Below are 50,451 nucleotides of genomic sequence, written 5' to 3'. Positions count from 1 at the left end.
TCTGATGTAAATTTAGTCATATAAAAAACTGCACCCCTCATTGTTAGATTAGTGTCTAACAATTGGGGTGCAGTTCAGATTCGGGCGTTTTTTTATTTGCGATGTTTTTTTAGGAAAGTAGATTGACAGATTTGTATATACAAGTTAGAATGAAAACGTAAACAAAACATGTATATACAAGTTGCTGAGGAATGTAAGCGAATTTATTACCCTTATTTGTTTCATAATAAAATTATTTGGTAACTTTTTACCAGGGAGGAATACGAATGAGTAACTATACTCAACCGGCAAAAGAATTGCTTGAACATATCGGTGGTAGCGAAAATATTTCCGTTGTTACCCACTGTGTGACAAGAATGCGCTTTGTTTTAAAAGATCCAAAAAAGGCAGATATAGATAAGATTGAGTCCATTAAGCTTGTAAAGGGAACCTTTACTCAAGCGGGACAATTCCAAGTTATTATTGGGAATGAAGTATCGTCCTTCTATAATGAATTTATTAAAATTGCAGGTGTAAGCGATACCTCTAAGGAAGACGCAAAACAAGCAGCGAAGCAGAATATGAACTGGCTTCAACGTATGATTGCTCACCTTGCAGATATCTTTACTCCATTAATTCCAGCAATCGTTGTTGGGGGTCTTATTCTTGGTTTCCGAAATGTAATCGGTGACATCAAAATGTTTGAGGATGGAACGAAGTCATTAATTGAGATTTCTCAATTTTGGGCCGGAACTCATGCGTTTCTATGGTTAATTGGGGAAGCGATATTCCACTTCTTACCGGTAGGGATTACATGGGCAGTTGCTAGAAAGATGGGGGCAACGCCTATTTTAGGGATTGTATTAGGGATTACACTTGTTTCACCACAGCTATTAAATGCTTATGGTGTGGCAGGTGCGACTGAAGTACCATTCTGGGATTTTGGTTTTGCAAAAATAGATATGATTGGTTACCAAGCACAAGTTATACCAGCGATTTTAGCAGGTTTAGTTCTTTCATTCCTTGAACTAAAATTACGTAAGGTCGTTCCAAATGCGATTTCCATGATTGTTGTGCCATTCTTTGCCCTAGTACCAACAGTATTAATAGCACATACCGTACTTGGACCATTAGGTTGGGCAATTGGTTCTTTCATCTCTGACGTTGTATACTCTGGCTTAACTTCTGCAGTGGGCTGGTTATTTGCAGCTGTATTTGGATTTGCTTATGCACCACTTGTTATTACTGGTTTACACCATATGACGAATGCTATTGATTTACAGTTAATGAGTGAGCTTGGTGGAACAAACCTATGGCCTATGATCGCTTTATCAAATATTGCTCAAGGTTCTGCTGTTCTAGCAATGATTTATATTAACAGAAAGAACGAAGAAGAAAAGCAAGTGTCTATTCCAGCAGCCATCTCTTGTTATCTTGGTGTAACAGAGCCAGCGATGTTTGGGATTAACCTGAAATACGGCTTCCCATTCCTAGCTGCAATGATTGGCTCATTGGTAGCAGCTGTTATCTCAGTAGGAAGCAATGTAATGGCGAATTCTATTGGTGTTGGTGGTCTTCCTGGAATTCTTTCCATCCAGCCACAACATATGCTAACATTCGCAATCGCAATGGTTGTTGCGATAGTTGTACCGTTCATCTTAACGGTTGTATTTGCCAAGATGAATATTGGTAAAGTATCTTTTAAAAGAAAATAATGTCGAGAGGAACATTTACTTGTTCCTCTTTTACTATTAAATAAGGGCTGGTGCTACAAAGATGACTCAACCTTGGTGGAAAAAAGCGGTCGTATATCAAATTTATCCAAAAAGCTTTAATGATACGACAGGAAATGGTGTAGGAGATATTAAGGGGATTATTCAAAAATTAGATTATTTAGCAACTCTTGGTGTAGATGTTGTTTGGTTAACACCGATATATGAGTCTCCGCAGCGCGACAATGGGTATGATATCAGTGATTATTTTCGTATCTATGAGCCGTACGGAACGATGGAAGACTTTGATCTTTTATTAAAGGAAGCCCATTTCCGTGGGATCAAAATTATTATGGATATCGTTGTTAACCATACGTCAACGGAGCATCAATGGTTTATTGAATCTAAGTCTTCAAAGGACAACCCGTACCGTGAGTTTTATATATGGAAGGATGCAAAAAATGGTGGAGCTCCGACCAACTGGGAGTCAAAGTTCGGCGGAAATGCGTGGCAATATGACGAAGATACAGATCAGTATTATTTACACTTGTTCGATGTGACTCAAGCGGATTTGAATTGGGAGCATGAACCGGTTCGTCGAGAAGTTTACGATATGATGAAATACTGGCTAGATAAAGGGGTGGACGGCTTCCGTTTAGACGTGGTGAACTTACTCTCTAAGGACCAGCGTTTCTTAGATGATGATGGGTCAACCGGTCTTGGCGATGGTCGTAAATTCTATACAGATGGTCCAAAAATTCATGAGTACCTACATGAAATGAATCAAGAAGTATTTTCTCACTATGACATCATGACCGTTGGAGAGATGTCCTCTACTTCCATTGATAACTGTATTAAGTATACAAACCCAGAGCGAAAAGAGTTGGATATGACCTTCAGCTTCCATCATTTAAAGGTTGATTATCCAAATGGAGAGAAGTGGACAAAGGCAGACTTTGATTTCCAAAAGCTGAAGCAAATATTATCTGACTGGCAAGTGGACATGAATAAGGGGGGCGGTTGGAATGCCTTATTCTGGTGTAACCATGATCAGCCAAGAGTTGTGTCACGCTTCGGAAATGACAAGGAATACCATAAGCAGTCCGCCAAGATGCTTGCGACAGTCATTCATATGATGCAGGGCACTCCTTATATTTATCAAGGAGAAGAGTTTGGAATGACCAATCCAAATTTCGCTTCCATTGATGACTACCGAGATGTGGAGTCGTTAAACATATTTGAGATCCTCAAAGGAAAAGGCATGACCGAACAGCAAATTCTCGATATTCTTAAGCAAAAATCACGTGATAATTCGAGAACGCCTGTTCAATGGAGTGATGAGGAGAACGCAGGATTTACTAAGGGTACTCCTTGGATTCTACCAGCAGCGAACTACAAAGATATCAACGCAGAAAAGGCAATGGCCGACCAAGATTCAGTTTTCTATCATTATCAAAAGCTTATCCAGTTAAGAAAAGAGTACGATATCGTGACAGACGGAAATTATGAGTTGCTTTTAGCAGATCATGATGCTATTTTTGCTTATATACGAAACAATGGTGATGAGAAATTACTAGTCGTGAATAATTTTTATTCCAAAGAAGTAGAGTTCCTATTACCTGAGCAAGTGGATACGGAAGGTGTTACTAGCACGATTTTATTATCCAACTATGCTGACTCATCAGAAGATATGAAACAAATGAAACTAAGACCGTATGAGTCTGTTGTGTACTATTTAAAAAAGTAAACTGGAGTTTTTAACATGACAAATAAGTATTTAACGATCCATAACGATATTGTACAGCAAATAGAAGCAGGGCAGATTGCCCCTAATACACTTTTGCCCTCTGAGCATGAGTTAAAGGACCGTTACAATACATCGAGAGAAACGATCCGAAAGGCACTTAACCTTCTGTCACAAAACGGGTATATACAAAAAGTGCGGGGAAAGGGCTCGATTGTCATTAAAAGTACCAAAGTAGATTTTCCTGTCTCTGGACTAGTTAGTTTCAAAGAACTAGCTGATAAAATGGGGCAAAAGCCAGTCACCATAGTTCACGAACTCTCGTTGATGAAACCAGATCCATTCATCATGAAGCAGTTAAACTTGTCCAGCAAGGACCACGTCTGGCAAGTGTTTCGAGTGAGGGAAATGGGCGGAGAAAAGGTAATCCTAGATAAAGATTATCTGAATAAAAAATTCGTCCCTGCTTTAACAAGAGAAATATGTGAGCACTCGATTTATGATTATCTTGAAAATGACCTGCAGCTTAGTATCAGCTTTGCAAAAAAAGAAATTATCGTGGAAGAACCGACAGAGGAAGACCGACAACTATTAGACCTTGAAGGCCATCATAATATTGTCATCATTAAAAATTACGTTTATTTAGATGATGCGAGCCTGTTTCAGTACACGGAATCCAGACACAGACCAGACAAATTCCGTTTTGTCGACTTTGCGAGAAGAAATCATATATAATACGAACCGAGTTTTATAGAAGGGTTCCGTTTTCGGGTGCTTCCTAATTAAAAGATGCAAGAAAAGACGTATGAATTTGGCATACGTCTTTTCTCTATTTATTAACGTATCTACGAGATCCCATTAACTTTGACACTTCAATTGACATCATAATAAAGATGGACAATAAGTATTAAATAGGGTCAAAACTTATGTCATTTGCAGTGCCGCTTTGAGTACAATTTTATTGATTTTTTAAGCTGGTCGATAAAAAGCTGCTGAATCTCACATCTAGGTTCAAGAGGGTCCGCACTATCGGTTGGGGATCAGGTAAAGCACCTGTGCTGATAAATAGACGGAGAAATTCCGCTTAAATTATAAATTATTATATAAAAAGGCTTAAATAGACGGAGAGATTCCGCCTATTGGCTCGAAAAATTTGAAAAAGGGGGATTTTCCCTTGCATAAGCGGAAAACCTCCCCTTATTTATCCCGAAACGAGTTCCATTCTGCATTTAACCGAAAAATCTCCGCTTATTTTACTTTTGCTGGTTACTCGATTAAGGACAAGACATCTTATTTAAATGGGAGAGAGTTTTATCTCAAAAATCCAAGAGAATCTCATTTTGATGCATTTCGATGAAACCGTATCACAAGCAAGTGAGGTTATATATATATAAGGTTTTTATATACCAAAAACGATGCCAATACAACTTTCATTTCGGCAAAAATTTAAGAAAGCACTTAAACGGCACCCTTTACTAATTTTATAGAAGGGGTTTTATTTAGGAAAAAATCTTCTGTTGAAGCAACTCAACAGCCTTATTGATTTCCATGAGCTCCTTATCAGTAAGATGTTTAATTCGTTCTTCAAACTGTATTTGAATTTTCCTAAAAGCAACTTGCATTAGTAAATTCCCTTTGTCGGTTAATTGTATATAGTATTTCCGACGATCACTTTCATCAGAAACCTTTTTACATAGATCCTTTTCTATCAATTTTCGCAGCTCTCGGCTTGTGTTCGGGAGAGAGACATGCAAACAATCGCTGATTTCTGTAATGGTAACAGATTGACTTACAGTAATATATTCAAGAATTTTATATTGAACTGGAGTGATATCTTCAGTTTTCGCATCTTTTGTCATATCATTGGTTATTTGATGTACATTTGCCATGAAGTGTACGAAATTTCTAAACAACAAATCTCTGTCCATTCAATTAATCACCTCACCACCCAAGATATCAAATACATTATCAAAAAACAATTATCATTTGACAACTAACTCAAGCTTTGTTAGGATTTAGTTATCAAATTACAACTAATTGGGTGATGATTATGAATGTATTGGTGATTTTTACACATCCGAATCATGAGAGTTTGAGTTATGCTTTTTTACAGGAAGTTTTGCGAGGCACTAAAGAGAATGCTCATATCAAAGAAATACAAGTAGTGGATTTGTATCAGGAACAGTTTGATCCTGTTCTGATTTTTAACGAAACAAAGCGTAGAAGAGATATGCACCGCGATGAGAAATTAAAGAAGTATAGAGAGCAAATTCTATGGGCGGATAAAATCGTTTTTATTTACCCGATCTGGTGGGGGCGACCACCGGCGATGCTGCTTGGATATATTGACCAAATGTTTGCATCTAGATTTGCCTATAAAGATAACGGTAGTCTTTTACCTGAGGGTCTTTTAAAAGGAAAGAGCGTGGTGTGTATTTCTGGAATGAAAGGTCCTACACTCTACCCATTATTCTGGTTGAACAATTCCCATAAAATATTAATGAAAAGAGCACTCTTTCAGTATGTAGGTATGAAGAAAGTGAAGTTTTTTGAATTTGGCAATATGGAAAGTCAAAAGGGGAAGCAAAAGGAAAAACTCCAAAAAATATATGAGTATTTCAGAAGAATAGATACTTAGACTAGGAAAGCAAAAAACAAAGCAAGAGGCCACCATGGATGGTTCTCTTGCTTTGTTAAATTACGCTCTAGGATCTATATGTTTGACGATTCTCTCGCATATCTCATGGGTGGTGAGAGAGTCATCGATGGATGGGTCTGGTGTGGAATTTGTTTGGACACATTCGATGAAATGGTCCATTAGCTGGTAAAAACCACGCTTATATAGCGTCGGCTCCCAGTCACCGAATTTTGTAATGCTAATTTCTTTATCATGATATCTGGTTGTTTCCACTAGGCTGTTCACGACAAATTTCTGATGCCCAGACATATATTCAATGATTTCCTCTGTTACACCACCGTTACGATTCATGATTCCGATGGCTATACAACCCTCACCAATTAGCTGTATAACGAGCTGACCCAGTGTGTCTCCGTTTTTTACATACTCCACCTTTACATCTTTGACCTCAGTATCCATGAGAAAACGTAGCGTATCGACCGCATGGATAAAATCCTCTACCACAAATCTACGTACATAATCAGGTGCTGCAAAGCGGTTCTTTTGCATGATAATAAGGTTTGGTTTCCCGTGTTCCTTTAGTTCTCTCACACGAGGGATAAATCGTCTGTTAAAACCAACCATGGCAATTTTTCCTTTGTCTTTAGCTAGACGAACAATTCTCTCTGTTTCATGGAAATTCATTGAAATGGGCTTATCAATGTATGTATGAATCCCATTTTGAAGCAGCTTTTCTGCTATTTCAAAATGACCCTCTGTCGCTGTGCTAACAATCGCTGCATCAATTTTTTTTAAAAGTAATTCGTCAATATTCTTCGCGGTTTCTTGAATACGGTATTTATTAGAAAGTCGAGTAAGTGTCTCTACATTTCTCGTACAAAGGACAAGTTCAATTCCTTCTTTTTCAGAAAGAACGGGTATATATGCTTTTTTTGCGATATCTCCTAATCCAATGATTCCAATTTTCATAAAAACACCTCATTTCTATACTTATAAAAAACCCCACAATTCATATTGTGGGGCATAAACTATTAAATCTCAATATCTACACCGATGCTATCAAGTCTTCCAACCTCGCGGATGAAGGCAGCAACTGCTTGGTGTTGTTCATTTATCGTATAGGCTTCAACGGCAGCCACATTTTCGAAGCGAACCATGAGAATCACCTGATATTCCTTACTTTTTTCAGAAAGATTGAAGGCAGCTTGAATTTCAACTACTCCAGTGATTACTTTTTCCAATGCTTTAAAGCGTTTGATGACTTCTTCCATTTGTTCCTGTGTTGTTGTGTCAGCGAACTTTAATAATACAGTACGTTGTATCATGTTGAACCTCCTACTAATTACATTTTCTTTTCTTGTATTCTATAATGTTCGAGCATATATATCAATAAATACATGAATTCCCATTTTAACTACAGAAAAGGTGTTCATTCGGCAAAATCATTTTCATAAAAGGACAAAACTAGTCAAAGGAGAAAGTTCTCATCCCTAGAAATTAAACTAGTACGAGTAATTTCTAGTAGTTTTTACTAGATAGTTACATAGAAAAATAGTTTTTAAGGGAGGAATCTTGTTGAAGATAGCAAGGAGCATGAAAAGTATTTTTGGAGTTCTCTTAATTTCTCTGTTAATTTTTACAGCAGCTGTCCCGATTCAAGCGATAGTGAAAAATGATGATGGACAATCTTCTATTACGGTAGACAATGAGTATGCTTTTATTCAGTTTGGAGACGAGCCAATTGCTTCCTATGAGGGAACAATTACGGGATATGAGAAGACAAAACCAACTAAAGGGAAAAAAGTAGATTTGCAGTCCCAAGCGGCAAAGAAATATGGAAGTCGTTTAGAAGCCCAACGTACGAATTATATTAAATGGTTAGCAAAGCAATTCCCTCAAGTAGAAGTTGTAACAGAGTATGATGTTACCTTTAATGGGATTGGCTTAAAGTTGAACGGAGCATCCTTAAAGGAAGTTAGCCGAGGACCTGGAGCCGTTAAGAGCGGGTATAGTGCAACCTATCAAAAGGCGATGAGTGAAAGCACGGCTTTAATCGGTGCAGAAGCAATTTGGGAGTCTATTGGTGGACAAGCAAATGCAGGGGAAGGAATGAAGGTCGGTATCATTGATTCAGGGATTGATCAAACACATGAATTCCTTGAGCCAAATGAAGGAATGACGTATCCAGAAGAATTCCCTAAAGGGGATACAAGTTTAACCACTCCTAAAGTGATTGTAGCTAAGGTGTATAGCCAGAGTCCAAAGCTAAGCGCAGAAGCAGTCGATAGCCATGGTACGCATGTAGCAGGTACGGTTGCTGGAAAGGCAGGTACAGAAACGGATTTAGATGATAAAACATTGAGTGGAGTGGCACCTGGGGCGTATCTAGGAAACTATAATGTTTTCCCGGGAGATATCGCAAATGCAAAAAGTTTATTTATTGCTAAAGCCGTTGAAGAAGCCGTTGAGGATGGCATGGACGTTCTTAACTTAAGCTTAGGGGGAACACCACATAAAGGTGCAGACCTGCTAGATATGACAGTGAATTCTGCGGTAGATGCTGGAGTAGTAGTGGCCATCTCAGCTGGAAACGAAGGACCAGGAAACTACACGGTTGGATCTCCTGGAACAGCGGAGAAAGTGATCACAGTAGCAGCAACAACAAATAGTCGAACCTTTGCGATGACATTGGAGTCAGAAGCATTCACAGAACCCACCATTGCGACAACAGGTACACAGGGTGGAGAGGTAAAAGAACCTTTAACAGGAGAGTATGCGGTATGGGCTGATGTGGCTGGTGGCGATAAATTGGCATGTACCGCTATATCTGGAAAGCCATTAGAAGGACAAATTGCGTTAATTCAACGCGGCTCTTGTACATTTGCTGAAAAAATTAATAACGCGGCTGCAGCAGGTGCAGTAGGGGTGATCATCTATCAGCTTGATGGAATTGCTGAACCTACGCCAATGTCTTCTGATGGGGCACTGGTTCCAGCCGTTATGATTGGAAACGAAGCAGGTAAGCAACTAGTGAGCTGGACGGGAGATCGTACCGTTACCATCAATAATGACTTACAAAAGGTGAGCACAGATCCAAATCTATTAGCAAACTTTAGCTCGTGGGGACCTACGCCAAACTACACGCTTAAGCCTGATGTAGCAGCTCCAGGAGTAAATATTTACTCTTCTATCGTTGGTGGAGGTTATGAGCTTTATCAAGGTACATCAATGGCATCTCCACATGTAGCGGGTTCTGCTGCAGTATTATTAGCGTATAGCAAGAAAAATGATTTAGGCTGGGGGCCAGCTGAAGTGAAAGCTGCCTTAATGGGAACAGCAAACGATGTAGCAGGAAGTGTTTTACCTGATACAGATGTTTCTGATCCATTAAAAGTGGGAGCAGGTCTTATTGACCTTAGCAAAGCAATGAGTCCATCAGCGCTTGCTTTCCCATCATCCTTAAGCTTTGGACTAGTTCGCCCGGTAGGAAACCAAACGTATAAGATGAATGTTACGTTAACGAACCCAACTAATGAGGAGTTAGCCTATACCATTAGAGATGATGAAAATGTAAAAGTGAGTGATATGGAAGTAACGATCCCTGCTAAAGGAAGTAAGGAGATTACGGTAGAAGTGGTGAACCGTGGTACCCATGCAGGTGGACAAGCAGGTACACCAAATTTCGTTAGCAGCTACTTAAATGTCAGCTCATCTGCAGGTGATATTCGTATTCCATACTTATATGTAATGGACTACAACCGCTAAGACATATAAAAGGAGATTGCCGGGGGGAAGGGCAATCTCCTTTTTTCAAAGTTAAGAGATATTGTTATTAAGGTGTTGTCCAGCTGCAGCGCCTAGCTCCTCGGTGGAATAATTTAATGCCATTATTCTTTGGTCATAAGTCAAAGCCTTACAGAGGTCAGGACCTCTTACGGTCTCCGCCTTATGCCTGTCGGAGCTGGACAAGGCGCTTCCGCATTTCAGTTACGCTGTAAAATTCCCATCATAACTTAGCATAATGGCGGATCTTACTCCATCCATTTCGGAAATATTGTTGATGAAGCTCATGTCATTGTCCTTCACGCGGACTTCATAAGTGACTTCATACTCATTACCAGGCATCACTGATTTTGATTTAATTGTATGCTTTTTTGAGTTCTCAGATACCACATGTTCTAATGACTTTTCAATCGAATTGCCATTGTATCGTACGACTAATAGATATGGATTTTCCACTTTAATACGATTTCCAAAAAAGATAAGAATAGCTCCAATGAATAGTGAACCTAGAACAGCAAGTGGCACAAAGCCAGCTCCGCTAAGAATACCTACAATAATGGCCCAGAACAAGTAGACGATGTCAATTGGATCTTTAATCGGTGTACGGAAACGAACAATCGATAATGCACCAACCATACCAAGTGATAATAATACATTAGATGAGATACCGATAATAACTAATGATGTGGCCATCGACATAACAATAAGTGAGATATTAAAGGTGTGTGAATAGATAACACCTGTGAACGTCTTTTTATATACCCAATAGATAAAGAGTCCAATCACTAAAGATGCGAATAATCCAATCAATGAATCGGTGATTGAAAAGCTGCTGGTTTGCTCTAAAAACTTAGACTTAAAAATATCCTGAAAATTAATTGTATCCATATTTATTCCTCCAATAATATTAACCGAACATACGGCTTATTTGATATTTTGAATAAGTGCCTCTCCGTCTGTCATGAAGCTGAACTAACTGCTTGGTGACATCAGGTAAAAACTCATCGTACTTTACTTCTAGAATGACGATACCAGGGGTGGTTTCCACCATTGGTACATCTGGATTTAAAAGATCATTGTTTCGGAAGCTTGTCTTAACTGAGCTATCGAATGTGACTCGGACATTTCCATACTCGTAAATAAAAACCTCTCTCTCATAATCCACGATGGTCACGGGTTTGATCTGCAGGAGATTCATCTGCATGTATAAATCTCTCATCAATGGTCGCGAATCATTCTCCATCCAAGCGATGTCTCCGATTCTTACCTTTTCGTATTCATCAACCGTCATACGACATTTCTGTTTATATGTCATATTGTTTCGTTTGCTCTTTTTTTCGAGATTAATGTAGCTAGTGTTATGATCATACAGTCTGACACGGAACTTATCTCGCTCGAAAAAGCCTTCCTTCTTTTGTTGAAGAACTTTATTATCAAAATTATCGAAGTATACACTTCGGATTAAGTATTTTCCATCATTATTAGCGTTTGGGTCAGTCGTCATCACATGTTGTAACTTGCTTCTTAATAAGTAGCAATCCATTTTTGTGATTTCGTGCTTTAACTCATATCTCCCTTGAACACCATTTAAGGTCATTGCCTTCACCATGTTTCAACTCCTTTATGTTAACTCCTTGATTCACATTATCGGTGGGCAACCTTAAACAAACCTTAAAAGAAAAATTACAATCTTAATTTTTAAAAAAGAACTAGTAATCTACCAGTAATAACTTTTTCCGTTGTGAAACGGAAAAAAGGTAGATATAAATGAAATCGCTTTCAATGTAATATGAAATCAACAAGAAGATAACAACCACATCTTCTTCATAAAAAGAACTTATCTCATTTATTTACTAATAGGCTCTCAGGAAAAGGGAGCAATTAAAACACTTAGGAGGAATTTATGATGAACATTCTATTATGCTGTGCGGCAGGTATGTCTACAAGTTTACTAGTAACAAAAATGGAAGCGGCTGCAAAAGATCAAGGATTTGACTCAAAGATCTGGGCAGTAAGTGCGGATCAAGTAAAAGCGAATATCGACCAAGCAGATGTATTACTTCTTGGACCACAAGTTCGTTACCTATTACCTCAAATGCAACAACTAGGAAAAGAAAAGAATATCCCAGTTGATTCTATTAACCCAATCCACTACGGAATGTGTAATGGTGCAGAAGTATTAAAAACAGCAGTAGCACTAACGAATAAATAATTTCTAAAAAAACTCTAGGTAGAGAAGGGAATGAAACGTGATGAATAAGTTTTTAGGTTTCCTTGAATCAAAGTTTATGCCTTTTGCTGGGAAATTAGCCGCACAAAGACACTTAGGTGCCTTAAAAGATGGAATTATCCTAGCAATGCCAATGATTATTATCGGTTCTGTATTCCTAATTTTAGGTTTCCTACCGATCCCGGGTTATGCTGATTTCATGGCAAGCGTGTTCGGAGATCAATGGTTAGCAAAACTGATGTATCCAACAGATGCAACGTTTAACATGATGGGTCTAATCGCAGCATTCGGTATTGCGTATCGTCTAGCTGAGCGGTATGGTATTGACGCGATTACAGCTGGGGTAATCTCGCTGTGTGCGTTCTTACTTGCTACACCATTCAATGTACCGTTTACTCCAGATGGAGCAACAGATGCGATCGCAGTTGGAGGAGCAATTCCAGTTGCATTTATGGGAAGTAAAGGACTTTTCGTAGCGATCCTAATCGGTTTATTCTCAACAGAAGTGTATAACTTCATTCTTAAGAAAAATATTGTTATTAAAATGCCAGATAGCGTTCCACCGGCAGTAAGTAAATCGTTTGTTGCACTTGTTCCTGGTTTTATTGTTATCACTATTATCTTCTTAATTCGTTTAGTAATTGAGTACTTCGGAATTAGCAGTATTCATGACGTGGTTCAATTAGTACTTGGTAAGCCGCTTGGATTATTAGGCGGAAGCTTAATCGGTTCGATTGTTGCCTACATGCTTATTATGATGCTTTGGTCAGCAGGTCTTCACGGAACAAACATCGTTGCAGGTGTTCTAAGCCCAGTTTGGTTAATGGCAACAGAAGAAAACCAAATTGCGTTCCGTGCTGGTGAAGAATTACCAAACATCTTTACATCACAATTCTTTGAAGTATTCGTTAATATCGGTGGTACAGGTGCTACATTTGGTCTAGCGATGCTCATGCTTTTCTGGGCAAAGAGCCAACAAATGAAGGCGCTTGGTAAATTATCGGCTGGTCCTGGAACATTCATGATCAACGAACCAATCATTTTTGGTACACCAATCGTAATGAACCCATTACTAATCGTACCATTCTTCTTAACACCAATCGTTTTAATCATTGTGACGTACTACTCTATGAAGTTAGGTTTAGTTGCAAAGCCAGCAGGAATTGCGATTCCATGGACAACACCGCCAATTATCGGTGGATACCTAGCAACTGGAGGTAAAATTTCAGGTGCAGTTATGCAGGCTGTCAACGTCGTTATCGCTCTAGCTATCTACTTCCCGTTCTTCAGAATGTGGGATAAGATGAAGCAACAAGAAGAAGGCGGAGTAAATAATTCATCAAAAGTGAGCTAATTAACATCAAGAAATAAAAACAATTAGTCTCACATGAGTACATGTGAGACTAATTTCTTACGGAGGGTTTACAATGGCATCTATGGAAGAAACAATATTTCAGATTATTTTACATGGTGGAAATGGAAAAAGCTGTTCAATGGAAGCCATTGCGGCAGCAAAGCGAGGAGATTTTACAGAAGCACGAGCAAAACTGCAAGAAGCAGCAGATGCATTAAACGAGGCACATCATGTTCAAACTTCATTGATTCAAGGTGAAATCAGAGGAGAAAAGGTAGAGATTTCTCTATTAATGGTTCATGCACAGGATCATCTGATGAACGCCATCACCATGAAGGATTTAGCAACAGAATTTGTGGAATTATACGAGACAATAAAGTTAGAAAAGGTATCTGGCTAATGATAAAAAATCAATATTACTAATAAAGGTATGGATAAGAAAAATCCATGCCTTTATTTTGTGTAAAAAAAGAGGGCCACGTTTGTGACCCTATCTAGGTAGTTTTACTTTAAAGGTAGTTCCTTTATTTTTATTCTGGGTTGCCTTAATGGTTCCATCATGCTGCTTCACAATCCAGTGAGCAATAGATAATCCTAGACCGACTCCACCTGTTTCTCTAGAACGAGCTTTATCTTCGCGATAGAAACGATCAAAAATATATTTCATATTCTCTTCCTTGATCCCGATTCCCGTATCACTCACTTCAAAAACAATTTTGTGGTCTTCTTCATATGTTTTTACGCCAATGCTGTCATTTTCACCGGTATATTTTAACGCATTATCAAGTAATATGACGAGCAGCTGGTGTAGGCGGACTTCGTCTGCTTCCATTTTCATGTCGCAATTCAACTGAAGCCATAAATGCTTGTCTAGTGACTCAGCAATTTCGATATAAGGAGCGCAAACGTTTTTCACGAAGGTATCCACATGAATGGATTGCTTCACCAGCTGTGTTTCAGCAGAATCAGCACGAGCTAGGGTTAATAAATCAGAAGTGAGCTTCGATAGTCTTCTAGTTTCGGATAAGCTTAGTGCAATATTTTCAAATTTGTTCGCTATTTTCTCCTGAGGGGCAGTTAACAAAAGCTCAAGTTTATTTTGAATAATCGTCAACGGAGTTCGTAATTCATGTGATGCATTCTCAACAAACTCGGCTTGCTTTTTCCATGAAAGAATAATCGGTTGCATCATCTTTTTCGATAAAATATAACTTGCTGAAATAGAAAGAACGATAAAGACGATTGAACAGATAATGATTAGCTTTGAAAAGTTATTAATGATTGTTTCTTCTGCGTTAGTATTGATCATTAACTGTACATACGCTACATCATCATCTTCATTGGTGTCTTCGAAAAGCAAATATCTAAAATGATATTGATCGTTAATGGTTGTATTTGTAATTGTATCAAGATTGGTTGTATCTAACGTAAAGTCTTGTAAATAGCTTTCGTAAAATAATAATCCAAATTGGTCTTCCTCTATAATTTCGCCATCTTTACTCCAATTTAGGACGATAATACGGGGGTTTTTTATCGCTCTTTGTTCATCAATTGGAGGAGTTCGATCCATATCTTGCTGAGGACGGTCTCCATTATTTAAATCAGAAAACTCTCCAGTATACTTCTCCTTAAAGATCTTAAGCTCATCGTCTGTTTTTGAAAATAAAGTTCCTTGAACCTGGCTGAAAATAATAATTCCAAAAATCGTGAAAATAATCGTAAAGGCAATAAGATTAAAGATCATGAACTTGAGCTGTTGGCTACGGAAGATTTTCTCCTTAAACATTTCCTTCACCATCAGAAAGCATATAGCCTAACCCTCGAAAGGTTTTTATATATTGATCATAATCGTATTTTTTTAAGTTTTTGCGTAGGTTGCTTGCATACACTTCCACAACAGTCGTTGACGTATCTGACTCAAATCCCCAGATTCGGTCAAAAATTTGTTCTTTGGTTAAGATCGTATTTTTATTATTGATTAAATACTCGAGTAAATCGAACTGTTTTCCATTTAGTTTTATCACTTCTTCACCGATCGAAGCTGTTTTGTTCTTTAAGTTTAAATGTAAATCCTTAAATGAAAGAATATTTTCCTTAAATGAGCCAACTGAACGTCGTACCATTGCTTCTAATCGTAGCAAAAGCTCCTCACGATGAAATGGTTTGACTAAATAATCGTCTGCACCCACCTTAAATCCTTTGATCTTATCATCTATGCCGTCTTTTGCGGTTAGGATAATAACAGGCGTCGTAATATTCTTCTTTCGGAGTTCTTCCAGTACCTCGTATCCATTCATATGAGGCATCATTATGTCTAGTATGATTACATCAAAAATATTTTGTTCCGCTAAGTACAATCCTTCTTCCCCATCAAACGCCTGTTCAATATGAAACATTTCCTTGGTCGTTTCTTTAATTGATTCCGAGAGGACTTTATCATCTTCTATAATTAATAAATTCAATTTTGGCGCCTCCTTTAATGAATTGTTTTTCTCGAATGAATTAAGTTCGATTATAGGGGCAAATTCGAGAAATGCAAATTATTTATTGAATATAGATTTTTTTAAGGTTTTGTTAAGGTTGGGCAAACATAATAGGCTTATCAAATAGAAAAGGAGCCAAGTTGATGAAACGAAAATATAAATTTACAAAGCTAATTGCACCTTTATTGTGCACAACATTATTATTTGCCTGCAGCAATACAGAGGAGGAATCAAGTTCAGGTACAAGTACCGCTACAGAGGTTAATATAGAGAGTTTAAGCACATTAGGAGACAGCGATATACAATCCGTTGTAAGCGGACTTGTGAGTTATAGTGACGATGATCTTTATACAGAATGGAAAAATGAAGATGTTACGAGTATTCAGTTGAATGGATCAACAGCAACCTATGAAGGATCTGGTGCCGTGGTTGTTTCAGGAAGTACCATTACGATTAAAACAGGTGGCATATATGTACTTAGTGGAACATTAGACGATGGTCAAATTGTTGTAGATGCAGAGGATAACAATACCGTTCGACTGGTTTTAAATGGAGTAGATATTACTAGCAGTTCTTCAGCCCCAATTTATGTGAAGAATGCAGAGAAAACAGTCCTTTCTATGCCTGAAGGAACGGAAAATACAGTTACAGATGGAACACAGTATGCGTACGATGATGCAGAAGCAGAAGAACCAAACTCAGCCATTTTTAGTAAAGGCAATTTAACGATTAATGGTGAAGGGAAACTTGTGGTTGAAGCGAACTTTAACAACGGAATTACAGGAAAAGATGATTTGAAAATTACAGGTGGAAATATTGAAGTTACCGCTAAGGACGATGCGATTGTTGGACGAGACCTACTAGCTATTAAGGAAGGAACGTTCACGATTACAGCAGGTGGTGACGGCATGAAAACGACAAATGATGAGGATGCAGAAAAAGGAAATCTAGTCATTGAAGCTGGAACATATTCGATTACAGCAGAAAATGATGGAATTCAAGCCCAAACATCTCTGTATACGTTAGGTGGAGATTATACCATTACAACTGGTGGAGGGAGCCCTGAGACAGTAGCCGCAAATGAAAATGCTATGGGTGGAAGAGGCCAGAGTGAATCTACAACTTCTACAACGACAACAACGACAGAAACAAGCAGTGCAAAAGGATTAAAAGCAACAGCTGAACTAGCCATCGCTGGTGGGACATTTGCCATTGATTCGCTAGATGACGCCGTTCATAGTAATGGTAACGTCCTTATTGAAGCGGGTGATTTTACCATCGCAACGGGAGATGATGGCATTCACGCGGACTCTTCGGTCTTAACGAAAGGTGGAAATATCACTGTTACTAAGAGTTACGAAGGAATTGAGGGTTCTGTAATCGCGATTGCAGATGGAACGATTGATGTAACCGCAAGTGATGATGGAGTCAATGTTGGTGGAGGAGTCGATGGTTCAGGAATGGACATGGAAAGCAGCACATCATCTGATATGATGCTTCAAATCAGTGGTGGTTACGTGTCTGTTAATTCACAAGGTGACGGACTTGACTCGAATGGAAACTTTGTTATGACCGGAGGGACAGCAGTCGTAAGTGGTCCAACGAATAACGGAAATGGTTCATTAGACTATAATGGTACCTTTGAAATCTCTGGAGGGTTATTAATTGCAGCTGGTAGCTCTGGAATGGTCCAAGCAAGCTCTGATACGTCAGAACAAAATGGAATTCTCATGACATACCCAGCAACTCAAAGTGCAGGAACACTAATACACTTAGAGGATAGTGAAGGAAATACAATAGCCACTTTTGCACCAGAAAAAGAATATTCATCTGTATATATCAGCTCACCTGATTTAGCGAAGGACTCTAGTTACACATTATATTCTGGAGGAACTTCAACAGGTACGGAAACGAATGGTTTATACACGGATGGAGAATATAGTGGTGGCACGAAGGTTGTCGCGTTCACCATTTCCGATGTCGTAACCTGGCTGAATGAATCAGGAGTGACAGAAGCCCAAAGCGGTATGGGTGGAATGGGAGGCCGTGGTGGCGGAATGAAAGGCGATGGAGGAACACCTCCTGAAGGAATGGAACGACCAGATAGAGGTACAGCGCCTGGTACGGATTCAAGCACGACTGATCAGAGTACAACAACGGGGGATAGTTTATAAGAACTAGTAAAAGGTAGAAGGGATTCCTTCTACCTTTTTTTAACATGGAATATGCATTTGATTTTTTACATCATAAAGTCCTTGAGCGGTAAGCTTAATCTCTGGAATGACAGGAAGTGATAAGAAGGATACCGTTAAGAACGGGTTGAAGCCTTCACCTACTCCAATTTTCTTTAGTGCGAATGTCAGCTTATTCAATCCAGCATACACGTCTTCGTATGTTCCCATTGAAAGAAGACCAGCAATGGGGAGGTGTAGAGATGCTAACACTTCTCCATCTTTAACAACAACAAGACCGCCCTGCATTTCTTTTATTTTTTGAGCAGCATATAAAATATCGGAGTCGCTTGTTCCAGCTACGACTAAATTATGTGAATCATGAGCAACCGTCGAAGCGATTGCCCCATTTTTCAATCCTAATCCTTTGACGATTCCTAAGCCAATTTCATTGGTGTAATGGTGCCTTTCAATGACGACTAACTTGCATTGATCTTTTTCTAACGATGATTCAAAACAACCCATTTCGTTTACGGTCACTTCTTCAACGAGATGATTGGTTACGAGACTGTTTTTATTGATTTCTATAATATTGGCTTTGTTTTCAGTGATGGGAAGATGTAACGCCTCTTCGGAAAAATCATGAAAACAAACGGTATTTACATATTCAGAAGAAATGTCTGTTTGCTCATTTTCTGGGAAATTAATTAATTGCCCGTGTTCAACCATAAGATTCCCATCTTTAAATACATGGGAAATGCTTAAGGATTGCAGATCATCTAGTAGTAAAAAGTCCGCGTCATATCCTGGTGCAATCGCCCCTTTTTCCTGTAAACCAAAGCATTCAGCTGTATTAATAGTAGCTAATTGAATGGCTGTAAGGGGGTCGAGTCCTTCCGAAATGGCTAATCGAACATTGTAATCAATGCTTCCTTCATGAAGGATATCATCAAGATGCTTATCATCTGTGACAAAAAGACAACGTCTAGCATTTCGTTCATTCACAACAGGAAGCAGCTTCTTTAAATCTCTTGCAACGGTGCCTTCCCGAATCATAAGGTACATCCCGCGCCGCAAACGAGCATTCGCATCTTCGGCGGAGGTACACTCATGGTCGGTTCGAACACCAGAAGTCATAAAGACATTAATGTCCATATCACTCAGTCCAGCGGCATGACCATCAATTTTTGCGTTTAACCGCTTCGCTTCATATAGCTTATTTAACATCGACTCTTCCGCATTTTTCACAGCTGGAAAATTCATTACCTCTGCTAAACCAAGCACTCTTGGATGGGAAAACAATGGGGACAGATCCTCAATCTCAAGTGTGGCACCCGCTAACTCAAAGCTAGTGGCAGGTACGCAAGAAGGAAGCATAAAGTAAAAATTAAAGGGGAGATTTTCAGAAGTATCAAGTAAAAGCTGAATTCCTTTAACACCTAGTACATTGGCGATTTCATGAGGATCGGCAACAATAGTGGTAACTCCTCTTAGTAGCTCAACCTTCGCAAATTCCTTTGGAGACACCATAGATGATTCAATATGAACATGACCATCAAGAAAAGCAGGGCATACATATCGCCCGCTTGCATCAAATTCCTTTTTCCCCGAATAAGTTCCCACTCCAACGAAGGCTCCATCTGTGATGGCAACGTCACCTTCATAAATTTCACCGGTAAATACATCAATAATTTTGCCGTTTTTAATGACAAGATCAGCCTCCGTTTTCCCTGAGGCTGCTTCAATACGTTGTTTTAGTCTGTTTTTTTCCATACTCTCCTCCTAGATGTCTATTAGAGACTAGTATTCTGTTTTGTCAGATGATACTTCCCACATTTTAAACGGTAGATTGTACTGTTCAACAGTAATTTGATTCATCATAATCGTTCTGTTTTCAATTGGCAAGCTAATTTCTTCATAAATAAAGTGATCATCAAAGCCAATTTGAGCCGCTTCCTCTTTAGTACAAGCATAATAGACTGCCTTTGGTCTCGCCCAATAAATCGCTCCGATGCACATCGGACATGGTTCACAGCTTGTATAAATCTCACAATCTGTTAATTGAAAGCTTCCTAAATAGGAGCAAGCCTCACGAATCGCTTGAACCTCTGCATGGGCAGTAGGGTCATTACTGCTCGTGACCTCATTTTTTCCTTTTCCGATAATTTTTCCGTCCTTAATCACAATTGCCCCAAAAGGACCACCATGATTACTTAACACATTTTCACACGCTAACTTAATCGCTTCATTCATAAAAAATACTTTTTCCAATAGAATCACCTTTTCCGATGTAGTGAATGATTGAGTAAGGTTGTTTTCGTAAGGTAGTAACTATTTTACGCTTAAGAATTTAGTTTGCAGGCTCTTTTCTTATTATTTTTATGCTATTTTCTGCGGGAACTTAGCACAATCCTACAATTTTGTTCTAAAAAGCAACAAAGTTTAAGAAAAGAGCCTTGAGTAAAAAACTAACCTTTGTAAAAAGGTTAGTTTTTTGGGTTGGAGGGATAAAGAAGTCTCATATAATAGGTGGGTTTATGTCTGTATTATATGTATGTTTGAATATTCTGTCTGCTATGTTGTAACATTTTTTAACAATAAAAAAGCTCTTACCTAGAAAAGGTAGGAGCAACTTGTCAGATTATTTACTTGAAAAAGACTCCTTTATAGAAAAGGAGCCCCGAAACAGCATCATGCTTGTAATGCGATTTCTTTTTGTAAGTTGTGTTTCTTCCATACACCCATTCCTAAAAGGATATAGCTTAGTCCCCATGCAAGTGCTAGATAACTTCCAGCAGGAGAGAACATGAGTAATACAAAGAGAATCATAAGTACGGAACCAGAACGAGGTAGAACTTTTGCTCTAAAGGTAACAATGGAAAACAAAATACTTCCTAATGTTAAGCAGAGCATCATAAGAATGTTAATAACCATGAATTCAGGCTTTGGGGCATACCCAGCCAACGTCATAAAGGCACCTAATGTAACGAGAATATTCCCAATGGTTAATAGCACGAAGCTAATAAAGCCAAGAACACCAATTTTATCAGCTTGAGCAAGGTATAAGCCAATTGCACCTACCGTCATTAACACACATGCAATAAATCCTGGCCACATCTCCTGAGGGCTATCCACACCAAATATAAGTGCCATCGGGGTCATGAGCATTCTCACTACTCCTGCTAAAATTGCGATTACGGCAATCCATTTTGTTGTTTTTTCAACTGTCATTTTATCCACTCTCCATATATGTTTTTCTTTACAACTAGATCATAGCAAGACGGGAATTCCTGAGGAAAAAGGGAACTTTTCCTAAGGGCTGGGAAATTCCTTTGGGAAAAGGAAAATATGCATCCTTATTATGGGTTCCCTTGCTATAATTGGTGTTAAAGAGGGAGGTGGGAGAGGAGATGGAAGGAAGTCGAAAATGGTTTTCATTGTTTCGTATAATGGTAGCCGTTATTTGCTTAAGTTATATTAGTTTCGCTGTGATTCAAATTCCCACCTATTACGATCGTCTCGAAAAGGATTGTGTGAAGGAAGAATGCTTTGCGTCTCCTAGTCCCCCTCCTGGAGTGGATGAGCTTCATAAGCTTGGAATCAATGAATCTATCTATGCTCTCTTTTATACCGTATTAGATTGTGTGTTTATCTTTGTATTTCTCGTAGCTGCGTTTATGATCTATTGGAAAAAGGGCCATGAAATGATGGGGGTGTTGGGGGCCACTGTACTTGTATCGTTTGGAATTACCTTTCCATCATTGGTATTTGTAACAGCTGAGCAAGACTCTTTTTTGTTTCTTATCAATGATGTGATGAGTCTCGTAGGCTGGGGCTCCTTGTGTCTCTTTTTTGTGCTTTTCCCCAATGGGCGCTTTGTTCCAAGGTGGAGTCCTTATGTGCTCATAGCGATTGGGATATTATTGTTGCTAAACTTTATGGAAGAGCTGCCACCAGGGGTGATGTATTTGCGCTTGTTAGTTACATTAGGCTTCCTTTTGTATGCTCAAATTCACCGTTATCGAAAGGTTTCATCTCAGGTAGAAAGGCAGCAAACCAAGTGGGTTGTTTTCGGTTTTTCCGGTGCTATCTTTGGTTTTTTATGTTTAGTATTTATCCCATTACTATTTGATCGCACGATTTTTGAAAATGGCAGTGTCCTTTACTTTATGTTTTTTAATAGCTTTATCTATTTATTCATGCTTCTGATTCCAGTTTCAATAACCTTTGCCCTTTTAAGAAGAAAGCTTTGGGATATTGACCCTTTGCTCAACCGAACTCTTGTATATTCCATTATGCTTTTAGTAGTGATTGGGATTTATGTAGCGGTTGTTTGGTATTTGAGTAATATGTTTAAAACCGATGACCATAATTTTGCCATTTCGATTATTGCAACAAGTATCGTGGCTGTTACCTTTTCTCCTATTAAAGAAAAGGTTCAGCAAATGCTAATTTATAAAATGTATGGGGAGCAGGGTAACCCATACTTTGTTCTTGCCTTGCTCGGGAAAAAAATTCAAGAGCTTCAAACACCAGAGCAAGTGTTAGACCAAGTCGTACAAACGCTAAAGGAAATCTTGCGACTGCCATATGCTTCGATTCAATTGCTCCAGAACAACGAGGAAATTATTCTTGCTCAATACGGAGAGAGGCAACCAGAGGTTCGGCGATTACCCATTATGTATCGTGGGGTCATGATTGGGTGTTTACTAGTTGCTCCTAGGTCCCCTGGAGAAGCGTTTACGAAAGCAGATGAAAAGCTTTGGGAAGTGTTGATTCAGCAGCTTGGTCCACTGTTACAAGATTTAAAAGCTACAGAGGATGTAAAAGCACTGAACCGTGTGCTGCAGACATCACGAGAGAGATTAGTATTAGCTAGAGAGGAAGAAAGGCATTTTTTACGAAGAAATTTACACGATGACCTAGCTCCGAGACTTGCTGCACTGGCGTATACTGCAGCCGCTGCAGAGGATCTCGTTGAAAAAGATCCACAAACCGTGAAAACATTATTAGCAGAACACCAAAGAATGATTCTTGGAACAGTAGATGATATTCGAAGACTGGTTTATGACTTAAGGCCAGCAGCGATTGACGAGCTAGGTTTAGTGGCTGCTGTTAAACAGCGGATTGAGGAGGTATCCTCGATTGGAAAAACAAATAAGGCTTCACCTTCCTTCTCGTATGAGCTTCCTGAAAAGTTAGAGGGTATTCCTCCCGCAGTGGAAGTGGCTGTTTTCAGGATTATTTCCGAAGGGGTCGTGAATGTGGTAAGGCATGCACAGGCAAACCATGCGAGTGTATCACTTATGGAGTTGGAGGATCGGTTGGTTATAGAGATATGTGATGATGGAATAGGGTTTATTGAAAAGAAAGAAGCAAGAACGATAGGGGGGCTTGGTGTTCCATCTATGAAAGAACGGGCAGCAGAGCTAGGCGGAGAACTAACCATAGAACGGATGATAGAGGGTGGAACAAGAATCTTAGCTTGGATCCCTCTCATAAAAGAGAAAGAGGGGGAAAGGTATGAAAACGATACGAGTGCTATTAGCAGATGATCACCCGTTCTTTCTGTACGGAGTATCTACGTACTTAAAAACGGTACCTGAAATAGAAATTGTTGGCGAGGCTAACTCGGGTGAGGATGTAGTCAACCAAGCCAAGCAGCTGAATCCGGATGTTATTTTAATGGATATTCGAATGCCAGGGATGAACGGAATTGAGGCGACAAAGAAAATTAAGCAATCCAATCCCGAGACCAATATATTAATTTTTACGATGTTTAAGGATGATCAATCGGTTTTTACCGCGATGAGGATGGGGGCAAAAGGGTATATTTTAAAGGATGCAGGGAAGGAAGAAATTATCCGAGCGATAAAAACAATTGCAGCTGGTGAAGCGATTTTTAGTGCCGAGATTGCTGCTAAAATGGTTCACTATTTTTCCTCTACAAGACCGGCTGCGAGTGAACAGCTCTTTCCTGAACTAACCAGTCGGGAGCGTGAAGTACTCTATTTAATTGCCGATGGAGCAACCAATAAAGAAATTGCCGAGCACCTCAACATCTCGAACAAAACCGTATCTAACTATGTAACCAATATCCTGAACAAACTCCAGGTGTCGAGCCGAGAAGAAGCGATTCAGATTGTTAATATTTCGAATATGGAATAGTAGTAAGGGCGGTCTTTTATAGATGGCCTTTTTCGTTCTCGTAGGTAAATGGAACTAAATTTGTTTAATGTATGTTAAATGTTTACGATATTATATTTTGAAATTGATTTTTTAGAAAGTGTTTTTTGAAACACTTGTAAGGCTAGGTTTAATGATGGATGGAGCAATTTTTAAATATAATATTTCTAGTTATAAATTTACAAAAATCCTCTTTTAATTTCATTTTTTTTAATATAGAATAACTAGTACATAAGTAATGTTTATCACATTACGTTAACAAATAGGGCGCGACGAAATATGACTTGTACATGGGCACCTGAGTCATATCGAGCGATTGGTGCAACCGACCTATACAACTACATTCTTACCGAATGAGCTGTATAGGTTTTTTTATTTTCAGATTTTAAAAGTCCGAGAACGACTTTTGAAATATACAAACTAAAAAACTATTAAGGGGGACCTTTCTTCATGTTAAAATCATTAAAGAAGAAAATGAAAGACCAAGCTGGTCTAACACTAATTGAACTGTTAGTTGTAATTGTTATTTTGGGGATTATTGCTGCTGTGGCGATACCGATGGTGATGAGTAATAAGGATGATGCGGCTAAGAGTACTAATGCACAAAATCTAACAATATTACAAGATGCTGTTAATAGATATACAACCCTTAATGATGGACCTCCAGCTAGTTTAGATACTTTGTTATTAGCTGAGAGTGGCAATTCTAATATTGGGGGACCTTTTTTAGATTCAAAGCCATCGATTAAAACATTTACAGATTGTTCAGGTAATTTTGAGTTAAATGGTAGTAAAAAGGTAGTTATTACTGCTACGACCTCAGGCGATAAAACTGCCGCTTGTACTCAATAAATATTATAAATGGCTGCTGCGTCTCCATAGATAGCGGCAGCTTTATTTTTTTTATTATCTCAAACAGTTATTAAAGAAAAGGAGATTACAAGATGCTCATAGTTGATGTCCTAGTAATAATTATATCCTTACTGTTCGGTAGCTTCTTTAACGTAGTAGCAATCCGTCTCTTAAAAAGAGAATCTATCTCCTACCCACCATCCCACTGTACCTACTGTAACCACAGGCTGGGTTTCTTTGACTTATTTCCTCTATTTAGTTACCTACTCCTAAAGGGCCGTTGTCGTTATTGTAAAGAAAAAATATCTCCTCTATATCCATTAGGAGAAGGTATGACTGCCATTATTTTTTTCCTTGTGTACAAGAAAATCAATCTTACACCAGAGTTAATACCTGCAATCCTTTTATCAACTTTATTAATTCTGTCTGTACTAACCGACATTCGCGAAAAGTTAATTTTAGACGTAATTACATTACCTAGTATAGTGGTGTTAATAATTACAAGATTCTTCATTGGTGAGGAGCCACTCCTAACTTATTTAATCGGTGGAGCTGTAGGCTTTGGTTTACTGTTATTATTGGCGGTTGTCAGCAAAGGCGGAATGGGTGGCGGTGACATTAAGCTATATGCAGCCATTGGAATGGTACTTGGCCCAGCACTTACTGTAATGAGCTTGGTTTTAGCTTCGTTTGTAGGAGCAGTTGTGGGACTACTATTAATCTCTTTGAAAATAGTTAAAAGAAAAGAACCGATTGCCTTTGGGCCATCGATTATGATTGGAACATTAGTGGCTTATCTGTACGGGGAAGAAATTTGGACTTGGTACAGCTCATTACTCCTATAAGGGGCAGATAAAAATGAACAACGAAAAGGGAGTAACTTTAATTGAATTATTGATCTCTGTCGTTATTGCTGGAATGGTAATTGTGCCTTTGCTCCTAATTATGACAGGTTCCTTTACTAGGACGGTAGAGCAAGGTGAAGATACGCAATTGAATTATTATGGTCAACAGATCATGGAGACTATCCGTGAAAAAGGGTACAAAAGTGGAGTTTCTCCTACACAATATTATTGCAAAGACGATCAAGGATGTGTCTCCACTACCATTGCAAACCATGATGCAAAAGTTACATTAACAGAGAAAACGGTTAGGTATAGTGCGATTGATTTTACTGAAATAACGGCAAAAGTAGTATCAAATGACTCTTCAAGTATAGAACTTGTCACGGTGGTGAAAAAGCAGTGAGAAATGAAAAAGGTGTAACACTAATTGAATTACTCATTGTCATTTTAATTATGGTAAGTATCTCAGCACTTGCCTTTTCACTGTTTAGCTATGGGACAAAAATGGAACGAGCAGTAGCAAAGGAAAATGAACTACAGAGAGAGGCGCGTTTCATTATGGAAACCATCTCAAATACTGTTAGAGATGGACAGGAGATTAGTAGTAAGATTGTTTATTCTAATGGTGAAATTAAGTTAGTATCGGGCACAGTATTATCTAAAAACGTAAAAAGCTATACAGTAACTGAACAGCTAGTAGAAGGTGGAACGAAAAAACGGTACAAAGTGACACTGGTATTAGAAAAAGATGAACACGAGTATAAGGTATCAACAGAAGTCTTTAATGACGCGCAAAAAAGAGTAAGGTATTGAGTGGTCGATGAGGGGGATTAACATGATTCAAAGATTAAAAGGAAATGAATCAGGGGCAGCGTTAATGATTGTCCTCTTTATTGTTGTCCTAGTTAGTATCGTAGGAACAGCCATGTTATCGACCACTACTTATGGCCTTCAAAATGTGGTTAAAACAACAAAGGAACAAGAGGAGTTTTATCGGGCTGAAGGTGCGATTGAAATTGTCTTGGCTGAAATGAGTAATTATAAAAATGCTAGTACAGGTAGTAGTGGACCTTTTGCATATTTGAAAGAAGTAACTGGTACACGTTCATATAATATCGGCGGGAAAGATGTGATAGTAGATATTGTGTTACCAAATAACTTCAGTATATTAACACCATCTGCTACAACCAAAAGTGTAAATGTCACGCTAGAAGCAAGGTATAAAGATAATTCAGTCCTAATTAGAAGAGTAGGTCTAAACATTGATTACTCTGCCAACCCACTTACAGAAACGAAAAATGCTTATAACATTTATAACTACAATTCTTTCTTAGGGGCTAATAAAGGTACTTACGATCAGACGAAATTTGGACCAATAACGATTTTAAATTACGATACAGTTGTTAGCTCATTAGCTAGTGGAAGCACAATAGATTCTATTGATAAACATGACCTCGATAGTGATATGGAGTATACATTTCCTAGTGGTGTTACTAGAATTCAAACAATTCGACTTAGTGGAAATAACACAAAGATAATAATCCCAAATGATGCGATCGTTTACGTTAAAGAGATCGACCTTAAAGGTAGTGGCCAAAACACCCAAATAGTGGTTAATGGTGCATTAATAGTTGATGAGTTATACCACGGTGGTAGTTCCATTTTAGAGGTGAATAGCGGATTAATAGTAAGAAATGCACATGCTGATTCCAATGCATTCGTTATTAATGGCGAGGCAAAAGGAATAAGCTGTACGCTACTTCCCGTTGCCTGCCAACAAATAAATGGTACTCAAACGAAAAATCAGTATACATCAACCATTCAACCAGCGTCTTTAAATTTCTCAACCAACCGCTAAAAATCAACATCAGAAAGAAGGTGCAGCATGTTCAATTTCAAGAAAAACGATACATTCTCTGGCATAGACTTTCGCGATCAGTATATAACAACTGCGAAGGTGCAAATCCAAAACAACAAACCTGTTTTACTTGATATAGATGTGATAGATACAAAGATTCCTATAATAGAAAATTCAAGAATGGCCGATATAAATGGTATAGCTGACTTGTTGAAGGAGAAGGTATTGGACAAGCCGGTTCATCTTGCTTTTCCGACACAAAACATTATTGTGAGAAGAATTACCTCTCTTCCTGATTTAAAGGAGGAAGAGCTCGCGAAGCTTCTTCAATATCAAGTCGGGGAAAGTATCCATCTTCCTTTTGAAAAATCGATTTATGACTTTGTGAAGATAGGGACGATTAAGGTGGAGCCAGAGGAGCAGAAGGATATTGAGAATCTGACAGCTGAGGAGTTTGCTTCTGCAGCAAGAGAAAAGGCTACCGATAAAGCGGATATTCTGTTTTTTGCTACGTCTCTACCGTTATCTGAGGATTTTTTAGAAGTGAGTATTCAGGCAGGTTTGAAGCCATTAAGCGCGGAAATTCGTGGAACGGCTTTACAGCGACTGATCTCACACACAAACCCGGACTGGCTAATTGAAACAGAGATGGTTGTGGATCTTTCTAAAGAGTCTATTGATATCCATATTTTCGCCAATGAAACCATTGCCTTCTCGAGAACAATGACGGTGGGAACGACGGAATCCGAACAGGAAGACTTGTTTTCAACAAGTGATGTGTTGCCATTTGATGGATTTGTAGATAGTAAAGCGGAAGCAGCTGCGTCCGTTGAGGAGACAGCCTTTAATGAAGAAACGTATATTAACGATGTGGTTACGGAAATAGAGAAGGCACAGAACTTCTTTCGCTACTCCTTAAGCAAAGGGAATGGTGATTTTCAACGAGTAATCATCACTGGTAAAAATGCTTGCCAGTTCGTTTCTGTATTATCTGAGAGGCTCGAAGTAGAAGTGGCTGATATTGATTTTTCTAAGATTGTTACAAACGATTTTCATAAAAAAGAGCTACTGAACTCAACCAGTGTTGCGATTGGACTAGCTCTTAAAGGAAATGAAACAGTTAAGAAGAAGTGGAAAAAGTAATGGTGGTAGATTGGGGAGATCGTAGTGAATATTAGCATAGATTTATTGCCACAGGAGAGGAGAAACAGGCTAAATAGGTTGCCATTTTTACTTGGTGCAGCAGGCTTGTTTCTTGTTATCTCCGCATTACTCATTATTGTATTTATTTTGGGAAAAAGTTCAATTCATGAGCTTGACGAGAAAATTGCAACGAATACCCAGGCGAGAGATACGATGTTAGCGGAGATTACGAGCCGCAGAACAGGTGTGACAGAATATAATTTCGTAGATAAATATAATACGATTCATGGATTTTTAAATGGAATTTATAAAAATCCAATCACCATAAAAGAAGATTTGTACAAGCTTCTTCCCGAAGGTGGTTCTGTCTCGAACTATAATTTTGAAAATACGGGCGTGCTGTCTATGACGATTCTCTTTTCATCTAAAGATTCCGCTGCTACCTATCTTCAGCAGTTGTTGGAGGCTGATTATGTGATAGAAGCAAAGGTGACAAGTATTAGTTTAAATACAGAGAAAAATTTGTACGAAGCGTATTTTGAGGCAACTGTTGTGACGTTAGAAGGTGATCAGCAATGAAATTAGAGAGCTTGCTAAAGGAAAAGATTTTAATCACTGCAACGGCTATACTGGTCGCATTTAGTGGAATCTTCTACTCCGCCTTCGTACGACCACTTGCTGCAGAAAAAACGGAAAAAGAAGCAAACCTACAAAGAATAAAAGCTGATGCTAGCAGTTATGAAAAGGTGCTTCAATCGTTAGAACCACAAACGATGACCGAAGCGGAAAAACAGGAACTAATCGAAGGAATTCCTGGACGTCCGAATATAGAGCAGGTAATTAAAGATATTGAAAAAACAGAAGGGGAAACAGGAACTTCCGTTTCTTCTATCTCTTTCCAAACAGAATCGGAAGAAGAAGCTCAAGCTGAAGCAGCAACTTCTACAGAAGGAACCGTAGATCAGGATCAGTGGAGTAAAGTATTCCCTGAATCAATCTACAAGCTTCTTGAAGAAAGAGTAAGTGAAGTGAAGGAGTTTACCGTTTCTTATATCGATGTGCAAATCTCCTTGAACGGCAGTGAAGAAGACATCAATGTATTCGTCGATAAGCTTGAAAAGATGGCGAGAGTTTTCCATATTCAGAATGTCATGTACTCGTTGAATTCTGAAAAAGGTAATATGGACGCAACCGTATCTGCTCGAGTGTTTTATTGTGAAGCTTTCCAAGCGATCATTGAAAAGGCTACGGTTGCGAAGGTAGCTGCTGCTAAGTCAGAGGAAAAGACAGAAGAATCGGTGGAAGAGGCACAAGCAGAGGAAAAGGTAATCCGCTACGACACGGATATCGTGGTGGATAGCTCCTCAATCAAAGTAACAATGGACACTCCTCCTGTGGAAGGCGAGGGGAAGGGATTCTATCTAGTTCAAACAGGAGCTTATACAGCCGATAAATACTTATATATTCAAGTGGATAACATCCTTTCGAAGGGAATCGACCCGCGCGTGTCGGACAGCTCGATTAGCCTAATTTTTTCATCGATTAGTCATGACATGGCATCAGCTGCCGAAAAAGCAAAAGCGATTAATTCATTGGGATTTGAAACTTATATTATGCCCTTGAAAATTAATTTAACTACTGAAGAAAATGACTGGCTACTGCCCGTGGCTCAGCAAGCATTAGCTAGCATTACGTCTGCCACTACTAAGGGGATTGCAGAAAATACTCTAGAAGTAACGAGTGAATTAAAGGGGCAGGTTTCTAGTGCATTAGAGGCGTATGATCAAGAAGTAACTGAGCATATGGAGTCGATTGATGATAATCGAAAAAGTCAGCTAGATAAGACGGTGACGATTTTAAAAGATATTGAAGAGATCTTGGCAAGTTATGAAAGTGAACCTGATGTGAAAAAGCTCTGGAAAATCGATGGGTTGCTTATTGATTACACTCTAAATTTGAATGGGAATATGCAGAACAATCGCTAAAGAAGTGAGGTCGCTGATATATTCGGAAACTCGCTGATAAGTTCTTCAAAGTCGCCGATATATTTAAAAACTCGCTGATAAGTCCCATAAACGCGCTGATATAATTAAAAACCAATAAAAAGGAGAGCAACAGAATGGCACTTAAGCGAAAGCGTATAGGCGATTTGCTTATTGAAACGAATGTAATTACAGAAGAGCAATTAATGGATGCCCTGCTTCAGCAAAAGAGTTCTGGTTTGCGTCTCGGTGATCAGTTAGTTGCGATGAATATCGTAGATGAAGACACGATTATTCAAGTGCTGGAATTCCAGCTCGGCATTAAAAAGGTGAATTTGTATGAGCTTGAGATTGATCGAAAGCTCATTAATATTATAGATGAAGAATTAGCGAGAAAGTACCAGCTGCTTCCTCTTAAAAAGACAAATGATAAATTGCTAGTGGCGATGGTCGATCCACTCGATTATTTTGCGATTGATGATCTTCGGTTGAGCACCGGCTTCAGGATTGAGCCTGCGATAGCAAAAAGGCATGAAATTCAGGTAGCGTTAAATCGTTATTATGGTATGCAAAAATCCATTGATAAAATGCTTGAGGACATGCCGTTAAATGAAGATGACGAAGGCTTTTTAGAAGCACAGCAGTCAGATGATTCTCCAGTCGCAAAAATGGTCAATCAGCTTTTAAGTCAGGCGCTTCAAGTCGGGGCAAGTGATATCCATATTGACCCGCATGAGCATGAAACCTTAATCAGACTGCGTGTTGACGGAGTCCTGCGAACAGAGCGTACCCTTCCGAAAAATATGAACAATGTTCTTGTCTCAAGAATCAAGATTATGTCGAAGTTGAACATCGCTGAAAAGCGCCTTCCGCAAGATGGACGTTTTAAAATGGACATTGATATGAGAAATATTGACCTTCGTGTATCGATTCTTCCAACTGTTTTTGGAGAAAAGGTTGTTATGCGTTTGTTGGATACGGGAAACGTGGTGCTGGGGATTGAAAAGCTTGGTTTTTCTGAGAGAAATGAAGCAAACTTCCGAAAAATGATTAGCAATGCATACGGAATTATTCTTGTTACCGGTCCTACAGGGTCAGGGAAGTCGACAACCCTTTACACCGCTTTGCAAAAGCTGAATACCGAGGAAGTGAATATCATCACGGTTGAGGATCCGGTTGAATATCAGATTCGTGGAATTAATCAGGTTCAGGTCAAGGCGAATATTGGTATGACGTTTGCGGCTGGTCTTCGTTCCATCCTCAGACAGGACCCGGATATTATCATGCTTGGTGAGATTCGTGATACAGAAACAGCGGAAATTGCTTTACGATCAGCACTCACAGGTCACTTGGTGTTAAGTACGCTTCATACAAATGACTCTGTTTCTGCGGTTAGTCGTCTAATGGATATGGGCATTGAGCCCTTTCTAGTGTCTTCGGCTGTGACGGGGGTTGTTGCGCAGCGTTTGGTTCGGAAAGTTTGTAAAAACTGTGCGAGTCCGTATGAGCCGACAATGGAAGAAAGAGAGCAATTTCAAGCTAGAGGAATTGATACAAGCCAACTGAGAAAAGGGACAGGCTGTTCCGCATGTAATAATTCTGGGTATCGCGGACGGATGGCCATTCATGAGACACTCCTCATTGATGATGAGCTACGAAATATGATTACACAAAAGATGCAGGACTCCGCTTATCGTAAGTACGTAAACACAAGAGGTTTCGTATCTATGTTTGAGGATGGATTGCAAAAAGCAGCACAAGGATTAACTACATTAGAAGAGGTTTATCGCGTAACGGTAGAATAACGGGGGAAGAGCACGATGATTCAAAAACTATTATTATTTGCGTTTCAAAATGGGGCATCGGATTTACACATTACTACAGGTGTGACGCCCATTGTACGTATCAATGGGAAGCTAAAGAAGGTTGGAACAGCCATTCTTAAGCCGAATGATACCGAGGAAATGGCACGTGAATTGATGAATGAGGCACAGCTGGAGATTTTTGAAAAAAATGGAGAAATTGACTTTTCATATGGCCTTCCTGGTGTATGTCGCTTTCGTGTGAATGTGTTCCGTCAACGTGGTTCGGTTGTCACTGTTTGCCGTGTAATAAACAGTACGATACCAAATATAAATGACCTTTATCTTCCACCGATCATTCGAAGCTTTGCACAGAAAACACAAGGTTTGCTGATTGTAACAGGTCCCACTGGAAGCGGGAAGTCTACGACTCTTGCAGCGATTGTTGATTTTATCAATGAAAATATGAGCAAACATATTTTAACGCTAGAGGATCCGATTGAGTATTTGCATCGTCATAAAAACAGTATTATTAACCAGCGTGAAATTGGTCAGGATTCGAACTCATTTGCCGTTGGGTTACGCGCAGCGCTTCGTCAAGATCCTGACGTGATCCTCGTTGGTGAGATGCGTGATTTAGATACGATTCAAACGGCCATTACAGCTGCGGAAACAGGCCATCTTGTGCTTGCAACTCTTCATACATCTGGAGCAGCTCAAACGGTAGACCGGGTTATTGATGTGTTCCCTGGCACCCAGCAACAGCAAATTCGCACGCAGCTTGCAGGAAATCTTATCGGAGTCATCTCCCAACGTTTACTACCGATGGCGCAGGATAACGGTAGACGAGCAGCAATGGAAATCCTGGTAAACAATCATGCGGTCTCTAACTTGATTCGGTCAAATAAAATCCACCAAATTCAATCCATCTTAGAAACGAATAAAGCTCTCGGCATGCAAACGATGAATATGTCGGTAAGAGAACTCGTTCAAAGTGGCTTGATAACCAAACAAACAGCAGATGAATTCGTCCCGGGCTGGGATGAGCATCAATAAACCTTGACCAAAAGGCGGGGAGAACATGCAATTTAAATATAAGGGAATTGACTCTCTTACCGGCAAAGAGCAAAAAGGGAAGCTCATGGCTGCCAATCAAGTAGCGGCAGCAGAGGAGCTTGAACGAAGAGGCTTATATATTGCTGAGCTAAAGGAAATAAAAGAGTCCATTTTAAATAAGGATCTTAATATTATTATTGGTGCGCCTGTAAAGAATCAGGATTTCGTTATTTTTTGCCGTCAGTTAGCTACCTTGCTGAATGCAGGGACGCCGATTGTCGATGCAATAAATCTTTTGTCCGAGCAAGTGTCATCAAAGCCGTTTCAACAAGCGTTAAAGACGATCTATCAAGATGTTCGTTCCGGGACATCTCTGTCAAAATCATGCTCACAGTTTCCGAAAATCTTTGATCGTATTTTTGTAAATATGGTTCTTGCAGGGGAAACGAGTGGGGACTTAGAAAATGTTATGAACCGGTTAGCCATTTTTTATGAAAAAGATCGTAAGGTAAAGGAAAAGGTTAAGTCAGCGATGGTGTACCCGATTGCTGTTTCTATTGTTGCAGTTATCGTTGTCGTGATCCTTTTAACAAAGGTTCTACCTAGTCTATTAAACAATTTACTATCCGTAGGTGGAGAAATCCCTGTTCCGACGAAAATCGTGATGGCAGCGTCTGATTTCTTGATTCATCAATGGTATATCGCCTTATCTTTAGTCATTTTACTAGTAGTAGGATTTATAGCCACCAAACGGAATCCAAAGGGACGGTATATGCTTGATTTAATCGCATTACGAACGCCCATCTTTGGGATATTGTTGCAGAAAACCATTTTAGCACGTGTATCAAGAACGATGGCCTCTCTATTTGCTAGCTCGGTACCCGTACTGCAAACATTAACAATGAGTGCAGAGGTGGCAGGGAATTCAGTTGTCGCGAAGGTGCTGGAGGACTCAAAGAATTCGTTAAGACGAGGGGAAAGTTTATCCACTCCGTTAGCGAACAGCTGGGTATTCCCTAAGATTACTACGCATATGGTGCGAATCGGGGAAGAAACCGGACAGCTTGATACGATGTTTGAGAAAATTGCCGAGTTTTATGAGGACGATGTGGAGGAAATGTCTACTCGTTTGAGTGCAATTCTCGAGCCTCTAATGATTGCTGTGTTGGGAAGTATTGTAGGCTTGATCGTAATGGCCGCGATGCTACCGATGTTTTCTATCTATGAAAATTTTAAATAACAACAAACCCAAAAAAGCTGACTCCCAAAGAGTCAGCTTCAACTATTACGCCACTCGATTCCAATTCGAAATATCTTCTTCAAGCGGTAGATTGTTTGCACGTGCTTTTTTCGCAGCTCGGAAGAACATGATGACTAAGACCGCTGTTCCGATAAATCCACCAATCCATGAAGTATTCATAGAAAGTCCAAAGCCAATTTGTGCATTTAATATATACGTGATAACCATTACGAGCATAAATGTTCCTGGCACGAGTGCAATATAGTAATTCTTTTTCGCGATGTAAAGGTACATGGCAGCAACGAATAAGGCAATCACAGCCGTTGACTGGTTAGCCCAGCTGAAGTATCTCCATAATAGGTTAAAGTCCATCTGAGTAAGAACAGCGGATACCGCAAACAAAGGAAGTGCAATCCATAAACGGTTGCTCAGTTTCTTTTGAGCCACATTAATATATTCAGCGATAATCATACGTGCACTTCGGAAAGCTGTATCACCAGATGTAATTGGAAGCACCACTACACCAAGGATCGCTAATGTACCACCGATCGCACCAAGTAGAGCGGTAGACGCTTGGCTAACAACGGCTCCAGGTCCTCCAGCAGCTAGAACTTCTTGTAATCCTGCATAACCGCCATCAAATACGCTCATTGCAGCAGCCGCCCAAATCATAGCGATGACACCTTCTGTGATCATCATGCCATAGAAAATTTTACGGCCTTGTTTCTCATTTTGAGTGGTACGAGAGATGATTGGCGTTTGTGTTGCATGGAACCCAGAAAGAGCTCCACAAGAGATCGTAAAGAATAACAATGGTAAAACTGGTAGATTATCTGGGTGGAAGTTTGTTAATGACAGTTCAGGAATTGGTGCACCTGTGACAACCAACATGATTCCAACACCTAGCGCGCTGATTAGTAAAAGTGCTCCGAAATATGGATATAAACGACCAATTAATTTGTCCACTGGAAGCAAAGTAGCTAAAACATAATATGCAAAAATTGCAACGATAATAAGAGATAAGGCAATTTTTCCGTCAATCACAACATGTAATAAGCTAGCTGGAGTGGTGACAAACACGGTTCCAACTAGTAAAAGAAGAAGGACAGCAAAGCCATTCACGACGTGCTTCATCACTTTTCCTAGGAACCGGCTCGCTAGCTCAGGTAGATGAGCTCCTTTGTTTCGGATAGAAATCATACCGGTTAAATAATCATGAACGGCACCTGCAAAAATACAGCCAATGACAATCCAAATGAAGGCAACCGGCCCGTAAAGAGCTCCTAATATCGGTCCGAAGACAGGTCCTGTACCAGCAATATTTAAAAGCTGAATAAGGGAGTTCTTTGGTGTGCTCATTGGCACATAGTCGATTCCGTCGTTATTCACATATGCAGGTGTCGCACGATCCGCCTTCACCCCAAAGATTTTTTCAACAAACTTTCCATAAGTAAAGTAACCAACGATGAGTAGGGCAATTCCTGCTAAAAAGGTATACAAACTAATTCCCCCTTAAATATTTATGAATGCGTTTTCATAAACAATTATAAAAGACAAGAAAGCTTAAAAGGGGAATTTTGGATTAAAAAGCAGTTTTCCAACGTTATCATGTCGTTAACCTGAATTAACATGCGTAATAAGTAGATGATTAGATTTCGAGTCTTGCTCTAAGTGCTTTCACGTAGTTTCTACTCACAGAGAGAAGCTCCTTTTTTCCTTCAAGTTCTAACTGGTAAGCGCCGTTAAACCATGGAGTTAGCCGTTTAACATAGGTTAAATTCACAAGAAAGCTCTTATGAATACGGAAAAATCCAAAGGGAACGAGCCTTGATTCAAACTCCTTAAGAGGGAGCTTCGTAATGAGCTCATGATCCCCCGTAACAAGCTTCGTACTCTTCTCATCTCTCACAATATAGTAAACTTCCTTTGGATCAATAAATAAAATCTCCCCGTCTGCTTCAATCGCAAGCTTTCCGGAAGTTTTGCTTTGCTCTTTTATTGGAGCAAGCTTTTTTTCTAATCTTCGGATGGTTTCGTGTAGCTGATCTTCATCAAAAGGCTTCAATAAATAATCTAAGGCATCATACCGGAATGCTTCCGCAGCAAACTCAGGATAGGCGGTAGCAAACACAATATAAGGTGGTTTTTTAAATTCTTTAAGTGCCTTTGCTAATTCCATTCCGTTCATTCGAGGCATTTCCACGTCTAAAAAGATGACATCCGGCTGAAGCTGTAATACCTTTATAAGGGCCGCTTCACCAGATTCTGCTTCTCCTACCACTTGAATCGTTGAAAAGGACTGCAGCAGATGCTTTAATTCTTCGCGACTGTACGGTTCGTCGTCGACCACCATCACTTTAATAAATGGATCCATCTTCGTTCACCTCCCCGATTGGTATCGAAAATTGTATGCTCGTACCTTGTTGTAATGTACTGTTGATTTGAAGGGTAGTTTTTTCACCAAATACAAAAGATAGCCGGCGATTTACATTGTATAGTGCGACTCCGCTTCCTATTTCAGATGAAATGGGTTGCGTTAATAATTGCAGAATTCTCTCAGCAGGAATTCCTTCGCCATTATCTTCAATGGTGACAAGTATATGTGTTGGTTCTTTTTTAGTAGAAATATGGATGAAACAATTTTTCTCTTTATCTTTAAATCCATGCTTAATCGCATTTTCAACAATGGGTTGAAGCGTAAGCGGAGGAATATTTTGCAACAGTGTGCCTTCGTCTATATCATAGGTAACCGATAATTTATTGGCGAATCTTGCCTCCTCAATGGCTAAGTAAGCTTTCACATGCTTCAGTTCCTGCTCGAGCGTAGTTAAGCTCTGTGTAGTAACGGACAAGTTTTGGCGTAAAAAATGCGACAGTGAAACGAGTAGCTTGCGTGCCTTCATAGGGTCCAGACGAATGAGCGACAGAATCGTGTTCAGTGTATTAAATAAGAAATGCGGACTAATTTGCGCCTGCAATGCTTTGATTTCCGCTTCTTTTGCCAGCTGATAAGCACGGTCAACATCAGCAATTTCGAGCTGGTTACTTAATAATGAGCTTAATCCTGACACAAGCTCCATAATCACAGGAGTGATTTCTTTTTCAGAACGGAAATAAAATTTTAACGTACCAATCGTTTCACCCCGTTGTCGTAATGGCGCAACAACTACAGCACCAAGAGGGCAGCTCTTTTCACGGCATTGGATGGCATTTTTATCAGCAACGATCGTTTCGCCTTTTTGGATAGCAGACTGAGTAATTTGCGTTTGTATAGGGCTCCCGACTTGATGGTGGTCATAACCAAGCCCCACATGCGCAAGAATTTCCTTCGTATTGGTCATAGAGACGGCACTTGTACGGATCTCGTTATGGAGAATATGACAGACGGCTTTTGCCGAATCCTGGGACAACCCATTGCGTAAATGGCTAAGCGTTTTTTCAGCAATACGGAGGGTTTTTTGTGCTTGAATCGCACCCGTTCGCTCCTCTTCGTTTATCACACTTTTGATGATTAGTAAAAAGAGTGCGCTTCCAATTCCATTTGCAAGAATCATAGGAACACCGATAAGTTCTACAAGTGTCCAAGCTTTTTCAAATGGGCGGGAAATCAGCAATATAATGAGCATTTGAACGGCTTCTGCCAGGGCACCGATAAAAAATGCAGATTGTAATCGAACATGTTTATTTTTGCGGTGAAACAGACCTGCGAGAACTCCAGCGATGATAGCCGCAAGCCCACAAGAGATGCCGGTAAAGCCCCCGAGCGTGAACCGGTGTAAACCAGCAATGATCCCAGCCCCAATTCCTACTTTATAACCTCCAAGCAGTCCGGCAATCACCACTCCTACGACACGCGAGTTCGCAATCGCTTCATCTTGATTCAATCCCGCTGTCCACGAACTAAAGTGTAAGCTTTCCGTACTTAATGTTAATCCAGAATAAGTTCCAATAATGCCAAAGAAGCCAAAAAATAAGATGGCAGTAAACTGCTGTCTTCGATCCAACTGTTCTTGATAAATCATGTCCCGGAAAAAAGGGAACCGTGTTAACACGAACGCAATCGTAACAATAATCCCTAATCGTTCAACCATCGTGAGCAATAATTCAAACATTGCGCAAGACCCCTTATCGTATTACTCTTCTATTTATATTTTAGCAGTTTTGTAGGGAGGGGGCATTTTAATTTTGCTTGGCTTGGGGTCAGTGCCCGAAGGAGAGGGTGAAGTAGTTGAATGGTAAATGAGGGGAGCTCTAATTGCCTGCAACAACCCAAAAGGCCAACCACCGGTCAAATAGACCGTCTCTAATAGCCCGCAACAACCCAAAAGGCCAACCACCAGTCAAATAGAACCGCTCTAATTGTCCGCAGCAACCCAAAAGGCCAACCACCGGTCAAATAGACCGTCTCTAATTGCCCGCAACAACCCAAAAGGCCAACCACCGGTCAAATAGACCATCTCTAATTGCCCGCAACAACCCAAAAGGCCAACCACCGGTCAAATAGAACCGCTCTAATTGTCCGCAACAACCCAAAAGGTCAACCACCGGTCAAATAGAACCGCTCTAATTGTCCGCAGCAACCCAAAAGGCCAACCACCGGTCAAATAGACCATCTCTAATTGCCCGCAACAACCCAAAAAGTCATCCACCGGTCAAATAGACCAGCCCAAAAATATATACAAAAATCAGGTTTGCGCTTCCCACAAACTGGGTATTTCATTAAAACAAAAAAGAAGCAGCGGATGGTCATACATCCACTACTCCTTTTTTGGAATATGATTAAATATATCCTTTGATTCGAGGCTGTCAACAAAACGGTTAAGCCAGTCATAGTAATCTAGTGCATATTGATATTTTTCAATATCTAACTCTGCAGAAGCCTTTACTTCGTCACTTGTTTCTGGATTTTCATGAAGAGCACGGAGCTCTTTCAGTGATTTATTAATAGTAGAGATGTTAAGGGAGATGCCTGTTCGCCAGCTTGTGGTAAACAATGCAGAGAAGGATTCGTACCAGTCGTCTGCGGCTTGGTATAAATCTTTTCTTTCACCTTTCTTCCACACTTTTTCTACCATATTTAGTTCTTGGAGCTGTCTGACAGCTGTGCTCATACTCGTTTTGCTCATTCCAAGCTCGTCTTTCATTTCATCAAGAGTCATTGGCTTTTCACTAAAGTATAACAATCCATACAGTCTTCCTACCGAATGGGTAATTCCGTAAAGACTCATATTTTTAGCCATTGAATCAATAAAACGATCTCTTGCCTTCAATAGTTTGTCTTGTTCATTCAAGATATTTTCACTTCCCTGAGCTTTCTATCTATAGATTATCATATTGAATTTAAAAGTAGAAACTTATTATTTTGGAGGATTCTAGAGCATTCGGGAGGAATTTTAACCATTCTATCGTTTGATTTGTACAGTTAAAACTTTACGAACTATATCTACGGAATATACAGAAATTTCGGCTTTGTTAAACACATGACAATCAAGCTACAATAAAAGGGCAGGAAAACTTTAAACTACTCACTCTCTTCGTTTTTCCTCTTATTTACAATACACAACTTTTCAATCTATCAATCTATCAAATAAATAGAGATACAAAAAGGGGTTATAAAATGAATAAAATTCATGTGAAAAATCTCACAAAAGTGTTTGGTTCAAATCCAAAAGAGGGAGTTAAGCGCTTACAACAAGGGCAAAGCAAGGAACAAATTTTAAGAGAAACAGGCATGACCGTCGGTGTCAACAATGCTTCCTTTGAAGTAAAGCCAGGAGAATTCTTCGTTCTTATGGGACTTTCAGGGAGTGGGAAGTCGACATTGATTCGCTTAATCAATCGTTTGATTGAACCGACAGATGGTGAAGTTCTCATAGATGGTCAAGACATAACAAAAATGAATAAAAATGACTTGATGCAAACAAGAAGAAAAAAGCTATCAATGGTGTTTCAAAAGTTTGCTTTGTTTCCACATCGCAATGTACTTGAAAATGTCGCTTACGGACTTGAAGTACAAGGAGTCGAGAAAGGCGTACGAGAGGAAAAGGCGCAAAAGGCAATTGAAGATGTTGGGTTAAAAGGGTACGAGAATAGCTATCCTGATCAACTGAGTGGTGGAATGCAGCAACGAGTGGGGCTTGCGAGAGCTCTTGCGAATGATTCCGATATCCTTCTCATGGACGAAGCGTTCAGTGCGCTAGATCCAATTATTCGTAAAGAGATGCAGGATGAGCTTCTTCAGCTTCAGAGCAAGCTTGGAAAAACAATTCTCTTTATCACACATGATCTTGATGAAGCGCTGAAACTTGGCGACAGAATTGCGATTATGAAAAATGGAGAAATCGTTCAAATTGGAACCGCTGAAGAAATTCTTGAGAATCCAGCCAATGAATATGTGTACAACTTTGTTGAGGACGTGGATCGCTCGAAGGTACTCATGGCTTCTAATATTATGAAAAAGCCTGACGTTATCACAACGTGGAAGGATGGCCCAAGAGTAGCGATGAAGAAGATGGAGGATGCAGGACTATCTAGTATTTTCGTCGTGGATAAAGATAAAAACCTAAAAGGGATTTTAACAATTGATGCTGCCATCAAAGCCTATAAGGAAAACAAATGGGTTGAGGATGTGCTAGAGTCAGATTTTCATACGACTGTACCTACTACTCCATTAAGTGAACTGATTGGTTTAGCAGCAGAATCAAAATATCCTATCGCTGTTGTTGAGGAAAACAAGCTAGTAGGAATTATCGTAAGAGTTTCGATTCTCTCGGGACTCGTGTTAGGGAAAGAGCAAAGCGAGGGGATGAAAGAATGAACTATTTTACATTACCGTTAGAGGATTGGACGAATGACTTTGTTTACGACTGGTTAATCCCGGTTATGGGTGGCTTTTTTGACTCCGTCAGCTCCATTATCTCTTTTTTCATCAATGGCGTAGCCGATTTATTTCTTATGATTCCAGCTGAAATTATTGCTTTACTATTCGTTTTATTAGCCTGGAAACTTGCTGGAAAAGGAATTGCTATTTTTACTTTAATCGGTACTTTATATCTTGGTTCCGTTAACCTTTGGGAAGATGCGATGCTAACATTAGCTGTTGTTGTTGTAGCAACCTTCTTTTCGATCATCATTGGACTTCCATTAGGGATTTTAACTGCAAAATATGCAGTTTTAGATAAAATTGTTCGTCCGATATTGGACTTTATGCAAACTTTACCGAGCTTTGTGTATTTGATACCAGCCATTCTATTATTCGGATTAGGTGAAGTTCCAGCTGTAATTTCAACGTTTGTGTTTGCGACTCCGCCAGCGGTTCGTATGACAACCCTGGCAATTAAACAAGTTCCTGAAGATATGGTTGAAGCAGCAAGGGCTTTCGGATCTACTTCATGGCAAATGCTCGTGAAGGTACAACTACCCGTTGCGATTCCAACGATTATGGCAGGGGTAAACCAAACGATTATGTTAGCTCTATCGATGGCAGTAATTGCATCCATGATCGGTGCACCTGGTCTTGGTTCAACCGTATTAGCCGGAATATCAAGCGTTAACGTTGGATTAGGATTGGTTGGTGGATTAGGAATTGTTGTATTAGCTATTATCCTAGACCGTATTACTCAAGGTTTAGGTAATAAAAATAAAAAATAGTCAAGGAGTGGGGAAGATTGAAAAAACTAAAGGTAAGCTTATTATTACTACTGACCTTCATTTTACTAGTAGGTTGTAGCAGTGGAGCAAGTACTTCTGAAGAAACTGGAGAAGACAGCAAAAATGTCACCATTAACTTTGGAGTAACACCGTGGACGAGTACAATCCCACCTACAAAGGTTGCCAAGCTTCTTCTTGAAGACATGGGTTATACCGTAAAAGAAACAAGTGCTGATGCTGGTGGAGTGTACACGGGTCTTTCAAAAGGAGATCTTGATGTATTTATGGATGCATGGCTACCAGATATGCATGCAAATTACATGGAGAAATACGCGGATAGTCTTGATGATACAGCAGTAAGTTATGCAGATGGCGAGCTTGGATGGGTCATTCCAACGTATGTAGAAGGAATTGAGTCCATTGAAGATTTAAAGGGTAAGGAAGATTTATTTGGCGGTAAGGTTTATGGAATTGAAGAGGGTGCAGGAATGAGTGTAACCTCTCAAAAAATGATTGAAGAGTTAGGATTGGATTTTGAATATGTGTCATCAAGTGAAGGCGGTATGCTTGCTCAAGCGCAGCGTCTAATGGCGAAAGAAGAGCCCGTTCTTTTCCTTGGCTGGAGACCACATCCAATGTTTGCTAACTATGATTTAAAGGTACTTCCAAGTCCAGAAGGATACTTTGATACATCAGAAGTTCATGTTATAACAAACAATGAGTTAAAAGATGAAGCGCCAGAAGCATATGAATTATTAAGTAACTGGAGCATGGATGTATCAGATATTGAAAAGATGATTGTTGAAATTGAAGATAATAATCGTGATGCAGAAGAAGTGGCACAGGAATGGATTGATAATCATCCTGATGAAGTAAAAGCGATTAAAGGTGAGTAATAACAGGTAGAAAGGCTGACGAATCAAAGTCAGCCTTTTTTTGTGAAAAAAAGTGTAGATTTACACCATGTCTACTTGGTATAATATACCTGAAATGGAACTTATAGTTGGTTTTAGGGGGATGAATATGAAGTACAGACGTAGAAATACCACGGCTTTCACCGTATTAGCTTATTTTACTTTCTTTGCAGGGGTATTCCTTTTTAGTATCGGTCTTTATAACGCAGATAGTCTTGAACTAAATGAAAAAGGATATTATATCGCTGTTATGATCTTAGTTGCTGTAGGGGCAATCCTGACACAAAAAGTAACAAGAGACAATGCAGAGGATAACGAAATTCTCGCTGAACAAGAGCGTCAGCGTTCACATTCGAATAGTATTGAGTAAGAAAGAGGGAATGACTTGGATCATTCCCTCTTTTATTTTTCCATAAGCTAAAAATTCCGCTCTTTCCCTAGTTAATAGCCTGTACACTTTTTAAATTTATGAATCTAATGTAAAGAGAATGTAAATAAAACACTGGTTTGTAGACAGTGAATAGTATGGTAGAAAGGTGGTTACTTTTTTTGAACACTAGCGAGTTAAGACAGATGGTTAAGAGCATTACGGTAAATAACCTAGAAAACCAAGATGTAGAAGTGATCAATAATAGCCCGCTTCGAATGATCGGGAAAGGGCGTCAGGGAGCAGTATTTCATTATTCCGACGATGTGTGTGTCAAGGTATTCGGAAATGAAGAAGATTGCAAGAGGGAGTATGAAGCATTATCGATGGGACAGCACACAGGGTTGTTCCCACGGATTTATGATCATGGACCTCTTTTTATTGTTATGGAAACCATTAAGGGCATTGATTTGAGGGAGTACTTACAATCACACCCGTTAACAGAAGAGTTATCAGCAAAGCTTATTGAAATGCTGGTCATTTTTAAGGAAATTGGCTATGAGAGAATCGACCATCATAAGAGACAAATTTACCTCCAAGCAGATGGCAGTCTTCGGGTGATTGATGTTGCAAGAACGATTTGGCGTGACCGGGTATATCCATATCCTCGGAAACTATTAACCTCATTAGGAGAAACTCATAAAGAGACGTTTCTATCACATGTGAAGGCTTTTTCTCCAGAGCTTCTAGAGGAGTGGAGCTATTATATGCGTATGGAAGAGCTAGCCAGAGAGATTTACCCTAAGTTATTGGAGGGCGAAAAAACGAAGTCAATTGTTAAGGACATTAGCGGTCGCCTGTTAACTAAGGATGAAAAAGATCATGTTCAACAACTGGTTAACTTAATGCACAAGGTTTTTAAAGAAGAATGGGTAAAAACGATGTTAGCTAGAGGGCATAATCCTGATGAAGTGATGGAGAAAATTGACGAGCACTGGAGCGCATTAGAGCAGAAACAACAACAGCAACCGGTAGTAGAAGAGTCAAACAAAAGACAACAAAAAATTGATTTTACAGACATCCAACGTATCATCGATGGATTTAGTAAGCCTGACAAAAAAGAAAAAGATGACAAGAAAAGCAAGATTGATAAAAAGAAATTTGAAAAGGCTTCTCCAGCAGAGAAAAGCAAAATGTTAAGACAAGAGCTAACATCCATTTTAATGCAAAAAATCACGGATAACGGCAAAAAAGGTAAAAAGTAAGGAGAGTCATGATGAAAATACTTGTAATCTGGCGTCTACTCACGGTTGGAGGGGTGAATGCTGGGTGGCGTAACCGGGCGATTTATTTTAAAAAATATGGCATAAAAACAGAGTTTCTGTATACGACAGATCACGGTGGTATGCATATTATGGAAGATATCGCTCCCGTTTACTTGACGAAGGACAAAAACGAAATAGTGAAAATCATACAAGATAATCAATATGACGCAATAATTGTTGTTGATACAAAGGATGCCTTTAAGTGGCTACAAAAGGCCAATTACAACGGACCAGTTATAGTCGAAGCACGTACTCCAGAACTTATGAAACTCACTCCTCATCTCCAGAACTTTCGCGGCATTCAACCGGTTGCAGTCATTGTTCCCTCCCATTATCAAAAAGGGCTTGTATCTATCCTTATTGAAGGAATTCCAATAGAAGTGATCTATAACGGAATCGACCCAGCTTATTATTACGCACTAAATGAAGAAGAAATCGATTATGATTCAGAACCCATCCTGCCAAAGGATAAAAAGGTTATCGGTTGGATTGGACGATTGGATAAAAGGAAAAACTGGCCAATGCTTGTGGAAATCGCACAAAGAGTTAGACAGGAACGAGATGATATTGAATTTTGGGTCATTGGTGGAGCACAAAGTGTGCAGAGAGAAGAGTTTGCTGCAATGTGGAAAGAAGAAGGATTAACCGACATCATCAAGTGGTTTCCAGTGATTCCTTACCAGCAAATGCCACATGTGTATGCAAAGATTCGTCAATCTGGTGGCTGTACAATCGCGACTACAAAGACGGAGTCATTTGGGAACACCTTTGTGGAATCTATGCTTTGTGGAGTCCCAGTGGTTGCCTCTCGAATGATGCCCGTCACAGAGATTGTGAAAGAGGGAGAAACAGGGAAACTATTTCACGGAATGAATGTTGATGATGCAATCAAGCAGCTATATTTCATTGTCGACCAGCCTGAAGTACAGAAAAAGATGTCTGAGGCGGCAATCTTGCACACCCTTGAACACTTCCATATTCATCGAGTGGCCGAAAAATATGTTCAGTTTTTACTAGCAATCATGCAAAAAGAAACAGGTATAGATGGTGTGGTGAAGGTGGATGATTAAGCCGGTTTCATATGTAAGGAAGTTAGAAGGAAAATCAAACACGCACTTAATCAAGTTTGACGATGGACATGAGTATGCAGTGAAGTATTTCATACAAGGGTTCGAAAAATCATTGCCAAACGAATGGGTAGCATACTGCTTAGCCAGATACTTACAGCTACCAATTCCCTATGCACAAATTGTAGAAATACCAGATGAATTCTCTGCTCAAATTCCTGATTTTATCCCAAGTATCAGTCGCTATCAGTTTGCGTCCAGATATATTCCTGATTGCTATAACGGACATGAAGTCACTCAAATTAATAAAATCGTAAACGAGCAACAGCTAGCTTCGATTATTTTATTTGATTACTGGTTATCGAACGGTGACCGAACGAAGAAAAATATTTTACTAAAAGAAGCGGGCAATGAGACGTATCATCTATGGATCATTGATCATGCGGAATGCTTTGGTTCCTTTAATTGGACAGGAGAACAAGTAGAAGATCTTCCTGTGAAAATATTAAAAAGTGCGACACATCGGTTAATGGCTCAATTTGTAAAAGATGAATCGGACTTTTATGAAGCAGTAAAAGAGATTCAAACTCTCCCTAACTTTCTAATTGAGGAAATTATCAGTATCATTCCGGACGATTGGCAAGTAAGCGAGGAAGAGAAAAAAATACTTTCTCAATATTTAATCCGACGCCGTAAAAAGATGCTTCCACGTAGTTTGAAAAAGTTCATGGAAAGAGAGTACCTCCCGCTTCATTTGGCAGAGAGGAATAGAGGGGAGGATCAAGGATGAAGGTACGAAAGGCAATTATCCCTGCTGCAGGATTGGGAACAAGATTCTTGCCAGCAACAAAGGCACAGCCCAAAGAAATGCTGCCCATCGTCGATAAACCGACAATTCAATATATTGTCGAAGAGGCAGTCGCAGCTGGAATTAAGGAAATTGTGATTATTATCGGGCGAGGAAAACGTTCAATTGAAGATCATTTTGATAAATCTTATGAACTCGAAGACACATTAACACGAAAAAACCAGGTAGAGCTTTTAGAAGAAATTCGCAAATTATCAAGTTTAGTAACCATCTATTATGTGCGGCAAAAGGAACCACTTGGATTGGGGCACGCGATTCTATGTGCGAAAAGCTTTATTGGGCAGGAGCCGTTTGCCGTCATGCTGGGTGACGACATTGTGGAATCAGAAGTACCTTGCTTAAAGCAGCTTATGAATGTTTTCGATTACTGTAATAGCTCTGTTGTGGCTGTTCAAAAAGTGAGCGACGATGAGGTGAGTAAGTACGGAATTGTGAAACCAAAAGGAGCCATCGGAATTCCTAATCTATTTTCACTTGATTCATTAGTCGAAAAGCCAAGGAGGGAGGATGCTCCTTCAAACTATGCGATTATCGGAAGATACGTATTTAGACCAGAAATTTTTGAAAAGCTTGAGTCATTACCGATCGTTCCTAATGTCGAATTGCAGTTAACCGACGCAATTAATGAACTGAATAAAGAGCAAGCCGTATTTGCTTATTCCTTTGAGGGTACACGTTACGATATTGGAGACAAACTCGGGTTTGTGAAAGCAACACTCGATTTTGCGCTAAGAAGGGAAGACATGAGGGAAGTGGTTCTAGAGTATATAAAAGGCATCTATGAGAATATGAATTTTCAACAACGAGAGAATGATAGACTATGAGAATTGCTGTAATTGGAACGGGTTATGTGGGACTATCTACAGGTGTTTGTTTAGCAGAAATCGGACATCATGTTACATGCATTGATACAAGTGAAGAGAAAATCAAGATTCTTCGTGGCGGAAAATCCCCCATTTATGAACCAGGAATGGAAGAATTGATTACGAAAAATATGGATGCCAAACGATTGCAGTTTACAACGTCGCATCAAGAGGGATTGGAGAAGTCAGAAGTTATAATCGTTGCTGTTGGTACTCCTCAGCAAAATAGCGGGGAAGCAGACTTAACGTATCTATTTCAGGCGATCCACGATGCTGCTCCATATTTAAAAGAAGACGCGATCATTGTGATCAAGAGTACCGTACCCGTTGGCACAAATGAAAAAGTGAAAGAATGGCTGGAGGGAACTGGTCAAAAGAAAATCTCACCTTCGGTTGTATCCAATCCGGAATTTTTGCGACAAGGATCAGCTGTGTCAGATACATTACATCCTGACCGCATTGTGATTGGGTGTGAGAACAAGGAGGCAGCTGCAGTAATCGAAAAGATGTATGCTCCTCTAAACGCTTCAATTGTCACGACAGATGCAAGAAGTACGGAAATGATTAAGTATGCATCGAATGCCTTTTTAGCAACGAAAATTAGCTTTATCAATAATATAGGAAACCTGTGTGAGGCAGTAGGTGCAAACGTAGAAGCAGTATCTAAAGGGATGGGGCTAGATCAACGGATAGGGGCAGCCTTTTTACAAAGTGGAATCGGTTATGGCGGGTCCTGTTTTCCAAAGGATGTTAGTGCACTTTTAGCCATCGCGAAAGAATATCATGTGCCTTTTTCAATGATTGAAGAAACCATGATGATTAACAACCGACAGAAGCAGCTTCTTGTGAATAAGGCTCTGAATCGTTTTGGAAATCTGAAGCATAAGAAAATAGCTGTATTAGGCTTTGCTTTTAAACCGGAGACAGATGATATGAGAGAAGCACCTTCGATTACGATTATCCATTCTTTACTGAAAGAAGGAGCAAGCGTAATCGGATACGACCCGGTTGCAACTCGTAATGCGAAAACGATTTTTGGAGAACAAATCGTGTATGCTGCTTCGGTGGAAGAGGCGTTAAAAGAGGCAGATGCTGCCTTTATCGTTACGGAGTGGAAGGAAATCAAACAGCTTGTATTATCAGAAGTTATTTCTCATATGAAAGAGCCAATCGTATTTGATGGAAGAAACAGTTTCTCGGAAGAGGCTGTTCGGGACTGTGAGGAAATTGAGTATTATCCGATTGGAAAGCCAGCAATCATCATTAGAAAAAGCTGAAGAAAATCCTTCAGCTTTTTTACTGTTTCGGTTCGTAATTCAATTCCTTAAACAGTTCTTTTTTTTCTCCCTTGGTTAAATCTCTCCACTGACCAACGGGGAGGTTGCCAAGATGGATGTTCATAATTCTTGTGCGTTGAAGGCGAACGACTCCGTACCCTAAGCTTGAACACATGCGGCGAATTTGTCGGTTTAAGCCTTGTGTTAAAATAATTTTAAACACGTATTTTGATATTTGCTCCACTTTACAAGGAAGGGTTTTTGTATCAAGAATTTCCACACCCGATGACATTTTTGCGACAAACTCTTTTGTGATGGGTCTGTCTACAGTCACGATGTACTCCTTCTCATGTTTGTTTTCTGCTCGAAGAATTTCGTTGACGATGTCCCCGTCATTTGTTAGTAGAATTAAACCATCGGAGTCTTTATCGAGCCTTCCAATATGGAAAATCCTTAGTGGATGGTTTACGAGATCGATAATATTCCCTTTAATATGACGCTCGGTTGTACTCGTAATTCCGACGGGTTTATTAAGTGCAATATATACATAGTTTCTCGCTACCACGATGGATTTGCCGTTCACCCTCACATCGTCTCCCGCTTCCACCTGACTGCCAAGCTCAGCAACACGCCCGTTAATCGTCACTTTACCTTCACTAATGAGCTTGTCTGCTCCGCGTCTGGAAGTAAAGCCCGATTCGCTAATAAATTTATTTAATCTCATTATTTTTACATCCTTTAGGTGTTTTGTCTTTTAAAGAATACAGCAATTGTTTGCTTGTTTTCAAGCGGGTGGTTGGATGGTGGGTTGAAATTGCCAATATTCGGAGCTAATCGCAAATAAATTTCTAGAATAGCAAATAAATTTTTATAATCGCAAGTAAATTTCTAGAATAGCAAATAAATTTTTATAATCGCAAGTAAATTGATTAGGTCCGTATAATTGTGTAAAAAGAATAGAGTCATTTTATTCTCTCTTGGCTACAATGTTTAACAACCACGATAAACATAGAAAAGAGGAATAAAAATGACTCATTTACAGTTTAACCTAAATATGGATCT

The 50,451-nt window shown here is 39.5% G+C and carries 46 protein-coding genes and 1 riboswitch; of the genes, 31 read left to right on the top strand and 15 right to left on the bottom strand.

Translation table 11 applies throughout. The annotated features are described in order from the left end of the window. The first annotated feature begins 266 nt into the window (after positions 1-266). The 3 genes from treP to treR all read left to right on the top strand — a co-directional run bounded on the left by treP (position 267) and on the right by treR (position 4,170). Positions 267-1,694: a PTS system trehalose-specific EIIBC component gene (gene treP, locus ACRX5O_RS23450; protein ID WP_433908158.1), complete on the top strand. Its 1,428-nt coding sequence runs from the start codon at positions 267-269 to the stop codon at positions 1,692-1,694. Positions 1,695-1,755: 61 nt separating this feature from the next. After that, positions 1,756-3,438: an alpha,alpha-phosphotrehalase gene (gene treC / locus ACRX5O_RS23445; protein WP_433908157.1), complete on the top strand. Its 1,683-nt coding sequence runs from the start codon at positions 1,756-1,758 to the stop codon at positions 3,436-3,438. Positions 3,439-3,453: 15 nt separating this feature from the next. After that, positions 3,454-4,170: a trehalose operon repressor gene (gene treR, locus ACRX5O_RS23440; protein WP_433908156.1), complete on the top strand. Its 717-nt coding sequence runs from the start codon at positions 3,454-3,456 to the stop codon at positions 4,168-4,170. 764 nt (positions 4,171-4,934) lie between these two features. Here the strand turns inward: treR and ACRX5O_RS23435 are convergent. Beyond that, positions 4,935-5,363: a MarR family transcriptional regulator gene (locus ACRX5O_RS23435; RefSeq protein ID WP_433908155.1), complete on the bottom strand. Its 429-nt coding sequence runs from the start codon at positions 5,361-5,363 to the stop codon at positions 4,935-4,937. Positions 5,364-5,485: 122 nt separating this feature from the next. Here ACRX5O_RS23435 and ACRX5O_RS23430 point away from each other — a divergent pair, with 122 nt between their 5' ends. Beyond that, positions 5,486-6,073: an NAD(P)H-dependent oxidoreductase gene (locus ACRX5O_RS23430; RefSeq protein ID WP_433908154.1), complete on the top strand. Its 588-nt coding sequence runs from the start codon at positions 5,486-5,488 to the stop codon at positions 6,071-6,073. A gap of 60 nt (positions 6,074-6,133) precedes the next feature. On the opposite strand, the gene ACRX5O_RS23425 is transcribed toward ACRX5O_RS23430, so the two are convergent. Next, positions 6,134-7,042 carry a Gfo/Idh/MocA family protein gene (locus ACRX5O_RS23425; protein WP_433908153.1) on the bottom strand — a complete coding sequence of 303 codons (909 nt, stop codon included), beginning with the start codon at positions 7,040-7,042 and terminating at the stop codon, positions 6,134-6,136. Positions 7,043-7,104: 62 nt separating this feature from the next. Next, on the bottom strand, positions 7,105-7,398 hold the full coding sequence (locus tag ACRX5O_RS23420; protein ID WP_433908152.1) for a Dabb family protein: 294 nt from the start codon (positions 7,396-7,398) through the stop codon (positions 7,105-7,107). Positions 7,399-7,648: 250 nt separating this feature from the next. On the opposite strand from ACRX5O_RS23420, the gene ACRX5O_RS23415 reads away from it, so the two are divergent. Beyond that, positions 7,649-9,838, top strand: a complete 2,190-nt coding sequence (locus ACRX5O_RS23415; RefSeq protein WP_433908151.1) for a S8 family serine peptidase — start codon at positions 7,649-7,651, stop codon at positions 9,836-9,838. A gap of 222 nt (positions 9,839-10,060) precedes the next feature. Here ACRX5O_RS23415 and ACRX5O_RS23410 read toward each other — a convergent pair whose 3' ends face one another. Together ACRX5O_RS23410 and ACRX5O_RS23405 are read right to left on the bottom strand one after the other, a co-directional pair. Continuing rightward, a complete protein-coding gene (locus tag ACRX5O_RS23410) occupies positions 10,061-10,744 on the bottom strand; it encodes a DUF4956 domain-containing protein (protein ID WP_433908150.1) in 684 nt (227 codons plus the stop codon). 19 nt (positions 10,745-10,763) lie between these two features. Further along, a complete protein-coding gene (locus ACRX5O_RS23405) occupies positions 10,764-11,462 on the bottom strand; it encodes a polyphosphate polymerase domain-containing protein (protein ID WP_433908161.1) in 699 nt (232 codons plus the stop codon). 300 nt (positions 11,463-11,762) lie between these two features. Here ACRX5O_RS23405 and ACRX5O_RS23400 point away from each other — a divergent pair, with 300 nt between their 5' ends. The 3 genes from ACRX5O_RS23400 to ACRX5O_RS23390 all read left to right on the top strand — a co-directional run bounded on the left by ACRX5O_RS23400 (position 11,763) and on the right by ACRX5O_RS23390 (position 13,840). Then, positions 11,763-12,068 (top strand): PTS sugar transporter subunit IIB, encoded by a 306-nt coding sequence (locus ACRX5O_RS23400; RefSeq protein ID WP_433908149.1) that lies wholly within the window; start codon positions 11,763-11,765, stop codon positions 12,066-12,068. A gap of 40 nt (positions 12,069-12,108) precedes the next feature. Then, entirely contained in the window at positions 12,109-13,440 is a 1,332-nt protein-coding gene (gene celB, locus ACRX5O_RS23395; protein WP_433908160.1) for a PTS cellobiose transporter subunit IIC, read from the top strand. A 73-nt stretch (positions 13,441-13,513) separates the two neighbouring features. Further along, complete coding sequence (locus ACRX5O_RS23390) at positions 13,514-13,840, top strand: PTS sugar transporter subunit IIA (protein WP_433908148.1); 327 nt, start codon at positions 13,514-13,516, stop codon at positions 13,838-13,840. Between the two features lie 90 nt (positions 13,841-13,930). Here the strand turns inward: ACRX5O_RS23390 and ACRX5O_RS23385 are convergent, their stop codons facing one another. Together ACRX5O_RS23385 and ACRX5O_RS23380 are read right to left on the bottom strand one after the other, a co-directional pair. Beyond that, the gene (locus ACRX5O_RS23385) at positions 13,931-15,226 is read right to left on the bottom strand and encodes a sensor histidine kinase (RefSeq protein WP_433908147.1); all 1,296 of its coding nucleotides are present in this window, start codon (positions 15,224-15,226) and stop codon (positions 13,931-13,933) included. After that, entirely contained in the window at positions 15,219-15,902 is a 684-nt protein-coding gene (locus tag ACRX5O_RS23380) for a response regulator transcription factor (RefSeq protein WP_433908146.1), read from the bottom strand. Before ACRX5O_RS23380 ends, ACRX5O_RS23385 begins: the two co-directional genes overlap by 8 nt. A 164-nt stretch (positions 15,903-16,066) precedes the next feature. On the opposite strand from ACRX5O_RS23380, the gene ACRX5O_RS23375 reads away from it, so the two are divergent. Continuing rightward, positions 16,067-18,097, top strand: coding sequence for a carbohydrate-binding domain-containing protein (locus ACRX5O_RS23375; RefSeq protein ID WP_433908145.1), 2,031 nt, complete (start codon positions 16,067-16,069; stop codon positions 18,095-18,097). A 39-nt stretch (positions 18,098-18,136) separates the two neighbouring features. On the opposite strand, the gene ade is transcribed toward ACRX5O_RS23375, so the two are convergent. The 3 genes from ade to ACRX5O_RS23360 form a co-directional block, all read right to left on the bottom strand. Beyond that, positions 18,137-19,867 (bottom strand): adenine deaminase, encoded by a 1,731-nt coding sequence (gene ade, locus ACRX5O_RS23370; protein ID WP_433908144.1) that lies wholly within the window; start codon positions 19,865-19,867, stop codon positions 18,137-18,139. A gap of 27 nt (positions 19,868-19,894) precedes the next feature. Further along, on the bottom strand, positions 19,895-20,365 hold the full coding sequence (locus ACRX5O_RS23365) for a nucleoside deaminase (RefSeq protein WP_430774390.1): 471 nt from the start codon (positions 20,363-20,365) through the stop codon (positions 19,895-19,897). 420 nt (positions 20,366-20,785) lie between these two features. After that, positions 20,786-21,325, bottom strand: a complete 540-nt coding sequence (locus ACRX5O_RS23360; RefSeq protein WP_433908143.1) for a hypothetical protein — start codon at positions 21,323-21,325, stop codon at positions 20,786-20,788. Between the two features lie 179 nt (positions 21,326-21,504). Here ACRX5O_RS23360 and ACRX5O_RS23355 point away from each other — a divergent pair, with 179 nt between their 5' ends. The 13 genes from ACRX5O_RS23355 (at position 21,505) to ACRX5O_RS23295 (ending at position 35,058) form a co-directional block, all read left to right on the top strand. Next, complete coding sequence (locus tag ACRX5O_RS23355; RefSeq protein WP_433908142.1) at positions 21,505-23,649, top strand: histidine kinase; 2,145 nt, start codon at positions 21,505-21,507, stop codon at positions 23,647-23,649. Then, positions 23,618-24,262, top strand: coding sequence for a response regulator (locus tag ACRX5O_RS23350; RefSeq protein ID WP_433908141.1), 645 nt, complete (start codon positions 23,618-23,620; stop codon positions 24,260-24,262). The genes ACRX5O_RS23355 and ACRX5O_RS23350 overlap by 32 nt, the downstream gene beginning before the upstream one ends. A gap of 274 nt (positions 24,263-24,536) precedes the next feature. Beyond that, positions 24,537-24,620, top strand: a riboswitch (cyclic di-GMP riboswitch). A gap of 110 nt (positions 24,621-24,730) precedes the next feature. Next, the gene (locus ACRX5O_RS23345) at positions 24,731-25,132 is read left to right on the top strand and encodes a type II secretion system protein (protein WP_433908140.1); all 402 of its coding nucleotides are present in this window, start codon (positions 24,731-24,733) and stop codon (positions 25,130-25,132) included. Positions 25,133-25,224: 92 nt separating this feature from the next. Then, on the top strand, positions 25,225-25,977 hold the full coding sequence (locus tag ACRX5O_RS23340) for a prepilin peptidase (protein WP_433908139.1): 753 nt from the start codon (positions 25,225-25,227) through the stop codon (positions 25,975-25,977). A 13-nt stretch (positions 25,978-25,990) separates the two neighbouring features. Continuing rightward, positions 25,991-26,380, top strand: coding sequence for a type IV pilus modification PilV family protein (locus ACRX5O_RS23335; protein WP_433908138.1), 390 nt, complete (start codon positions 25,991-25,993; stop codon positions 26,378-26,380). Beyond that, positions 26,377-26,790 (top strand): prepilin-type N-terminal cleavage/methylation domain-containing protein, encoded by a 414-nt coding sequence (locus ACRX5O_RS23330; RefSeq protein ID WP_433908137.1) that lies wholly within the window; start codon positions 26,377-26,379, stop codon positions 26,788-26,790. The genes ACRX5O_RS23335 and ACRX5O_RS23330 overlap by 4 nt, the downstream gene beginning before the upstream one ends. Positions 26,791-26,812: 22 nt before the next feature. Beyond that, on the top strand, positions 26,813-27,835 hold the full coding sequence (locus tag ACRX5O_RS23325; protein WP_433908136.1) for a hypothetical protein: 1,023 nt from the start codon (positions 26,813-26,815) through the stop codon (positions 27,833-27,835). Positions 27,836-27,862: 27 nt separating this feature from the next. Beyond that, a complete protein-coding gene (pilM, locus tag ACRX5O_RS23320; RefSeq protein WP_433908135.1) occupies positions 27,863-28,978 on the top strand; it encodes a type IV pilus biogenesis protein PilM in 1,116 nt (371 codons plus the stop codon). Between the two features lie 24 nt (positions 28,979-29,002). Then, positions 29,003-29,557 (top strand): hypothetical protein, encoded by a 555-nt coding sequence (locus ACRX5O_RS23315; protein WP_433908134.1) that lies wholly within the window; start codon positions 29,003-29,005, stop codon positions 29,555-29,557. Next, positions 29,554-30,963 carry a hypothetical protein gene (locus ACRX5O_RS23310; RefSeq protein WP_433908133.1) on the top strand — a complete coding sequence of 470 codons (1,410 nt, stop codon included), beginning with the start codon at positions 29,554-29,556 and terminating at the stop codon, positions 30,961-30,963. Before ACRX5O_RS23315 ends, ACRX5O_RS23310 begins: the two co-directional genes overlap by 4 nt. Before the next feature lie 134 nt (positions 30,964-31,097). Next, a complete protein-coding gene (gene gspE / locus ACRX5O_RS23305; RefSeq protein ID WP_433908132.1) occupies positions 31,098-32,765 on the top strand; it encodes a type II secretion system ATPase GspE in 1,668 nt (555 codons plus the stop codon). A gap of 15 nt (positions 32,766-32,780) precedes the next feature. After that, positions 32,781-33,818, top strand: a complete 1,038-nt coding sequence (locus ACRX5O_RS23300; RefSeq protein ID WP_433908131.1) for a type IV pilus twitching motility protein PilT — start codon at positions 32,781-32,783, stop codon at positions 33,816-33,818. Positions 33,819-33,843: 25 nt separating this feature from the next. Next, a complete protein-coding gene (locus tag ACRX5O_RS23295; RefSeq protein WP_433908130.1) occupies positions 33,844-35,058 on the top strand; it encodes a type II secretion system F family protein in 1,215 nt (404 codons plus the stop codon). 45 nt (positions 35,059-35,103) lie between these two features. Here ACRX5O_RS23295 and ACRX5O_RS23290 read toward each other — a convergent pair whose 3' ends face one another. The 4 genes from ACRX5O_RS23290 to ACRX5O_RS23275 form a co-directional block, all read right to left on the bottom strand. Further along, entirely contained in the window at positions 35,104-36,558 is a 1,455-nt protein-coding gene (locus tag ACRX5O_RS23290; RefSeq protein ID WP_433908129.1) for a carbon starvation CstA family protein, read from the bottom strand. 148 nt (positions 36,559-36,706) lie between these two features. Then, a complete protein-coding gene (locus ACRX5O_RS23285; RefSeq protein WP_433908128.1) occupies positions 36,707-37,432 on the bottom strand; it encodes a LytR/AlgR family response regulator transcription factor in 726 nt (241 codons plus the stop codon). Further along, on the bottom strand, positions 37,416-39,170 hold the full coding sequence (locus tag ACRX5O_RS23280; protein ID WP_433908127.1) for a LytS/YhcK type 5TM receptor domain-containing protein: 1,755 nt from the start codon (positions 39,168-39,170) through the stop codon (positions 37,416-37,418). Before ACRX5O_RS23280 ends, ACRX5O_RS23285 begins: the two co-directional genes overlap by 17 nt. Positions 39,171-39,815: 645 nt before the next feature. Then, entirely contained in the window at positions 39,816-40,352 is a 537-nt protein-coding gene (locus ACRX5O_RS23275) for a GbsR/MarR family transcriptional regulator (RefSeq protein ID WP_433908159.1), read from the bottom strand. 323 nt (positions 40,353-40,675) lie between these two features. Here ACRX5O_RS23275 and ACRX5O_RS23270 point away from each other — a divergent pair, with 323 nt between their 5' ends. The 9 genes from ACRX5O_RS23270 (at position 40,676) to ACRX5O_RS23230 (ending at position 49,389) form a co-directional block, all read left to right on the top strand. Beyond that, on the top strand, positions 40,676-41,875 hold the full coding sequence (locus ACRX5O_RS23270; protein ID WP_433908126.1) for a quaternary amine ABC transporter ATP-binding protein: 1,200 nt from the start codon (positions 40,676-40,678) through the stop codon (positions 41,873-41,875). Next, positions 41,872-42,708, top strand: a complete 837-nt coding sequence (locus ACRX5O_RS23265) for an ABC transporter permease (protein WP_433908125.1) — start codon at positions 41,872-41,874, stop codon at positions 42,706-42,708. The genes ACRX5O_RS23270 and ACRX5O_RS23265 overlap by 4 nt, the downstream gene beginning before the upstream one ends. Positions 42,709-42,725: 17 nt before the next feature. After that, positions 42,726-43,604, top strand: a complete 879-nt coding sequence (locus tag ACRX5O_RS23260) for a glycine betaine ABC transporter substrate-binding protein (protein WP_433908124.1) — start codon at positions 42,726-42,728, stop codon at positions 43,602-43,604. Positions 43,605-43,731: 127 nt separating this feature from the next. Beyond that, entirely contained in the window at positions 43,732-43,992 is a 261-nt protein-coding gene (locus ACRX5O_RS23255) for a YiaA/YiaB family inner membrane protein (RefSeq protein WP_119710336.1), read from the top strand. A 179-nt stretch (positions 43,993-44,171) separates the two neighbouring features. Further along, on the top strand, positions 44,172-45,254 hold the full coding sequence (locus tag ACRX5O_RS23250) for a hypothetical protein (protein ID WP_433908123.1): 1,083 nt from the start codon (positions 44,172-44,174) through the stop codon (positions 45,252-45,254). A gap of 11 nt (positions 45,255-45,265) precedes the next feature. Continuing rightward, positions 45,266-46,384 (top strand): glycosyltransferase family 4 protein, encoded by a 1,119-nt coding sequence (locus ACRX5O_RS23245; protein ID WP_433908122.1) that lies wholly within the window; start codon positions 45,266-45,268, stop codon positions 46,382-46,384. Next, positions 46,377-47,171 (top strand): HipA family kinase, encoded by a 795-nt coding sequence (locus tag ACRX5O_RS23240; RefSeq protein WP_433908121.1) that lies wholly within the window; start codon positions 46,377-46,379, stop codon positions 47,169-47,171. Before ACRX5O_RS23245 ends, ACRX5O_RS23240 begins: the two co-directional genes overlap by 8 nt. Further along, positions 47,168-48,073, top strand: coding sequence for a UTP--glucose-1-phosphate uridylyltransferase GalU (galU, locus tag ACRX5O_RS23235; RefSeq protein WP_433908120.1), 906 nt, complete (start codon positions 47,168-47,170; stop codon positions 48,071-48,073). Before ACRX5O_RS23240 ends, galU begins: the two co-directional genes overlap by 4 nt. Next, a complete protein-coding gene (locus tag ACRX5O_RS23230; RefSeq protein WP_433908119.1) occupies positions 48,070-49,389 on the top strand; it encodes a UDP-glucose dehydrogenase family protein in 1,320 nt (439 codons plus the stop codon). The genes galU and ACRX5O_RS23230 overlap by 4 nt, the downstream gene beginning before the upstream one ends. A gap of 19 nt (positions 49,390-49,408) precedes the next feature. On the opposite strand, the gene rluF is transcribed toward ACRX5O_RS23230, so the two are convergent. Further along, a complete protein-coding gene (gene rluF / locus ACRX5O_RS23225; protein ID WP_433908118.1) occupies positions 49,409-50,113 on the bottom strand; it encodes a 23S rRNA pseudouridine(2604) synthase RluF in 705 nt (234 codons plus the stop codon). Positions 50,114-50,451 lie beyond the last annotated feature (338 nt).

Origin of the sequence: Robertmurraya mesotrionivorans (genome assembly GCF_050971805.1) — a bacterium.
Lineage (GTDB): Bacteria > Bacillota > Bacilli > Bacillales > Cytobacillaceae > Robertmurraya_A.
This window is presented reverse-complemented; position numbering and strand designations above follow the sequence as displayed.

Bases quoted from the DNA above. Each gene is read 5' to 3' on its own strand.
- treP (WP_433908158.1), top strand. From the start codon at position 267: ATGAGTAACTATACTCAACCGGCAAAAGAATTGCTTGAACATATCGGT.
- treC (WP_433908157.1), top strand. From the start codon at position 1,756: ATGACTCAACCTTGGTGGAAAAAAGCGGTCGTATATCAAATTTATCCA.
- treR (WP_433908156.1), top strand. From the start codon at position 3,454: ATGACAAATAAGTATTTAACGATCCATAACGATATTGTACAGCAAATA.
- ACRX5O_RS23435 (WP_433908155.1), bottom strand. From the start codon at position 5,363: ATGGACAGAGATTTGTTGTTTAGAAATTTCGTACACTTCATGGCAAAT.
- ACRX5O_RS23430 (WP_433908154.1), top strand. From the start codon at position 5,486: ATGAATGTATTGGTGATTTTTACACATCCGAATCATGAGAGTTTGAGT.
- ACRX5O_RS23425 (WP_433908153.1), bottom strand. From the start codon at position 7,042: ATGAAAATTGGAATCATTGGATTAGGAGATATCGCAAAAAAAGCATAT.
- ACRX5O_RS23420 (WP_433908152.1), bottom strand. From the start codon at position 7,398: ATGATACAACGTACTGTATTATTAAAGTTCGCTGACACAACAACACAG.
- ACRX5O_RS23410 (WP_433908150.1), bottom strand. From the start codon at position 10,744: ATGGATACAATTAATTTTCAGGATATTTTTAAGTCTAAGTTTTTAGAG.
- ACRX5O_RS23400 (WP_433908149.1), top strand. From the start codon at position 11,763: ATGAACATTCTATTATGCTGTGCGGCAGGTATGTCTACAAGTTTACTA.
- celB (WP_433908160.1), top strand. From the start codon at position 12,109: ATGAATAAGTTTTTAGGTTTCCTTGAATCAAAGTTTATGCCTTTTGCT.
- ACRX5O_RS23390 (WP_433908148.1), top strand. From the start codon at position 13,514: ATGGCATCTATGGAAGAAACAATATTTCAGATTATTTTACATGGTGGA.
- ACRX5O_RS23385 (WP_433908147.1), bottom strand. From the start codon at position 15,226: ATGTTTAAGGAGAAAATCTTCCGTAGCCAACAGCTCAAGTTCATGATC.
- ACRX5O_RS23375 (WP_433908145.1), top strand. From the start codon at position 16,067: ATGAAACGAAAATATAAATTTACAAAGCTAATTGCACCTTTATTGTGC.
- ade (WP_433908144.1), bottom strand. From the start codon at position 19,867: ATGGAAAAAAACAGACTAAAACAACGTATTGAAGCAGCCTCAGGGAAA.
- ACRX5O_RS23360 (WP_433908143.1), bottom strand. From the start codon at position 21,325: ATGACAGTTGAAAAAACAACAAAATGGATTGCCGTAATCGCAATTTTA.
- ACRX5O_RS23355 (WP_433908142.1), top strand. From the start codon at position 21,505: ATGGAAGGAAGTCGAAAATGGTTTTCATTGTTTCGTATAATGGTAGCC.
- ACRX5O_RS23350 (WP_433908141.1), top strand. From the start codon at position 23,618: ATGAAAACGATACGAGTGCTATTAGCAGATGATCACCCGTTCTTTCTG.
- ACRX5O_RS23345 (WP_433908140.1), top strand. From the start codon at position 24,731: ATGTTAAAATCATTAAAGAAGAAAATGAAAGACCAAGCTGGTCTAACA.
- ACRX5O_RS23340 (WP_433908139.1), top strand. From the start codon at position 25,225: ATGCTCATAGTTGATGTCCTAGTAATAATTATATCCTTACTGTTCGGT.
- ACRX5O_RS23335 (WP_433908138.1), top strand. From the start codon at position 25,991: ATGAACAACGAAAAGGGAGTAACTTTAATTGAATTATTGATCTCTGTC.
- ACRX5O_RS23325 (WP_433908136.1), top strand. From the start codon at position 26,813: ATGATTCAAAGATTAAAAGGAAATGAATCAGGGGCAGCGTTAATGATT.
- pilM (WP_433908135.1), top strand. From the start codon at position 27,863: ATGTTCAATTTCAAGAAAAACGATACATTCTCTGGCATAGACTTTCGC.
- ACRX5O_RS23310 (WP_433908133.1), top strand. From the start codon at position 29,554: ATGAAATTAGAGAGCTTGCTAAAGGAAAAGATTTTAATCACTGCAACG.
- gspE (WP_433908132.1), top strand. From the start codon at position 31,098: ATGGCACTTAAGCGAAAGCGTATAGGCGATTTGCTTATTGAAACGAAT.
- ACRX5O_RS23300 (WP_433908131.1), top strand. From the start codon at position 32,781: ATGATTCAAAAACTATTATTATTTGCGTTTCAAAATGGGGCATCGGAT.
- ACRX5O_RS23295 (WP_433908130.1), top strand. From the start codon at position 33,844: ATGCAATTTAAATATAAGGGAATTGACTCTCTTACCGGCAAAGAGCAA.
- ACRX5O_RS23285 (WP_433908128.1), bottom strand. From the start codon at position 37,432: ATGGATCCATTTATTAAAGTGATGGTGGTCGACGACGAACCGTACAGT.
- ACRX5O_RS23280 (WP_433908127.1), bottom strand. From the start codon at position 39,170: ATGTTTGAATTATTGCTCACGATGGTTGAACGATTAGGGATTATTGTT.
- ACRX5O_RS23270 (WP_433908126.1), top strand. From the start codon at position 40,676: ATGAATAAAATTCATGTGAAAAATCTCACAAAAGTGTTTGGTTCAAAT.
- ACRX5O_RS23265 (WP_433908125.1), top strand. From the start codon at position 41,872: ATGAACTATTTTACATTACCGTTAGAGGATTGGACGAATGACTTTGTT.
- ACRX5O_RS23255 (WP_119710336.1), top strand. From the start codon at position 43,732: ATGAAGTACAGACGTAGAAATACCACGGCTTTCACCGTATTAGCTTAT.
- ACRX5O_RS23245 (WP_433908122.1), top strand. From the start codon at position 45,266: ATGAAAATACTTGTAATCTGGCGTCTACTCACGGTTGGAGGGGTGAAT.
- ACRX5O_RS23240 (WP_433908121.1), top strand. From the start codon at position 46,377: ATGATTAAGCCGGTTTCATATGTAAGGAAGTTAGAAGGAAAATCAAAC.
- galU (WP_433908120.1), top strand. From the start codon at position 47,168: ATGAAGGTACGAAAGGCAATTATCCCTGCTGCAGGATTGGGAACAAGA.
- ACRX5O_RS23230 (WP_433908119.1), top strand. From the start codon at position 48,070: ATGAGAATTGCTGTAATTGGAACGGGTTATGTGGGACTATCTACAGGT.
- rluF (WP_433908118.1), bottom strand. From the start codon at position 50,113: ATGAGATTAAATAAATTTATTAGCGAATCGGGCTTTACTTCCAGACGC.